This window comes from uncultured Sphingomonas sp. (assembly GCF_936927845.1).
Lineage (GTDB): Bacteria > Pseudomonadota > Alphaproteobacteria > Sphingomonadales > Sphingomonadaceae > Sphingomonas.
On sequence record NZ_CAKZHV010000040.1, the window covers coordinates 1 to 52,130 of the forward strand.

The 52,130-nt window shown below is 64.4% G+C and carries 52 protein-coding genes and 5 pseudogenes; 42 read left to right on the forward strand and 15 right to left on the reverse strand.

Annotated features, from left to right (window positions below; genetic code table 11):
* Positions 1 to 125 precede the first annotated feature (125 nt).
* Together Q0579_RS06155 and Q0579_RS06160 are read right to left on the reverse strand one after the other, a co-directional pair.
* The gene (locus Q0579_RS06155) at positions 126 to 620 is read right to left on the reverse strand and encodes a DUF4411 family protein (RefSeq protein ID WP_298277365.1); all 495 of its coding nucleotides are present in this window, start codon (positions 618 to 620) and stop codon (positions 126 to 128) included.
* A 10-nt stretch (positions 621 to 630) separates the two neighbouring features.
* Positions 631 to 1,797: an XRE family transcriptional regulator gene (locus Q0579_RS06160; protein ID WP_298810330.1), complete on the reverse strand. Its 1,167-nt coding sequence runs from the start codon at positions 1,795 to 1,797 to the stop codon at positions 631 to 633.
* A 599-nt stretch (positions 1,798 to 2,396) separates the two neighbouring features.
* Here Q0579_RS06160 and repC point away from each other — a divergent pair.
* The 3 genes from repC to Q0579_RS06175 all read left to right on the forward strand — a co-directional run bounded on the left by repC (position 2,397) and on the right by Q0579_RS06175 (position 5,181).
* Positions 2,397 to 3,740, forward strand: coding sequence for a plasmid replication protein RepC (gene repC / locus Q0579_RS06165; RefSeq protein ID WP_298277360.1), 1,344 nt, complete (start codon positions 2,397 to 2,399; stop codon positions 3,738 to 3,740).
* A gap of 185 nt (positions 3,741 to 3,925) precedes the next feature.
* Complete coding sequence (locus tag Q0579_RS06170; RefSeq protein ID WP_298277358.1) at positions 3,926 to 4,813, forward strand: replication initiator protein A; 888 nt, start codon at positions 3,926 to 3,928, stop codon at positions 4,811 to 4,813.
* A 92-nt stretch (positions 4,814 to 4,905) separates the two neighbouring features.
* Positions 4,906 to 5,181, forward strand: a complete 276-nt coding sequence (locus tag Q0579_RS06175) for a hypothetical protein (RefSeq protein WP_298277355.1) — start codon at positions 4,906 to 4,908, stop codon at positions 5,179 to 5,181.
* Here the strand turns inward: Q0579_RS06175 and Q0579_RS06180 are convergent.
* The gene (locus tag Q0579_RS06180) at positions 5,148 to 6,023 is read right to left on the reverse strand and encodes a lytic transglycosylase domain-containing protein (protein ID WP_298277352.1); all 876 of its coding nucleotides are present in this window, start codon (positions 6,021 to 6,023) and stop codon (positions 5,148 to 5,150) included. The genes Q0579_RS06175 and Q0579_RS06180 overlap by 34 nt on opposite strands.
* An 84-nt stretch (positions 6,024 to 6,107) precedes the next feature.
* Between Q0579_RS06180 and Q0579_RS06185 the strand changes: the two genes are divergently transcribed.
* The 12 genes from Q0579_RS06185 (at position 6,108) to Q0579_RS06240 (ending at position 18,985) form a co-directional block, all read left to right on the forward strand.
* A complete protein-coding gene (locus Q0579_RS06185; protein WP_298810333.1) occupies positions 6,108 to 6,953 on the forward strand; it encodes a division plane positioning ATPase MipZ in 846 nt (281 codons plus the stop codon).
* Entirely contained in the window at positions 6,950 to 7,261 is a 312-nt protein-coding gene (locus tag Q0579_RS06190; RefSeq protein WP_298277346.1) for a hypothetical protein, read from the forward strand. Before Q0579_RS06185 ends, Q0579_RS06190 begins: the two co-directional genes overlap by 4 nt.
* A gap of 42 nt (positions 7,262 to 7,303) precedes the next feature.
* Complete coding sequence (locus tag Q0579_RS06195) at positions 7,304 to 8,140, forward strand: toprim domain-containing protein (RefSeq protein WP_298277343.1); 837 nt, start codon at positions 7,304 to 7,306, stop codon at positions 8,138 to 8,140.
* Between the two features lie 60 nt (positions 8,141 to 8,200).
* Positions 8,201 to 12,442 (forward strand): strawberry notch-like NTP hydrolase domain-containing protein, encoded by a 4,242-nt coding sequence (locus tag Q0579_RS06200; RefSeq protein ID WP_298277340.1) that lies wholly within the window; start codon positions 8,201 to 8,203, stop codon positions 12,440 to 12,442.
* A gap of 133 nt (positions 12,443 to 12,575) precedes the next feature.
* Positions 12,576 to 14,660 (forward strand): ParB/RepB/Spo0J family partition protein, encoded by a 2,085-nt coding sequence (locus Q0579_RS06205; RefSeq protein WP_298277337.1) that lies wholly within the window; start codon positions 12,576 to 12,578, stop codon positions 14,658 to 14,660.
* 100 nt (positions 14,661 to 14,760) lie between these two features.
* Positions 14,761 to 15,723, forward strand: coding sequence for a zincin-like metallopeptidase domain-containing protein (locus tag Q0579_RS06210; protein ID WP_298277334.1), 963 nt, complete (start codon positions 14,761 to 14,763; stop codon positions 15,721 to 15,723).
* Between the two features lie 24 nt (positions 15,724 to 15,747).
* Complete coding sequence (locus tag Q0579_RS06215; protein ID WP_298277331.1) at positions 15,748 to 16,236, forward strand: hypothetical protein; 489 nt, start codon at positions 15,748 to 15,750, stop codon at positions 16,234 to 16,236.
* A gap of 265 nt (positions 16,237 to 16,501) precedes the next feature.
* Entirely contained in the window at positions 16,502 to 17,146 is a 645-nt protein-coding gene (locus Q0579_RS06220) for a hypothetical protein (RefSeq protein ID WP_242121890.1), read from the forward strand.
* A 4-nt stretch (positions 17,147 to 17,150) separates the two neighbouring features.
* Positions 17,151 to 17,588 (forward strand): hypothetical protein, encoded by a 438-nt coding sequence (locus Q0579_RS06225; RefSeq protein ID WP_242121889.1) that lies wholly within the window; start codon positions 17,151 to 17,153, stop codon positions 17,586 to 17,588.
* 27 nt (positions 17,589 to 17,615) lie between these two features.
* Positions 17,616 to 18,230 carry a hypothetical protein gene (locus tag Q0579_RS06230; protein WP_298277327.1) on the forward strand — a complete coding sequence of 205 codons (615 nt, stop codon included), beginning with the start codon at positions 17,616 to 17,618 and terminating at the stop codon, positions 18,228 to 18,230.
* Positions 18,231 to 18,263: 33 nt separating this feature from the next.
* Complete coding sequence (locus tag Q0579_RS06235; RefSeq protein WP_298277324.1) at positions 18,264 to 18,473, forward strand: hypothetical protein; 210 nt, start codon at positions 18,264 to 18,266, stop codon at positions 18,471 to 18,473.
* Complete coding sequence (locus tag Q0579_RS06240; protein ID WP_298277321.1) at positions 18,470 to 18,985, forward strand: thermonuclease family protein; 516 nt, start codon at positions 18,470 to 18,472, stop codon at positions 18,983 to 18,985. The genes Q0579_RS06235 and Q0579_RS06240 overlap by 4 nt, the downstream gene beginning before the upstream one ends.
* Before the next feature lie 65 nt (positions 18,986 to 19,050).
* On the opposite strand, the gene Q0579_RS06245 is transcribed toward Q0579_RS06240, so the two are convergent.
* Positions 19,051 to 19,572: a hypothetical protein gene (locus Q0579_RS06245; RefSeq protein WP_298277318.1), complete on the reverse strand. Its 522-nt coding sequence runs from the start codon at positions 19,570 to 19,572 to the stop codon at positions 19,051 to 19,053.
* 75 nt (positions 19,573 to 19,647) lie between these two features.
* Between Q0579_RS06245 and Q0579_RS06250 the strand changes: the two genes are divergently transcribed.
* Positions 19,648 to 20,958 (forward strand): hypothetical protein, encoded by a 1,311-nt coding sequence (locus tag Q0579_RS06250; RefSeq protein WP_298277315.1) that lies wholly within the window; start codon positions 19,648 to 19,650, stop codon positions 20,956 to 20,958.
* Between the two features lie 39 nt (positions 20,959 to 20,997).
* Here the strand turns inward: Q0579_RS06250 and Q0579_RS06255 are convergent, their stop codons facing one another.
* On the reverse strand, positions 20,998 to 21,186 hold the full coding sequence (locus Q0579_RS06255) for a hypothetical protein (RefSeq protein WP_242121882.1): 189 nt from the start codon (positions 21,184 to 21,186) through the stop codon (positions 20,998 to 21,000).
* 87 nt (positions 21,187 to 21,273) lie between these two features.
* Here Q0579_RS06255 and Q0579_RS06260 point away from each other — a divergent pair, with 87 nt between their 5' ends.
* The 4 genes and pseudogenes from Q0579_RS06260 to Q0579_RS06275 form a co-directional block, all read left to right on the forward strand.
* The gene (locus tag Q0579_RS06260) at positions 21,274 to 21,915 is read left to right on the forward strand and encodes a hypothetical protein (RefSeq protein WP_298277308.1); all 642 of its coding nucleotides are present in this window, start codon (positions 21,274 to 21,276) and stop codon (positions 21,913 to 21,915) included.
* A gap of 69 nt (positions 21,916 to 21,984) precedes the next feature.
* Positions 21,985 to 22,776 carry a hypothetical protein gene (locus Q0579_RS06265; RefSeq protein WP_298277305.1) on the forward strand — a complete coding sequence of 264 codons (792 nt, stop codon included), beginning with the start codon at positions 21,985 to 21,987 and terminating at the stop codon, positions 22,774 to 22,776.
* Between the two features lie 80 nt (positions 22,777 to 22,856).
* Entirely contained in the window at positions 22,857 to 24,533 is a 1,677-nt protein-coding gene (locus Q0579_RS06270; protein WP_298277300.1) for a hypothetical protein, read from the forward strand.
* Positions 24,530 to 25,117, forward strand: a pseudogene (locus tag Q0579_RS06275) (hypothetical protein); the annotation flags it as partial. The gene Q0579_RS06270 and the pseudogene Q0579_RS06275, both read left to right, overlap by 4 nt.
* A gap of 341 nt (positions 25,118 to 25,458) precedes the next feature.
* Here Q0579_RS06275 and Q0579_RS06280 read toward each other — a convergent pair.
* Together Q0579_RS06280 and Q0579_RS06285 are read right to left on the reverse strand one after the other, a co-directional pair.
* Positions 25,459 to 25,788, reverse strand: a complete 330-nt coding sequence (locus tag Q0579_RS06280) for an SMR family transporter (RefSeq protein WP_066675293.1) — start codon at positions 25,786 to 25,788, stop codon at positions 25,459 to 25,461.
* Between the two features lie 144 nt (positions 25,789 to 25,932).
* Positions 25,933 to 26,310, reverse strand: a pseudogene (locus tag Q0579_RS06285) (ATP-binding protein); the annotation flags it as partial.
* A 96-nt stretch (positions 26,311 to 26,406) separates the two neighbouring features.
* Here Q0579_RS06285 and Q0579_RS06290 point away from each other — a divergent pair.
* From Q0579_RS06290 to aroC, 6 genes and pseudogenes are all read left to right on the forward strand, one after another.
* The gene (locus Q0579_RS06290) at positions 26,407 to 27,762 is read left to right on the forward strand and encodes an IS1380-like element IS1247 family transposase (RefSeq protein ID WP_006473457.1); all 1,356 of its coding nucleotides are present in this window, start codon (positions 26,407 to 26,409) and stop codon (positions 27,760 to 27,762) included.
* Positions 27,763 to 27,978: 216 nt separating this feature from the next.
* Positions 27,979 to 28,296: pseudogene (locus tag Q0579_RS06295) on the forward strand (YhjD/YihY/BrkB family envelope integrity protein); the annotation flags it as partial.
* An 8-nt stretch (positions 28,297 to 28,304) separates the two neighbouring features.
* Positions 28,305 to 29,096 carry an enoyl-ACP reductase FabI gene (fabI, locus tag Q0579_RS06300; RefSeq protein ID WP_298810358.1) on the forward strand — a complete coding sequence of 264 codons (792 nt, stop codon included), beginning with the start codon at positions 28,305 to 28,307 and terminating at the stop codon, positions 29,094 to 29,096.
* A complete protein-coding gene (locus tag Q0579_RS06305; protein ID WP_298810346.1) occupies positions 29,089 to 29,355 on the forward strand; it encodes a hypothetical protein in 267 nt (88 codons plus the stop codon). The genes fabI and Q0579_RS06305 overlap by 8 nt, the downstream gene beginning before the upstream one ends.
* Entirely contained in the window at positions 29,352 to 29,873 is a 522-nt protein-coding gene (locus Q0579_RS06310) for an N-acetyltransferase (RefSeq protein WP_298810348.1), read from the forward strand. Before Q0579_RS06305 ends, Q0579_RS06310 begins: the two co-directional genes overlap by 4 nt.
* Positions 29,870 to 30,307 (forward strand): annotated as a pseudogene (gene aroC / locus Q0579_RS06315) (chorismate synthase); the annotation flags it as partial. The gene Q0579_RS06310 and the pseudogene aroC, both read left to right, overlap by 4 nt.
* Here aroC and Q0579_RS06320 read toward each other — a convergent pair.
* Entirely contained in the window at positions 30,226 to 30,678 is a 453-nt protein-coding gene (locus Q0579_RS06320) for an ATP-binding protein (protein WP_366522271.1), read from the reverse strand. The pseudogene aroC and the gene Q0579_RS06320 overlap by 82 nt on opposite strands.
* Positions 30,679 to 30,686: 8 nt before the next feature.
* Positions 30,687 to 32,216, reverse strand: coding sequence for an IS21 family transposase (istA, locus tag Q0579_RS06325; protein WP_082730872.1), 1,530 nt, complete (start codon positions 32,214 to 32,216; stop codon positions 30,687 to 30,689).
* Between the two features lie 594 nt (positions 32,217 to 32,810).
* Here istA and Q0579_RS06330 point away from each other — a divergent pair.
* Positions 32,811 to 34,649 (forward strand): TonB-dependent receptor, encoded by a 1,839-nt coding sequence (locus Q0579_RS06330; protein ID WP_231729948.1) that lies wholly within the window; start codon positions 32,811 to 32,813, stop codon positions 34,647 to 34,649.
* Between the two features lie 77 nt (positions 34,650 to 34,726).
* Here the strand turns inward: Q0579_RS06330 and Q0579_RS06335 are convergent, their stop codons facing one another.
* Complete coding sequence (locus Q0579_RS06335) at positions 34,727 to 35,383, reverse strand: cation transporter (RefSeq protein WP_066675301.1); 657 nt, start codon at positions 35,381 to 35,383, stop codon at positions 34,727 to 34,729.
* A gap of 64 nt (positions 35,384 to 35,447) precedes the next feature.
* Here Q0579_RS06335 and Q0579_RS06340 point away from each other — a divergent pair, with 64 nt between their 5' ends.
* Positions 35,448 to 35,852 carry a helix-turn-helix domain-containing protein gene (locus Q0579_RS06340; RefSeq protein ID WP_066675305.1) on the forward strand — a complete coding sequence of 135 codons (405 nt, stop codon included), beginning with the start codon at positions 35,448 to 35,450 and terminating at the stop codon, positions 35,850 to 35,852.
* Between the two features lie 326 nt (positions 35,853 to 36,178).
* On the opposite strand, the gene Q0579_RS06345 is transcribed toward Q0579_RS06340, so the two are convergent.
* From Q0579_RS06345 to Q0579_RS06365, 5 genes are all read right to left on the reverse strand, one after another.
* Complete coding sequence (locus Q0579_RS06345) at positions 36,179 to 36,547, reverse strand: hypothetical protein (RefSeq protein WP_010409068.1); 369 nt, start codon at positions 36,545 to 36,547, stop codon at positions 36,179 to 36,181.
* The gene (locus Q0579_RS06350) at positions 36,544 to 36,936 is read right to left on the reverse strand and encodes a hypothetical protein (protein ID WP_298277281.1); all 393 of its coding nucleotides are present in this window, start codon (positions 36,934 to 36,936) and stop codon (positions 36,544 to 36,546) included. The genes Q0579_RS06345 and Q0579_RS06350 overlap by 4 nt, the downstream gene beginning before the upstream one ends.
* Before the next feature lie 27 nt (positions 36,937 to 36,963).
* Positions 36,964 to 38,652: a hypothetical protein gene (locus tag Q0579_RS06355; protein WP_298277278.1), complete on the reverse strand. Its 1,689-nt coding sequence runs from the start codon at positions 38,650 to 38,652 to the stop codon at positions 36,964 to 36,966.
* Positions 38,653 to 38,654: 2 nt separating this feature from the next.
* The gene (locus tag Q0579_RS06360) at positions 38,655 to 40,319 is read right to left on the reverse strand and encodes a hypothetical protein (protein ID WP_048939653.1); all 1,665 of its coding nucleotides are present in this window, start codon (positions 40,317 to 40,319) and stop codon (positions 38,655 to 38,657) included.
* A gap of 110 nt (positions 40,320 to 40,429) precedes the next feature.
* The gene (locus tag Q0579_RS06365) at positions 40,430 to 41,842 is read right to left on the reverse strand and encodes a tyrosine-type recombinase/integrase (protein ID WP_063976912.1); all 1,413 of its coding nucleotides are present in this window, start codon (positions 41,840 to 41,842) and stop codon (positions 40,430 to 40,432) included.
* A 112-nt stretch (positions 41,843 to 41,954) separates the two neighbouring features.
* Between Q0579_RS06365 and Q0579_RS06370 the strand changes: the two are divergent.
* The 14 genes and pseudogenes from Q0579_RS06370 to Q0579_RS06435 form a co-directional block, all read left to right on the forward strand.
* Positions 41,955 to 42,314: pseudogene (locus Q0579_RS06370) on the forward strand (hypothetical protein); the annotation flags it as partial.
* A 38-nt stretch (positions 42,315 to 42,352) separates the two neighbouring features.
* Positions 42,353 to 42,712 (forward strand): DUF3768 domain-containing protein, encoded by a 360-nt coding sequence (locus Q0579_RS06375; protein ID WP_242121877.1) that lies wholly within the window; start codon positions 42,353 to 42,355, stop codon positions 42,710 to 42,712.
* On the forward strand, positions 42,712 to 43,770 hold the full coding sequence (locus Q0579_RS06380; protein ID WP_298277268.1) for a hypothetical protein: 1,059 nt from the start codon (positions 42,712 to 42,714) through the stop codon (positions 43,768 to 43,770). Before Q0579_RS06375 ends, Q0579_RS06380 begins: the two co-directional genes overlap by 1 nt.
* Before the next feature lie 69 nt (positions 43,771 to 43,839).
* Positions 43,840 to 46,242 (forward strand): DNA cytosine methyltransferase, encoded by a 2,403-nt coding sequence (locus tag Q0579_RS06385; RefSeq protein WP_296221004.1) that lies wholly within the window; start codon positions 43,840 to 43,842, stop codon positions 46,240 to 46,242.
* Positions 46,230 to 46,427 (forward strand): hypothetical protein, encoded by a 198-nt coding sequence (locus tag Q0579_RS06390; protein ID WP_298277265.1) that lies wholly within the window; start codon positions 46,230 to 46,232, stop codon positions 46,425 to 46,427. The genes Q0579_RS06385 and Q0579_RS06390 overlap by 13 nt, the downstream gene beginning before the upstream one ends.
* 94 nt (positions 46,428 to 46,521) lie before the next feature.
* Positions 46,522 to 47,328: a hypothetical protein gene (locus Q0579_RS06395; protein ID WP_298277262.1), complete on the forward strand. Its 807-nt coding sequence runs from the start codon at positions 46,522 to 46,524 to the stop codon at positions 47,326 to 47,328.
* A gap of 63 nt (positions 47,329 to 47,391) precedes the next feature.
* Complete coding sequence (locus Q0579_RS06400) at positions 47,392 to 47,682, forward strand: hypothetical protein (protein ID WP_298277259.1); 291 nt, start codon at positions 47,392 to 47,394, stop codon at positions 47,680 to 47,682.
* A 31-nt stretch (positions 47,683 to 47,713) separates the two neighbouring features.
* Positions 47,714 to 48,028, forward strand: coding sequence for a hypothetical protein (locus Q0579_RS06405; RefSeq protein ID WP_298277256.1), 315 nt, complete (start codon positions 47,714 to 47,716; stop codon positions 48,026 to 48,028).
* 70 nt (positions 48,029 to 48,098) lie between these two features.
* Entirely contained in the window at positions 48,099 to 48,335 is a 237-nt protein-coding gene (locus Q0579_RS06410; RefSeq protein WP_298277253.1) for a hypothetical protein, read from the forward strand.
* Positions 48,336 to 48,429: 94 nt separating this feature from the next.
* Positions 48,430 to 48,939, forward strand: a complete 510-nt coding sequence (locus Q0579_RS06415) for a hypothetical protein (protein WP_298277249.1) — start codon at positions 48,430 to 48,432, stop codon at positions 48,937 to 48,939.
* Between the two features lie 27 nt (positions 48,940 to 48,966).
* The gene (locus Q0579_RS06420; protein ID WP_298277245.1) at positions 48,967 to 49,671 is read left to right on the forward strand and encodes a hypothetical protein; all 705 of its coding nucleotides are present in this window, start codon (positions 48,967 to 48,969) and stop codon (positions 49,669 to 49,671) included.
* 64 nt (positions 49,672 to 49,735) lie between these two features.
* Complete coding sequence (locus tag Q0579_RS06425) at positions 49,736 to 51,058, forward strand: hypothetical protein (RefSeq protein WP_298277240.1); 1,323 nt, start codon at positions 49,736 to 49,738, stop codon at positions 51,056 to 51,058.
* 124 nt (positions 51,059 to 51,182) lie between these two features.
* Positions 51,183 to 51,467 carry a hypothetical protein gene (locus tag Q0579_RS06430; protein ID WP_298277237.1) on the forward strand — a complete coding sequence of 95 codons (285 nt, stop codon included), beginning with the start codon at positions 51,183 to 51,185 and terminating at the stop codon, positions 51,465 to 51,467.
* Positions 51,468 to 51,510: 43 nt separating this feature from the next.
* The gene (locus tag Q0579_RS06435; RefSeq protein WP_298277234.1) at positions 51,511 to 52,038 is read left to right on the forward strand and encodes a hypothetical protein; all 528 of its coding nucleotides are present in this window, start codon (positions 51,511 to 51,513) and stop codon (positions 52,036 to 52,038) included.
* Positions 52,039 to 52,130: the final 92 nt, after the last annotated feature.

The following is a 52,130-nucleotide window of genomic DNA, read 5'->3' on the forward strand; positions in this document are numbered from 1 at the left end:
GTTGACCATTTGTTCCGACTGCCGCTGTCCATATGACAAACCTTGAGGTGCCCCCAGATAGAGATGGCACATGTTGGCCGCTGTACATTATTGGGCCACGGATTCACGGTAGCGTGAGCGGAGGCTCAGGCTTTCCAGTCGGTCGTGAAGTCGAGGGCTTCGATCATGTCGAAAAGCGAGCAGCAAGGCACCCCGAACCCGCGGCAGACGTCCGGCACCTTGCGGTTAGCGCCCTGCTTGCTCGGCTTCGACACCTCAAAGCTGACCACGGTGCGTTCGCCGGGCTCGACCCGGCCATAGGAGATTAGAAAGGGATCGCGGCCGACGAGCTCAACCCCGTTTTCGTCGAGCGCGCCGTAGCCGCCCATGATCGTATCGGCGACAAGCCCGGGATCGAGCTCCTCGTTGAGGATCAGCGCAGCCTTGCTCTCCTCCGTGCAGAGCCAGTCGACGATGTCGCCGCGGCCGGAGATGACCTCCTCATACTGCTCGAGCGGCACCTTCACGTTGCCGATCGTGCCCTGGTGACGCAGCCACTCCCAGAACACGGGAAAGCGCTTCACCGGATAGGCACGGCGATCACCGGTGATGAGCGTGTCGGCGTCGAGAAGGTAGAGCAACCCGACCCCGCTATGCCATCAGTTCGGTCATGCGGCCGATCGCAGTCGGCTTAACGCCGAGCACCTTGCCCGCCTTGGTCGTGGTGAGCGCGCCGCCCGCGACCATGCGATCGACCAGGTTGAGCAGGCCCTGCCCCACTCGATGACGGCGAACGACATAATAGTCAGGCGCCCCCTTCCCCACCTTTTGTGGAAACTCGCGGCGGTCCTCATCGAAGCGATCGGCCAAGCGCCGGTACAGCGCCGCATCGATCAGGCGCTCGCGGAGCAGATTGTAGGCCACCATCTTGCGGCTGACTTTCCGAGCATTCGCGAAGGCGCCGATCTGCTCAACCAGGTCATCGAAGGCGACACCGACGTCGATCTCGCGTAGCTCGGCCGGAACAAGGAGGAACCGCGCGGCCGCGTCATCGCAGAGGCGTTCGACCGCCTGCTCGCTGTCGTAGCCGCTGATGCCGCTCTGTCCGAGCAGCACGTGACCAAGCTCGTGCAGCAGCGTGAACGGCCACGCCGTCTTGGAGTCCGTCTCGTTGATCACGATGAATGGCGCGACATCGTCCGCGAGCGCCATGCCACGGAAAACACCCGGACTCAGATTGCTCCGGTAGTTTCCCAGATTACCGATCAGCAGGACATAGACCCCGGCCGCTTCGACCGCATCCCGAAGAATGCGAAAGGCCTGCTCAATGGTACGGGCCTCGCGATAAGCGGTACGATCGAGCGCCAAAAGATCGGCCATTGCACCTGCGAGGCCGTCCGCTCCGACCCGCGGATCCACGGAGCCGACAAATGGACGAGGCTCCGCCTCTTCGGCATCCTCCAGCGCGCCGCGAACCAGCGCCTGCCGCGTACGAACGTCACGCACCAAGGCATCGACAGTCGCCTCGGCGCCAACCTCCCGTTGCCGCAGCGTACGGAAGTCGTGCGCTCGTGCTGCAGGCGCGGGCGGCGCCGGCAGGTAAAAAGTCAGCAGCGGTCGCCGATACCGATCCGCCATCTTCAGCAGCTGAGGACGGCTTGGCTCTCGAACCCCGTTCTCCATGTCCGCCAGCCGCGCAGCCGCGTTCTCACCGCCGAGCCCGATGCCCCGTGCGGCGTCCTCAAGCGTCAGGCCCGCGCTTTCGCGCGCCCATGACAGGATCTGAGGATTGACCTTTGGCATCTTGGTGCGTCGCAACTCCGAGCTACTTGGGACGCCGTTATGGACACGGCTGCCTGACTTGTCAGGCCCTAGATCCACCTACACGGCAACAGAGGACCTGGTCGACGTTGCCGCTGCCCAGCTTGAGGGCGATCGCGGCTGACCGCCCAATCGAGCCCACGAGATAGATATACTGAAAGCACGAGCCCCGCTTCGAAGGGCCGAATCCGCCCCGGGAAACCGCTTCCCCAGTGTGTAACCCGGTTACACGCACCCTCTCACGGGCCGTCTGGCCGACATAGAAATACTGAAAGCACGAGGATTTCCGGGATAGATTAACCGAAAGCACGAGGCAGCGCGGGCGACGATCCTCGGCCACGCCGTCTACGCTGGCTGCGCCGACGCGTCTGCGATTCACAGACGCACCGCCTCGCGATCGTCCGATCGCGTGTCACCAGCAAGGGGAAGCCGTGCAGAAATGAAAAACCCGGCACTAGGCCGGGCTTTTCGGAACCTCGGTGAGGCCGTGTCGCAGCGAAGCCTTTAGCCGAGATCCGATGACGCAGCAATAGAGAGCGCGGTTCGCGCCACGGACTTCTGCGTCCGCACGGGCTCCCGGAGGGGGTTTCCGAACGATGAGTTATGCCTACGCTCCTGGGGCGGGCCACCGCCGGCTCGACGAACGCACTGCCGCAACCGACCAGCTTGCGGCGCAGTTCCGAGGGCTTCCCGCGGATCTCAGCCACCGGCAGGTCCTCACTGTTTTCAAGCGTGCGGCGCCATACATCGGTATCCCCCCTCGCCTCGTTCACGCCGTCGACACACTGATGAGCTGGTCGCGCTCGATCGACTGGTCGGACGGCCAACGCCCGATCGTCTTTCCCTCCAACGAGAAGCTGACGCAGAAGCTCGGCATCGGGGTACGCCAAGTCCAGAAAGTGCTCGCCAGCGCGGCACGCTTCGGCCTTATCACCCATCGCGATAGCGCGAACGGCAACCGGGTCGGCGCTCGCGGAAAGGACGGACGGCTGATCTACGCCTACGGCATCGATCTAAGCCCTCTCGCGGTGCGCTACCAGGAGTTCGCCGAGGCCGCCACCAAGGGTGCCGAAGCAGACCTCCGGATCAAGGTCCTGCGTCAACGATTGGCCGCTGCGCGTCGCCGAATAAGAACGCTCGCCCAGCTGGTCGAGGACGAGCAGATCGACAGCATCGATGCCCGTACGGCTGTGGAGATCTCGCTTCTCGCCACCAGCCAGATGCGCGGCGTGCGTGACGAGCATCTGTTGAGCGCCTGTGTCGAGCAGATGGAAGCGCGCGCCGATGAGCTCGGCAAGGCTGTTGCGGTTGAGAGTGTCCCGCACTCGACGATTTCACAAGAAAGTTCGCCCTCGGGCGAACAACACGACGCCCCTATTACAACTACAAACCAACCTGAAACTGCTAAAGCAGCTTACAGTAGTGGCTTTCCGAGAAGAAGTAGCAAAACGGGATATGACGTGCGCGACCCTCAGCCCCAGACCGAGGTTGAGGCCGACTTGGAGAAACACGGCGTTGACCCCGAGTTCATCGCGGCGGTCGTTCCAGAGTTCATCCTGACCGATAGCCCGCGGCCGACCTGGGGAGATTTGATCGGAACGGCAGAACGATTGGTCGATCAGACTGCTATCCACCGAAACGTGTGGCACGAAGCCTGCCGCCTAATGGGCCAGAAGGGCGCAGCCGCGTCGGTCCTTGCGACCGCTCATAAGCACATGCGGGGGGATGTCGACCGGCCGGGTGCCTACCTCCGCGGGATGAACAAGCACGCCGCGTCGGGCCTGCTCAACCTTGGCCGAACCTATCATGGTCTGAAGGACAACGCCCGGTCGAGCGGGATGCGGGCACTCTCCAGCGGCAAGGATCCACGCTCGATCGGCCAACTCGCGGCAGCGGCATTGGGGCTTGTGCGGACCGGTCGGCCAGCCCGCCTGCTATGAGGAGATAGATGTACTGATAGCACGAGCCTACGCCCCCTGCCCGATGCTACTAGGAGAGCGTGCCGGCGCCGGCCGAGGCTCGAACGGTGCAATCCTCGTGCTTTCAGTATTTTTATCTCGGTTCGGGGATGATCGACCGCGCCGCTCGGAGTATGGTCCTCCGATAGGTTCGGAAGGGAGCGAAGATGCCCAGGCTGAAAGCCATGCCGCAGCAAATCTCGCTGTTCGATATGGATAGCCCGCTACACGGCAAGGTGCGTGGTGAGCGTTCGATCATGCACTTCCCGTTCTTCACGCTGTCGAAGAACCCGCACATGGAGCGGATCGAGTACCGCCGTGAGGGCGTGACGATCGAAATACGCCCCAGCGACACCGGGGTCGCGACCATGTGGGATAAGGAAATCCTCCTCTACGTCGCCTCCTTGATCGCACAGTCGATCGCAGACGGTCAGCCGGCTCAGGAGGAAGTGACGTTCGCGGCGCACGACTTCTTCCGGATCACAGGCGTCGAGCGCCCCTCGACACGGGACTATCGTCGCTTCGCAGAGGCGCTCGAGCGTCTGCAGGGCACCCAGATCAAGACCAACATCGAGACCGGCAACAAGATCGACCGAGGTTGGTTCTCATGGCTTGCGGAAGCTCAGGTAGAATATGAGAAGATGGCCAACGGTGAGGAAATACTTCGGTATGTCCGGATCAGGCCGTGCAACTGGCTGTTCCGCGCGATCCAGCGCGATCAGCGAATGTACCATTACCATCATGACTATTTCCGACTCGGTCCGATTGAGCGCCGCATGTACGAAATCGCACACTGTTCCGGCGAGCCGATCGAGATGTCAGTCGAAGAGCTGCATGCCCAAGTTGGATCGATGGGCCCGATCTCACGGTTGAAGAGCCTGGCTAAGGAAATAGAGGCAGAGAACCGCCTTCCCGACTACGACGTCACCGTCATTAACACGATCACCGGCGAACAGGTCGACGCGCTCGGTCGAACCCGCAAGAAGAAGGGTATGGTGATCCAGATGCGGCCGAAAACGCGTAACACGACGCAGCCGAGGGCCCTGGTCGCGTAGCTCCCCTGCCCTCCCGCTGATCTGTGCGCGCAACTGAATCAGCTTCTTTGCCGTTAAGCATCCGAAAAGGGTCTTGACGTATTGGAGCGTTTATGCCGCAAGCCACCCTCGACGCCTGGATCTCGCTCTACGCCGCGGTTGGCCTGCTGGTCGCGATGTGCGCCACGATCGCCGTCATCAAAACCGTCCACGACTATCGCTCGGGCTCGCGGACGCTGGCGACCACAACCGTCATGGACAAGGTGCTGGCCGCGCCGCGTGTATGGGTGCGTTGGCAGCTCAACTATCTGCTGGGTGCGCCGGCGATCCTGATGATCGCGACGCTCTACGCCCATCACCTCGGGTTCGCGACGCTCGTCGACGTGTAAGAGAATAGCTGCGCACCCCTAAAAGCAGGCGGCTGCGCAAGGTTCGAGGCAGTCTGGATCGTCGCGGTCCTGAAAGCACTCGCTCCCCAGCCCCGCGTAATGGCCGAGACATAGCCGATGGTCTCCCGGAACGGCGGGATCCGCCCGTTCAGGCGCACCCTACCCGGCCCGGCATTGTAGGCAGCGAGCGCCAGATCGACGCGCTTGAACTCGTCCAGGTGGGCGCGAAGATAACGCGCCCCTCCCCTCAGGTTCTGCAACGGATCGCGCGAGTCATAGACGCCGAGAAACGCCGCGGTGCCGGGCATCAGCTGAGTGAGGCCAACCGCGCCTTTCGGGGATACGATGAACGGGTCGTATCGACTCTCCTGCGCGACAAGCGCGTCGAAGAGGCCGACCGGCACCCCTGCCTCGCACGCGACGGCCGAGATCAGCGGATAATATCGCGCGCGGCGCTGTTCCAAATAGGCGGGCAGGTCGCCTCGCGGCCGGTAGGGGCTCATCGAGCATGCGGCGGGGCTGTAGAGGTAAGGCGCAACGGCAGCTGCTGCGACCAGCCCCGCCGGACTTGCCCTTCCGGTCTGCATCCAGAGCGGGACCGGGATGGCCGAACGCTCGATCGGCGCCGGTGCAAGAGCCGGCGCAAAGGTTGGCGCCGGTGCCAGCCCCGCAAAGTCCTGCGCCAGCGCGTCCGGAGAGACCCCCTCCCCCTCGCTGACCGGCACAGGCGAGGCGCGCGGGCTTGTCTTGCCAACCTCGATGACGACCCCGTCGTCGACGCTGCGGAACGGGACGAGCTCTACCTGCTGCGCGCGAGCGGCCGACCAAGTCAGCGCCGCCATAGCGACACCAACGAGGCTTCGAGCCGCAAAGGTCGATCCCTTCATCACCCCTAAAAGGGACCACAGCTTTCGAGGTCTGACAACGTGGAAACTTTTTACACACTCGCGGTGCAGGACGCATTACACAGCGCGGTGCAAGCGCGCCGCGCATTGCGGTTGCCACGCGCCGCGCGTGGTGGCATACACTCCGAAAGCACGTCGCACCGCGCATTGCACTACAATGCACTGCGCTTCCGCATTACAGGGAGCTTCGCAATGCCGGTCATATTGGTGGGGTCGATCAAGGGTGGCGTCGGCAAGTCCACCACGGCGCTCGCGCTCGCATCCGAAATGCGCTCGGCCGGACAGAGCGTCCAGATCATCGATACCGACGAACAGCGCTCACTCCTGCGCTGGTACGAGGACTGGAAGCTGAAGGACCGCATCGTTGTCGAGGATGGCCACAAGCTGTCGCAGAAGGGATTGCAAGCGGCAGTGATGAAGGCTTCCGAGCAGCATCCTTTCGTGATTGTCGACGTGAAGGGCGCGATGAACGAGCTCATCATGTACGCCACGCTGCAGGCCGACATGCTGATCATCCCGCAGCGCGCCTCGGCTGCGGACCTCGAACGATCCGTCGAGTTCCTCGATCAGATGACCTTCATCGAAAGCGCTCGCGGGAGGCCCCTCCCCCACCGCGTGCTGATCACCCAGCGCAGCCCCGCGATCATGTCGCGGGCCGAACGTGAGGTCATGGACCAGACGCGAGAAGAGATCGGGGTGTTCAACTCCGAGCTCTCGCTCGGCGACGCATACCGGGCCATGTTCCTCTACCGGATGACGCTCGAGGAGCTCGACGCGCATGCGTTATCACGGACCGAGCGAGCGCGGCAGAATGTGCAAAGTCTTCTTCGCGAGATCGTCGCAATCATCAAGGAGTCGCAGGCATGAGTGACGCACCAGCTCCCAAGAAGTTTGGCCGCGGCGCTCGGACGCCTACGCCGACCGATCTCGACCTCTCGGACTTCAAGCCGACCCCGGCAACCGCCCCTAGCGCGCCGATGGACCTCCCAGAGGGCTATCGCCCTGGCTCGCCCGCGCGACGGCGCCGGGTGCGCGAAACGAAGAGCAAGTCGCTGACAATGCGGATCACGCCAACGACGTTCGACCGCTTCAACGACTACTGCGATCGCGAACAGATATCCTACGCCGACGCCTTCGATCGCTTGCTCAACCTGGCCGACACGGCCAAGGAATAAGAGTGAAGGGGGCGGGTGCATCTTGAGAAAGGATGCACCACCATGGCCCTAGTCGCACTCAAACCCACCCAGCAGGTCGTCGACATCGTCGGCGCCCTAGGCGGCACCTGGCGAGGCTATCTGGCGATGTGCCCCTGCCCCGCTCATCAGGACGCCACTCCGAGCCTTTCCATTCGTCAGGGGCACGAGGGCATTCTTGTCCATTGCTTCGCCGGCTGCGATCCCGACGACGTCCTGCGGGAGATCTCGCGGATCAAGCCCGGCCAGAGATATGCCCCCCCTGCCCCGTCGCGTGCCTCAGGTCGGGCCAACGTGGAGCGGATCTGGGGCGAGGCGGTCCCGGTGCCGGGCACGCCTGCGGAGTCCTACCTTGCAGGCCGCGGTATCGTCGCCCCGTTTGAGGAGCTGCGCTTCCATCCTCGGTGTCCCTGGGGACCCAAGCCAACAACGCGCTTCCTGCCCGCTCTGCTCGTTGCCGCCCGAGAAGGGCGGGCATTGCGTGCGATCCAGCGCGTTTTCCTCGATCTCGGCCGTGGAGGCTACCTCGATAAGGTCATGCTCGGCACCCCCGCGGGCGCGAGCTGGCAGGGACGCCGGATCACCGACACGCTGGCGCTCGCCGAGGGGTTCGAAACGGCCGCCATGTTCACCCAACTGAACGACATTCCATGCTGGGCGACGCTTGGCGCGGCGCGTCTCGACCGGGTTCACATTCCCGACAGCGTCCGCACCTTGATCATCGCCGAAGACAACGATGCGGAAGGTCGCCGGGCACGGCGCAGAGCATGGGCCGCCTATCGGCCTCGCGGCTTCGACCTTCGACGAATGCCGCCCCCCGGGCGCTTCGGCGATTGGGCCGACGTAAGAGCCGGAGCCTAGAGGGAAGGGGGAACTGGTCTGGGGAGCTGCAGAGGGCAGCCACACAGCCAGGAGATCCCCATGAGCGACCTGTTCGACACCGCGCCATGCCGTGCGTCCTCATTCACCGCCGCAGCGCGCGAGCTCGTGCCGGCCGTACTCGGCGAGGAGAAGATCACGCGAACGCTGCTGAACGCTGCGATGACAGCAGCCTTCGGAGGCTCCGACGCCGACGGCCGCTGGACGCAGCGCGAGAGCTTCGAAGTGCTTGAGCATGCAGTTGCACTTGCAATGCGAAACCGCAGTGCAATGCGCGATCAGCTTGCAATGGGCGATGTCCTGCAGGCGTCGGCGCTGCTCGCCCGCTTGCCGACCCAGACGGTGCGCAGCGAAGAACAGATCGAATGGCAGCAATTCTCGACGCCGCTCGACCTCTCCACGGTCGCCGTGCTGCTCGCGTCGCCCCGCGGCGACGATATCGTGCTCGAGCCGAGCGCCGGGAATGGACTCCTCGTGGCTCAACTCGGTCCCGTCGGCTCGCTCCAGCTCAACGAGATCGACCCGGCGCGACGCGCACGCCTCGCGGCAACCTTCCCCGATACCACAGTCTCGGGGCATGACGGCGCTACAATCGCGAGCACGATGGCATCGCTCTCCCGTCCCAGCGTCGTCATCATGAACCCGCCTTTCTCGCGCTCAGTCGGTCGCGGCGACGACGACCTGGCTGCTGTGCGCCACCTCCAGGCGGCGATCCGGCGCGTGCGCCCGAACGGACGCGTCGTTGCGATCATGCCGGACTGGTTCAGCAACTCGGCCCGGATGGGAGAGATCTGGAACGCAACGCTGGACCAGGTCACCGTCCGGACGTCGATCCGCCTGACTGCTGCCTATGGGAAGCACGGCACCAGCGTCGCGGTGCGTCTCTACGTCCTCGACAAGGCGGCCGGTCAAAGCAACAGCGTTGTGCTGCAGCGAGCGACCGTCGCCGATCTAAACGACGACCTAGTCGTTCCCGATCGCCTCGCGTTGACCAGTGACCCAGCAAAACAGGCGACGCCGAGAGGCGGCAGCGTATCGCTTTTCCGGAGCGTGCGATCCAAACCCGCAGCCGCGCCGCGTGTCTTTCGGGCGCCCTCGCGAAACGAGGTGGCGCCGGTCACCTACAAGGTCCTCGAGACCCCGGCGCCGCTCGCCGAACAGACCGGCGTCTATCTCCCATACCGACCAAGCCGGATCGTGTTCGACGCTGCCGGCGAGCACCCGACCGCCCTGGTCGAGTCCGTCGCCATGGGTTCGATCCCCGCGCCGATCCCGGTTCACGTCCCGGCCCTGCCCGAGCGAACGGTCAGCGAACGCATGCTGTCATCCTCGCAGCTCGAAACCGTCGTCTACGCCGGTCACGCGTGGACGCAGTACATTCCCGGCCGTTTCCGCCCCGATCCGGAGGGTGTGGGCCTGATCATCGACGAGAATGGCAGTCGCTACCGCAAGGGCTTCTTTCTGGGCGACGGCACGGGGGCGGGGAAGGGGCGACAGGTTGCGGCCGTGATCCTCGATAACTGGCTCGCGGGACGGCGTCGCGCTATCTGGGTATCCAAGAACGAGGCGCTCCACGCTGACGCCATCCGCGACTGGACGGCCCTGGGCGGCCTTGCCGCCGATGTGCAGCCGCTCTCGCGCTGGAAGATCGACGAGCCGATCAGCATGTCTGAGGGCGTCCTGTTCGTGACCTACCCGACGCTACGCTCGACGCGCGGTGACGCCAGCCGGCTCGAGCAGATCATCACATGGGCCGGCGACGACTTCGAGGGCGTCATCGCCTGGGATGAAGCCCATGAGATGGGCGGCGTCGCAGGAGGCGAGGGGAGCATGATCGCCAAGAAGGGCTCGCAGCAGGGCATCGCCGGCGTCCTTCTGCAGAACCGCTTGCCCGGCGCGCGCGTGCTGTACGCCTCCGCAACGGGCGCTTCCGAGGTGAACAACCTCGCTTACGCCGTCCGGCTCGGGCTCTGGGGGCCGGAGACCTCCTTCGCCAATCGGGAAGCGTTCATCACCGAGATCCGCCAGGGCGGAATTGCAGCGATGGAGCTGGTGGCGCGCGACCTCAAGGCGACAGGCCTTTACACCGCGCGCGCTCTTAGCTTCGCAGGGGTCGAGTATGACATCCTCCGGCACGAACTGACCCGCGAGCAGATCGAGGTGTACGACACCTATGCCGACGCCTGGGGCATCATCCACCGCAACATGGAAGAGGCGCTGAAGCTGACCGGCGTGGTCGACTCCCTCAGGGGAGACACGCTGAACTCCGGTGCCAAGGCGGCCGCCCGATCGCGGTTCGAGAGCTGCAAGCAGCGCTTCTTTGGTGCGCTTCTTCTATCCTGCAAGTTGCCAACGGTCCTTGCCGCGGTTCGGCAGCATTTGGAGGCCGGGCAGTCCGTGGTTCTGCAGCTGGTCAGTACGGCTGAAGCCATCCTCGATCGGCGCCTCGGCGAGCTATCGCCAGACGAAAGAGCAGACCTCGACCTCGACCTGTCCCCGCGCGAGGCGGTAATCGATTATCTGCAGCGCGCCTTCCCGGTCCAGCAGATGTCGTACTATCTGGACGATACCGGCGAAACGCGGTCGCGACCCATGTTCGACGATCGAGGCACCCCGGTCACCAACCCGGAAGCGGAAGCGGCCCGAGACACGCTGATCGAGCAACTCTGCGCGCTCCCTCCGATCGCAGCCGTTTTGGACGGCATTCTGGAGCATTTCGGCCATGACAACGTCGCCGAGGTGACGGGGCGCACCAAGCGGCTCGTAAGCACCGCGGGCGGCCCCCAAAAGCTCGAATCCCGGTCGGCCCGCGCGACCCAGGCGGACTCCGCAGCCTTCATGGAAGGGACCAAACGGATCCTCGTGTTCAGCGACGCGGGCGGCACCGGCAGATCCTATCATGCGAGCCTCGCCGTGAAAAACCAGGAACAGCGGGTTCACCTCCTGCTGGAGCCGGGCTGGCGTGCCGATCGGGCCATCCAGGGTCTCGGTCGAACCCATCGTACCCATCAGGCCTGCACGCCCCTGTTCCGGCCCGTCACGACCGACTGCAAGGGCGAACTCCGCTTCACGTCGACCATCGCGCGGCGTCTCGACAGCTTGGGCGCTCTCACAAGGGGCCAGCGCCAGACAGGCGGCCAGAACCTGTTCGACCCGGCCGACAACCTCGAAAGCGAGTATGCCAAGGCGGCGCTCATCAGCTGGTATCATCTGCTCGTTGCCGGCAAGTTGAGCAGCACGAACCTGGTCGACTTCCAGCACCGCACAGGGCTCGAGCTGCAGGACAAGGATGGTGTCCTCAAGGAAGACCTCCCACCGATCCAGCGTTGGCTAAATCGGCTCCTGGCGCTTCCGATTGGCCTCCAGAACCTCATCTTCGACGAGTTTCTCGCCTTGGTCGAAACACGGGTCGCAGTCGCGCGGGACGCCGGCACGCTCGATGTCGGGGTCGAGACCATGCAGGTCGATCGCGCCACGGTGCTCGATGACACTATCCTGCTCACCGACCCGATCAGTGGCGCAACGTCTCACCTCTTGACCATCGAGGTCGCACGGCGCCGTCAGCCAGTCTCGCTCGATCGCGTGCTTCGCATCGCCGACAGCGACAGCACGGCCATGTTCCTACGGAACGGTCGATCGGACAAGGTAGCGCTTCGCACAGCGGCTCGGTCAGGCATGACGGAGGATGGCGTCGCGGTCCTGCGGATCGAGCTGATGCGTTCGACCCGTCGCGAATATCTCGCGGCCGACGACCTGTTCGAGACAGCCTGGGAGGAGTGTACCCGTGAGACTTTCTCGGCCGCATGGGAGGCCGAAGTGGAAGAGGCGCGTACCAAGGTCGACACCGAGACAATCCGGCTCGCGACGGGCTTGCTGCTGCCAATCTGGTCGGCGCTGCCGAGCGACCATCTCGCGGTCAATCGCATCGTTGACGAGGAAGGCCGTTCGTGGCTCGGTCGCATGGTCTTCCCGCGCGACATCCACACCCTGTTCAACAAGCTCGGCCTGGATGAACCACAGGTCCTGAGCCCCGACGAGATCACGCAGGCGGCATTGGCAGGCGGCTCGATCGTCCTGAAGCGACCGTTCGCATGCGAGGTGAAGCGGGCGAGGGTCAACGGCAAGCCGCGTATCGAGATCGTCGGGGCGCCTGCCGCGCAGCTTCCGTGGCTGAAGTCGATCGGCTGCTACGTTGAGATCATCTCCTACAAGACGAGGATCTTCGTACCCAACGAGACTGCCTCGGAGGTGATCGCCCGCCTGACGGCGCAGCCGGACGGGTGATACCATCGCATCGCAGAGCGCGGTGCAATGCGCGGTACATGTCGCTGCGCGAACCGGAGCAGGAAGGGAAGGGGGAGCGAGGGGGTGTTCGGCGAGGGACTCGCCGGACATTCCCACGCTCAGGAGACTGGCAATGACCCAGACCGTCAAACTCGCAAAGCTGAAGCAGTCCGAGAAGAACGTCCGCACGACGCAGCCCAAAAACATCCCGGCCATGGCCGCGAGCATCCGCGCGCGCGGCATCATTCAGAACCTTCTTGTCACCCCGTCCAAGCCGCGCGGCATGTTCGAGGTCATCGCCGGCGAGCGTCGCTTTCTGGGAGCGATGATGCTCGCCGAGGCGGGCGAGATCGTGGCGGCGGATTACGACGTGCCGGTCAAGATCGTCGCGGGCGACGACAACGACCTCCGCGAGCTCTCGCTGACGGAGAACTTCCAGCGCGAGGTGATGACGCCGGCCGAGGAATGCCGTGCGTTCCAGCATTTCCTCCAGTCTGACGGCGACATCGACGCCGTCGCCAAGCGGTTCGGCCAGACACGCCGCTTCATCGAAGGCCGCCTCCGCCTCGCCAATCTGGCGGAACCGGTGTTCGAAGCTCTCGCCAACGGCGACATGACGCTCGACATGGCAAAGGCTTATGGATCGACCGAGGACCGCGCGAAGCAGGAGCGCGTATTCGCGCAGTACCGCCACAGCTCCTACATCACCGCGGATCAGATCCGGCGCGCGATCTCAAACGACACCATGAAAGCGACCGACCCCGTCGCCATCCTGGTCGGTGCCGACGCCTATGTCGCCGCTGGTGGCCGCGTCGAGCGCGAGCTGTTCAGCGAGGATGGCGACCGCTGGTCGGATCCCGAGATCGCCCAGTCGCTCGCCAGCACGCTCATGGAAGCCGAGGCGAAGCGTCTCGGCGAGGAACAGGGGCTCGCGTGGATTCGCCCGATCGCGACCACCAACCTGTACGGTGCGACCGCCGATCTGCACCGTGTCGCTCTGCAGCCAGCCCCGCTCACCGAGGCGGAAGAAACCCGCGCGTACGAGATCTCCGAGCGGATGGAGGCCCTCACCGAGGAGATGAGCGACGAGAGCCTTGAGGAAGAGGCCTACGGCGTTCTCGAGGGCGAGTACGACCGGCTTCAGGAAGAGTACGAGGGCATCCACAACAAGCCCCCCGTGCTCCCCGACGACATCAAGGGGCAGATCGGGACCTTCCTGATGCTCGACCGCAACGGCAAGCTGGTCCTCGAGACGACCTACTACAGCGAGACGCCGCTCCGCACGCCCGGCGATGCGGACGACGCGAAGCCGACCGGATCGACACGGGACACGAGCTCGCTTCCACCCGAGGCGGTCGCGCCGGGCGGAAAGCCGCTGAGCGCTCGTCTCCACGACGAGCTCGCCGTGCAGCGCCGCGACATCCTCGCCGCCTCGATCCTCGCGGATCCCGGCCTCGCGCTCGACTACGCGCTTTTCGCGATGGTGGACCGCAAACGCAACTTCGGCCGCTCGGGCACGACCATCACCGCGGGCCGGCCCAACGACCCGCAAATGCCGGCCGATTTCGCCCCCACCCAGGCGAAGATCGCGATCGCCGAGGCGCGGGAGGCACTGGATACCTCGTGGACCGAAGGCGCCTCGCCCGTCGAACGGTTCGAGGCATTCCGCGCCCTCGGCGACGATGCCAAGGCAGCGTGGCTCGCGATCGTGGTCGCGGACTCGCTCGAGGCCAAGCAGGACTATGGCACGGTCACAACGAACCCGCTCCACGCCCGTCTCGCCTCCATCCTCGAGATCGACGTCGCCAAGTGGTGGCGGCCGACCTGCGCCAACTTCTTCGACCGGGTGTCGAAGGGCACGCTGCTCGCGACGCTCACCGAGGTTGGCGGATCCACGCTGGCAGCACGCTATCTCGGCTCCAAGAAGGGCGAGATCTCGACCAGCTGCGAGAGGCTGTTCGCCGGCGAGGCCATTACCGAGGCGGAGACCAAGGGGGCCGCTCTCGCCTGGGTGCCGGACGCGATGCGCTTCGACGTGGCCAGCACGGCTGAGTTGGTCGAAGACGACGGTCGCGATGACGAAGACGCCGGCAGCGATGTCGACGGTGACCCCGACGGCGACGACGGTGCCGATCTTGATAGCGACCAGAGCACCGAGCCCGGCGAGGACAACGCCGGTGCGGTCAACGACGACGCGGAGCTCGTCGCGGCCGAATAACCCCGCCCAACCGTCTCCTGGGCAACTGGCGGTCGTCCCGATGGGGCGGCCGCCTTCATTTTTTCGCGGGCGCCATGCCGCCCAATGGGGAGCACCCATCATGACCTTCCGTCGCAAGCCCGATGCGCCGCGCCGTGACGTCGCGGCCGAGATCACCAACCTCATTATCGAGAAGCTCGAATCCGGCGTTCTGCCGTGGTCACGCCCTTGGGGGCTCACCGGGGCAGGTGGGCGTCCGCTACGCCATTGCGGAACCCCGTACACGGGCATCAACACGCTCTACCTTTGGGCGATCGGCGATGCCCGCGGCTATAGCAGCCGCACCTGGATGACCTATCGCCAAGCCGAAGAGTTGGGCGGCCAGGTGCGGCGCGGCGAGCGAGGCTCGCTGAGCGTCTACTTCTCCAGCTTCTCCAAGACGGAAACCGATCGCGTCACCGGTGCTGAGGCCACCAAAAACATCCGCTTCCTGCGATCCTACATCGTCTTCAACGTCGACCAGATCGACGGCCTGCCGAGCTACTACTATCCGACGATCGCGGCGCCCGAGCCACGCGTCGAATCCGAGCACCGCGCCGCCATCGACGGCTTTTTCGGCGCCCTGCCGGGCACGCTTCGCCATGGCGGCGACCAGGCCTACTTCTCGCCCATTGGCGACTACATCCAGATGCCGAACCGCGGGGCGTTCCGGTCGGACGACCACTATGCCAGCACGCTGGGGCACGAATACACCCACTGGTCAGGCGCCGCGAGCCGGCTCGACCGCGAGTTCGGCAAGAAGTTCGGCGACAACGCCTACGCGTTCGAGGAACTCGTCGCCTCCATCGGCCAGTGCCTGATCTGCGCCGAGCTCGGCCTACCCGGCGATCTCCATGACAACCATGCCAGTTACATCGACCACTGGCTTCGCATCCTGAAATCGGATTCCAGCGCGATCATCAAGGCCGCGTCGAAGGCCGAGCAGGCCTTCAATTACCTGCGCGACCTCGCCCGACCCGCCAGTCACGACGCCAGCGGCGATGCCAAGGTCGAGTGGCACGAGCCCGAGGCGCTCGCGGCATGACCGGTCAATCAAGGAGTCGCACTCATGCGCATCGAACTGAAGAAGCTGAAGGTCGTGGCCGCGCTCTCGGAGGAGACGACCTGCTATACCGCCGAGATCTGGATCGACGGCGCTCGCGCTTTCCTGGCCTCGAACCGCGGACATGGCGCCGCGGACGACTTTCACCAGGTCGGCGCGCTAACCGAAAGGGAGGTCGACGCGTGGCTCGCCGCCAACCGCTCCGCGCGCGAGTTCCACGGAACCACTCTTCAACACACGCTCGAGTTCGAGGTCGCCGCGATGATCGGGAGGATCGAGGAGACGAAGCGGCTCCGGCGCTCCTTCAAGAGGCAGCTCATCGTGATCGACGACGGGAAGGTCTACGGTTATCCCCTGAAGGGGCACACTCCTGCGGCCGTCGCCGAGGCCGTCCGCAAGCACCGCCCCAATTTGCGGGTCGTGAACGACGATGAGCAGGCGATCGAGGACGCCATCGACCTGATGATCGCGCAAGCCGATCAGGATGCGACATGACGCTCGACCTAATGCGGCTCCTCGGGCCGTCCAGGCGCGATCCCATCTGGGAAGCCGAAAAGCAGGGTTGGCGGGGGTACGTGCTCGGTAGCACCGGCTGTCATTATCGACGTGGCAGCCGGCTCGCCGATGCGTGGCAGCGTGGCTTCGCGGCAGCAGCTCGATCGTCGCATCCTGTGGGTCTGATGCTCTGATCCGGGACCAGGGAAGGGGAGGGGGAAGCGGGCCGGTGAGCGCGAGAGGCGCTCAGGATCCGGAGATCGCCATGCCCTACGACGTTGCTTTTCGCCATCAACAGGCGCTCGACCCGAGCGCCTTGTCCACCATCACCGCCGGCGTCCATGCCCTGACACGCGCGATCGAGGACTGCCGCAATGCCGGGGTCGACTACGAGAGCGACGCCGCAGTGATCCTGCTGGCCCGACATCTCACCACGGTGACGCAGAACCGGCCTGCCGAAGCGATCTTACGACGCCGCTGTACGGAGCGCATTGCGGAGCTGCAGCGCTTCCCGGCCCTTCTCACGCTCGCCATCCGGGGCGTCTCCTACGACGCCGTCGCCAAGGACCTGTTTCATGCGGACGGGCGCAGGGCGATGCGCAATCTTGCGAATGCGCTCACCCTTCCCGAGGGCAGCTACACCATCCGGTCGAACCGGTCGGATCCGTCCGTATCGGGTGAAATAACCCTTCACGGCGAGGAGGTCTGGGTGCAGCTGTCGCTTGGCGCGCTCGGCCCCGAGAACGAGGTGTCGTTTCGCCGGGTCAGAGGTCAGCACGACCTCCTGGGCGACCGCCGACGGTTTGCCGCCATCCGCGAGCTCCTTAACCCTGCTCGGTTCGCAGACCGCCTACGACGCGAGCTGCATCTCGCCCCTGCGGCAGCCGAACCCGCCCTTTTGGTCGGGTGATGTGATGGACGTCCTTGCCACCCGCGTACGCGTGACGGGCGCGCCCCCTCGCTACCAGTATCGGCTCTACGCGCCGTTCGATGCGCTCTCACCGGAACGCCAGTCGCTGATCCACTACCACAGCGATTTCGGCCACGGGCTCGGCCTGCTCGCTCGCATGAGCGAGGCAATCGCTCCCATGACTTGGCTTGAGATGTCCCCCGGGCACGAGAAGCTCGCACAGGGCCGCGCAATCCACGACCTCGCCCAGCAGATCGAGGCGCGCGTGCTGTCGATCCTGTTCACCGAGGTGACGAACACGCGGGTGCCACCACTCACCGAGGGCCGGTCCGATCTTCCAGACGAGCGCGTCCGCGCCCGCGTCGCGCAGCTGGTGAGCCATGTTCACCGGCCCGCTCTCGAGACGTCCGCGATCCACCTCCTTGACCCACGCCGCCTCTGATGCGGCCCAGATCTGAAAGGACTAGCAATGGGCTGGCTCACCATGCCGCTGTCGTCGATGCAGCCGCATTCGACCCCGAAAGCGTATCTCGACGCCCAGTTCACCTATGACCAGCGCGACCCTGCCGGTAAGGGCAGGGCACTGCGGATCGTCGCGTCCTCCTGCCTGCGCAACAAGGTCTATTACGCGGCCGCGGTGCCGAGCACCGACGGAGTCGACGAGCCAACCTTCGCGATTGTGTGCCTGGTCAAATGGAACCCTCGCGACCGGGAGGGCTACGTGTTCGGGTACAAGGACATGACCGAACACATGGGACCGTGCGAAGCCGAATGCCCGGAGCGGATCCTCGCCCTGCTTGGCGATACCGACGAACCGTCCGCGCTCAACTGGCGACGCCGCTGCATCGACAATCTGGCCCGCGCCGCGCGCCCGCTCGAGCATGGCATGCGGATTCGCCTGCCGTCCCCGGTCAGGTTCACCGACGGCTATGAGGGCGCAGAGTTCACCGTCCACAAACGAGGCCGCAGGGTCGCGCTGTCCAGGCCCGGCGTCAGCTACCCAGAGTACCGGCTAAGCGGCTTGCGCCATCTGTCCTGGACAGTCGTCCCGGAGACGAAGGTCCACAAGACGGTGTTCGCTTGATTGCCACCCACCACCTAACTCAGGATTACGGTCATGATCGCGCTTCCCGACCACGTCCCTCTCAGCCCCAAACGCCGGGCGCTCTGCAGCAACGACAATGCAAGGCGCATTGCAGCGCGCATGGCTGATGACGGTGCAAGCTGCGTTTCGGTTGTTCGCACCGGCAACCCTCTCCAGCCACTCCGTATCATCCCGGTCGTCGTCGACGGCCCCGACGTCGTGCTCGAAATGCGGCTCGCATGAGAGCGGCCCTATTCCTGCTTCTGGTCGCCCTGACGGCTTGCAGCGCCAGTCCGGAGAGCGGTCGGAACGAACCCACGATCCGGGGCGATGCGCGGGCACTGGACGGCGACACCGTGTCGATCGATTTCCGGTTTTCCGGCGCCGATGCGGTCGAAAAGAAGCAGCTCTGCGAGCGAGCAGGCTCCTGCTATTCGTGCGGAAAGCTCGCCCAAGACGCGACGGCAAGGATGCTGAAAAGCGGCGAGGCAACCATCCAGCTGGTCGGCAGCAGCAGCTACGGCCGCCCCGTGGCAATCGTCAGTGTCGACGGCTCCGATGTTGGCGAACAGCTGATTGCGCAGGGCTTCGCGGTGCCGGCTGTCAAATACCTGAAGAGTGATCCCGAACGCGCTACCCGCTATGTCGCGGCATTCGAGGAGGCGCGCAGCCACGGCCGCGGGATTCATTCAGGAGAGTGGATCGACCCGGAGAAATGGCGACGGGGGGAACGGCTCGCATGCGAGCGACGTTGAAGCACCACCCCCCGAAACAAGACGGGCGGCCCCGGCTCCGGCCAGGGCCGCCTTTCTTTTTGCCGTCAGCGCGACAGCTTTGGATCGACGACGTGATCGACCGCATCATAGCCCGGTCCCGGATCGAACGACCAGGAAGCCCCGATCTCGAAGCCGGTGTCGAACCGCCCGACAGGGCCGTCAGGCTCGGCCGCCACATAGGGCGAGACCAGCGGCATGGTCGGTCGCTTCATGCGGAACAGTTCGCCAGCGAACCGGCCGCGCGCTTCCAGCACGCCTTCCAGCCACAGCAGGTCGTCGAGGATCAGAACGATGCCCTTGCCCGCGAGCGCGTAGTAAATGCACCGCTGAAAGTCGTCGCACTGGTTGCCGAGGATCTGCGTCAGCTTGCGCTTGCCCGAGTGCTCACCCTCGTGGATCCACTCGATCGCCTCGCGTAGCTCGCGCACGGAGTAGTAGGCGTCCTCCGGCCCCATACCGATGCACGCGGCCGCGATCATTCGTCGTGTCGGACGGATGATCGGATCGGTCGACGCGTCCTTGAGCGTCAGATCGAGGTCGAAAGCTTCGATGCAATCGGTCTTCATGGCGCGCTTCTCCTTGCGGTGAACGTACCGTGAACATCGTGGACCTTGCAAGTATAATATCGTATAGTCGCACGCATGTGGTTGGTCCCGCGCGACACTCGTGGACTCCAGCAACGCACGCCCCTGCCGGACGTCGTGCGGCGAGCGCTCGTCCGCTGGTACATGGGGGAGGGCGAGGACAGCGATCACCGCGCATCGGTGATCATGGTCGTGAAGGCACGCGACCACCATCAATGGATCGCCTGCGACTGCCTGGGCGAGACGGAAGCCCCGCCGCTCCTGTCCCCGGCCTACCTCTCCGAAGCCGAAACCTACTATCTCCGGCGACTGACCAGCGTCCGGCAACGGCGACCCGAGCATAAACTCGACTGCCCGTTCTACCGCGAACAGGCTCCTCCCCGCATCCGCGAGAAGGCAACAGCGACACCGCGCACGATCAACGAGCCCGATGGCATGTTCTCCGCGCACCGGCTCGCGCCAGAGAAGCTCGCGCAACTGCCCGACGAGGCTGAACCTGACGATCGCACCCGCGGCGTCGCCATTCCGCGCCTCGCCCGCCTGCTATGGCTTCTCATGGAGATGGCCCACGTCAATGTCGTGGAGCCACTCGAGGCCGGAGAGCCGCGGACGACGTCAATGGCAAGCGAGTTCGCCGCGATGCGCCGCGCGGCCGAACGCGTCGAGATTGCCCCGGGCATCTCGCTCGCCCGTCACTTCTACACTCACATCGATCCCTATGAACGCGGGATCGTGTTCGCCAAGCTGCGGCAGGCGGCCAAAAAGTGGCCGACCGGCCATGCCCCGCAAGCCTTTCTCCTGCTCTACGCCGTCGACATATCAGGAACGACCATCACGCTCGCCGAAGGCCGCGAATTGGAGGTCAAGAACCGGATCCGGCACATCGGAATCCACCAGCGCCAGATCGGCGCCCCGTACCTCGTCCTCGCCGTCGTGGGCGAGCACAATCCGCGCGAGGGCTATGCGGCACTGCGCGCCTATGCCCAGCCAATCGCACGTCCCTCCAACTTCGTCGCGATCCACAACGCGGCCGAACGCCAAACCATCGTCGGGCTGCTCGATCTCCAATACCGTCTGCGCCGTCGCGGGATCGGGATCGGCTTCAAGCGCCTTCTCTTCGATGTCGCTACCAGCATCGGCGATATGCGCCCCGACATGCTGCTCGACCTTCGCGACTTCACGACCGGCGAGGTGATGGAAGCGGCCTTGGAAATCGTAACGGCACACGATGCCGACACGCTCGGCGTCAAACTGCGGCAGGTCGAAAAGCTACGCACCGTCGCGCCGGTGGTGACCATCCACGGCGAGGATCTCGAGGCCGATGGTCTGGAAGCGGCGATACTCGATCAGCTGCACATTGGTCAGTAGTCGCGCGCGGCGACGATCTGGACCGCAAGAAGCGTCCGATCAATCGAAGCAGCAAAACCCGTGTTCGGCGATCAGCTCGATCGCCTGCTGCTCGTCCGACGCGTCCTCACGCAGAACCACGGGGCGCACCGGCACCCACGGCCCCAGGTCGTCGGGCAAGTTGCTACCCTCGCTATCGTTCGTAAGCGCCCAAAGCTTCTCCGGCGCCGAATAGAGCCACACGTCCATGCGGCCTACTGCCCCGCACTCGGCCCAACAGCAACGAGGCTGGAGGGGAGGGGGAGGAAACCTGTCGATCCATAGAGGAGCCGACAGATGACCCGCTTTACCGCCGTCCCAGCACCGCAGGACACGAACTGGGGTGTTCCGCAGACAACCGACCAGGTCCTGCCCGGGATCTGGCACGTCACCACGCCCGATCATGGCGGGTACGTCCTTTCCGACGAACGGCAGGCCGCGATGCCCGAGGCGTTACGCCGCGACGATATCTACTACGAGGAGGACGTGGATTGGGCGCTCGTCCTGCTCGGCTTCGCGACCGAGTTCCGGCGTCTCCCCACAGCCGGGATCGCCCTGCAGGTCGAGAATGCGCGCCGTTCGGTTCGAGCGTGGCACCCTGCACGCTATGGCGCCTTCACTGGCGAAGAAGTGCCGGCGACCGAGAACAACACGCTACGCCGTCGCGCCGCCTATCAGGCTGTCATCGGTCAGTACGCTTCGGTTTCCGCATCCGGTGACTGGGCCGATTGGGTTCCCGTCGGCATGGTCGGTGTTGTGTTTCGCCGGGTCCAGAGCGTCGATGCGCTCGGCTTTGCCCGCTACTCCGGAGATCCGATCTACGGGCTCGTCGCCAAGGACCGCTACGCCGAGCGCAACGACGTCGAGACCTTCGACAGTCTCGGCGCCACCCGCGTCGAGAGCACCGCTCCGATCACCAAGGAAGTCCACCTGGCCTGAGGTCGCGGTGCAACTGCACTGCGCCATCCCTCGCGGCCGCAGCGCCGCTTCTCTCGGGAGTGAGCTCCGATGAGCGTCTATCTCTATCTCTTCCATGGCCGCGCCAGCATCGATCAGGACATGACCGACTGGGGCGCCGAAGGCCCCAAGATCGGGCCGCTCAGCTACGTCCACACCACCTACGGCAGCGACGTGAAGATCCGCGGCTCGCGCGAGGTCCTGGAAAGGTTCTTCCCAAAAGCGGCAGTTCATTTCCACAATGGCTTCGGCGAGCATTCCATCCAGCTCGAGGGCGACTGCCTACCGCACGAGGGCAAGCTCTACGGCGATTGGACCGTCTGCACCGCAGAGTATCTGCAGCCCCGGACAACGACGTCCGGGGTCCCAGCCTGCGCCGCCCGCCACGACCAGCCCGACCCCTTGTCCTGGGACTATGCTGGTCTCCTGCGAGCCGTGCGCGACAATCCGCTCGTGCTGCGGGTCTGGCGACGCTTTCTGCGGCCGCAAGCGGGTCAGCGCTTCGACATTCCGAGCGGGATGGGAGGTGTGCTTACGATCAAGCTGCTGCGCCAGCAGGACGATGGCCGTTGGCAGGCGCGGGTCGATACGCCGCTCAATCCTGACTGGCACGGCTACCTGATCGATCACGTCGCCGTCTCGGCTCTCCTGCCCGTTCGCGCAGGCACGAGCCCTGAAAAGGCACCTTTCGCCAGCGACACCGCAGCAGCCACCTACCATGGCCACCTCCGCGCCGAGCTCACCGCCCTCGGTTACGCCGCCAAGGACAGCGGCGAGAACGGACAATTCGTAATCACCGGCTCCGCCGAGACCGGCCCTGCCAGCGACGATGACGGGCTGTAGGTCGGAAGCACACCGAGGCCGAAGGGAAGGGGGAGCGGGCGAGCAGGCGTGAACAGTCACGCCAGCTTCAGGAGCTTGCCATGATCCCCGCCATGATCGCGACGGCCGTCGCGCCCGAGACCATCACCAAGGTCACTCGGTTGTTCAACAACACCGCGTACGACGTGATCTGCGAGCTTTTCCAGAACGCGCGCAGGGCAGGGGCCACGATCGTCGCCGTCACGGTCATCACCGCAAGCGACACCACCTATCTCCAGGTCGTCGATGACGGCCACGGCATCGCCGATCCCGCCTCGATCGTGACGCTCGGCCGCTCCGGTTGGTCGGACGACACACGCCGGGCCGAGGATCCTGCCGGCATGGGCGTCTTCAGCCTCGCTGGCCGCGATGTTATTATCCGCTCCTACTCGCGGCCCGATCGTCAGGGCTGGATGGCTCATATTCCCGCTTCAGCCTGGGAGACGAGCCGCCCGATCGCGATCTCCTCGGACCCGATCCCCTACGGGACGTCGCTGACCGTCAGAATGCCCGAGCAATGGCTGACTACCATCGAGCGCGATGTCGCAACAGCGGCTCGCTACTTCCCGGTCCCGGTGACGTTCAATGGCGAGCCCCAGGAGCAGCACGATTGGCTCGCCGACGCCGTCCATGTCGAAACCTGGAAGGGCACCCGTATCGGCATCCGTAGAGTGCCGGCCTCGCATTATTCCTCCCGCGACGCGGCGCTGAACTTCCACGGCGTGACGATCCCCTGCCGGTTGCCTCACCTGACCGAGGTCGACCGCGGCGACCACTGGATCGCGCGGGTCGACATCGTCAACGCACCCGACATCCAGCTCGTCCTTCCGGCTCGCAAGGAAGTCGTCGAGAATGAGGGCGTTTCGGACCTGAGAACCGCGGTGCAATGCACCTTGTACCGCGCCATCGCAGCGCAAGGCACGCACCGCCTGTCGTTCGAGAACTGGACCGAAGCCCGTGATCTGGGTGTCCTGCTTTCCGAGGCCGAGCCTTACCTCTTCACCTGGGCTGCGCCCGCGGCAGACCAGTACCGCAATTACGAAACCGGCGTGCGGACGACCGACCCGGCCATGGTGCTGATGCCCGACCAAGAGGCACTGGTAGCCATCCCGGCCGAGCGTGCGATCACCAAGCACAATCCTTTCGAAGGACCGCTGGTCGACGCGAATGAAGCCTTCAAGGGATATAGCTGGTACGACAAGCTGGCCCGGGTGGAGACCCTCGAGTTCGCCATCATTCAGGGCGAACGCCAATTCACGATCTCTGAAGGGGTGGAAGCGCCCGCCGACGCCGACGACGGATGGGTCGATGCGATCACCCTACACGCCACGCTGTCGCACGCCGGCGCCTTTGTCGAAGTCGCCTGCGACGCTGACGTGGCCTTCGGTCCCGACCAGTTTTCCTGCAACTCCGTCGATGAGACACGCGTGTTCGTCCGCCGCGGCTCGGACCTCTCCGCAATGGATGTCGCGGACCTGTTCGAGAGCGCCGTCTTCTCGGCCAACGAGGACTCCGCGGCCGACAGCTACGACACCCAGCAGGAGCGGTTCCAACGCGATGCGGCCGAACGGATCATCGGCCTTCTCGAAGGCGGGGACGCGGCGCTCGACAACCGTCTGCGGGACCTACTCTCCGGTCACTACTACCTCGTCCCGGAGGACCGCACCGTCACCATCACGGTGACTCGCAAGAACCTGGCGATCACGATTGCACCGCTCGCGCCGGCAGACGCGGCATGATCCCGGCCCCGCCCGTCGTCCTCGCCTACGGCATCGGTGTCGACAGCACCGCGCTTCTCATCGAGAAACACGCCCGCGGCGAGGCGCCCGACCTCTGTCTGAGCGCCGATACCGGCGTCGAGAAGCCGGCGACCTACGCATATCTGGACGTGATCCGGCCATGGATGCGCGATCGCGGCATTCCTTTCGAGCTGGTCTCCTACACTCCGAAGCGGTTCAAACACTGGCCCCCGTATTACGGGATCCTGGAGATGTGCCTGACCAATGCCACCCTTCCCAGCAAGTCGCTGGGAGGGTCCAGCTGCAGCTTGAAGTACAAGAAGGCGCCACAGGACGCATACCTCGCCCGATGGCGTCCCGCGCTGGACGCATGGGACCGCGGGCAGCGCGTCACTCGCCTGATCGGCTACGACGCAGGGCCGCGCGACACCAAGCGGGCAAACCATGCGCTCTCGATCGATGATCCGCGCTATGAGTGCCAGTACCCGTTGCGTGAGTGGGGCTGGGATCGCGACGCCTGCATTCGCCGGATCGAGGCCGAGGGTTTGCCCGTCCCTCCGAAGAGCGCGTGCTGGCTGTTATGTTTGCAGATGGTGTCTCGTCTCACCGCAACCCTTTATTTATGGGCTACAAAATTATCCGCCGTTTGAGACGATCCGAGGCCATTGAAGCGCTCGGGACAGTTGCAAAGCGCTACTGCACTTTGCAACTGTCCCGAGCGCAACCGCCGAAGGCGGTGCGACTCGTCGCGGCGGCATCCGGAATGACTTTGCTGAGCGGAAGAAACTGACTTGCCATTGCCCGTCGGGACTTGCTGATGCGGCCTTGATCGTTGCGCCGACAGATTGGGAAATGTCTGTTACGCGCCCATTCCGGTCGCTCAGCCGATGCACCGCAATCCCCGGAAGCTGCCGACCCCGACCGATCAGTGAGCAGCAGTCTGCGAGAACACGTTCATCACGATGACACCAGTCACGATCAAACCCATTCCCGCCATTGCCGGTAAGTCCAGCTTTTGCCCCTGAATGATCCAGGCAACGGCTGCGATCAATACGATGCCGCAGCCCGACCAAATTGCGTAAGCTATCCCGGTGGGAATGGTCTTCAATGTCAGCGACAGGCAGTAGAAAGCCACGATGTACGAGAGGGCAGTGAGAAGGCTGGGCGCTAGTTTGGTGAAACCTTCGCTCTGCTTCATGAAAGTTGTGCCGATCACTTCAGACACAATCGCCACCGCGAGTAGGACGTAATTCATGTGCGCTCCGTTTTTCCTGCCGATTCCGATGAAGCCGCCCCTCGTTTCCGAGATGATTGCGCCCCTTCGTTCCGAGATGATGTCGCCCCCCCGGAGACAGGGCCGTGCTGGCTACGTCTGTTGTTATTTCGTTCGTGCCGGTCGTCAAGCCTCTGAAGGGGATTTGACCCGGCGCATGCTGTCACCGTCGAGGTCCAGGCGGTGGGCGTTGTGGACGAGCCGGTCGAGGATGGCGTCGGCATAGGTCGGATCGCCGATCACCTCGTGCCACGCCGCGATCGGCAGCTGGCTGGTGACGATCGTCGAGCGACGGCCATAACGCTCTTCTAGGATTTCGAGGAGGTCGTAGCGGGCATGAGCATCGAGTGGCTCAAGCCCCCAGTCATCAAGAATCAGGAGCTGAACGCTGCCGAGCTTGGCCAGGATGCGGGCGTAGCGTCCGTCGCCGCGTGCCAACGCCAGGCTGGCGAACAGCTTGGGCACCCGCTGATACAGCACCGAACGGTCGTCGCGGCAGGCCTTATCCCACATTTCCCAAGTAAGGCGCTGATTTCGCTGTCCTGACCATTATATTTCCTATATAAAACATGGTGTTGAAGGCTGCGATGGGCGCGTTTCATGGATCACCCAGAGGGTGCGGGCTTGCAACGGGCAGATCGGGTGGATTTCGACCCTCGCGTGCGGCTGGAATTTCGCGGCACGCAGCTCAGTTCCGACGGCGGCCTTCTGGTGATGCGCGAGCTTGATGACGCGCTCGGGTTGTCCGATTTGGCGTCAGCGGCGCTGCGCGATACTCGCTCTGGCAAGAACACGGTCCATCGGCTCGACGGCCTGTTCCGGCAATCAGTCTTTGGGCGGCTGGCCGGATACGAGGATGTCAACGACGCCAACCGTCTCGCCTGCGATCCGGTCATGCGCCAAGTTGTCGGCGGCAGAGCGGTCGATGCACAAGCGGCCTCGGCATCGCAGATGGGACGGTTCGAGACCGAGACGCTGGCTCTGGCCGGGAACCGTGCCGCGCTGGCCGACCTGAACGGGCAATGGATCGACCGGTTCCATGACCGTAACGGGCTGAAGTACATCGTTCTGGACATGGACAGCTCGGTCAGCCCGACCCATGGCGACCAGGAAGGGTCCGCCTGGAATGGCCATTTCGACTGTAGCTGCTATCACCCCAACTTTCTGTTCAACCAGTTCGGGATGCTGGAACGCTGCGCCCTGCGCCATGGCAACGTCCACAGCGCCGATGGCTGGCGTGATGTTCTCGACCCCGTCATTGCGCGCTACGCGGAGCGCGACCTTGGTGGCAGGTTCTTCCGGGCCGATGCTGCCTACGCGATCCCGGCGATCTATGAGCGATTGGAAGAAGCGCGGTTCTTCTACGCCATCCGGCTGCCCGCAAACGCGGTCCTCAAGGACAAGATCGCGCATCGGCTAACGCGCCCTGTCGGGCGGCCGTCACTGACCAAGGTCAAGCGGTTCTTCGAGGAATTCGAGTATCAGGCGGCGTCCTGGGACAAGGAACGCCGGGTGATCGCCAAGATCGAATGGCATCCGGGCGAACTGTTCCCGCGTGTCGGCTTCATCGTCACCAACCTGCCGATGGAGCCGGACTGGGTGGTGCGGTTCTACAACCAGCGCGGCACCGCCGAGCAGCACATCAAAGAGGGCAAATACGCCTTTCGCTGGACGCGGCTGTCGTGCCGGAAGTTCCGCGACAATGAGGTGCGGCTGCAACTGCACGCCCTGGCGTACAACCTGGCCACCTTCTTGCGCTGCATCGAGCTGCCCGAGGCCATGGCCGACTGGTCGTTGACCAGCCTGCAACTGAAGCTGATCAAGATCGGGGCACGTGTGGTCCGTCACGCCCGCACCATCACCTTCCAGCTGGCCGAGGTCGCTGTCACCGGCACGATGGTACGCGCCATCCTCGCCGCTATCCGCCGATTGCGAGCGCCACCGCTATGCGCATGATCGCGATCCACGCTCAAACTGAACGAAAGCGGCTGGACAGATCTGTCCGCTGCGCTGAAAAACGCCGCCCCTGGGCAAGGAAACAGCGGCTTCGCGGTCTGATCCGTCCAGATCCAGCAGTCTGCGCGACCGCAGGTGCCGCTTGCGGCAGAAAATCCTTGTCTAGCGCTCGGATACAGGCGATCTTCACCTCAAACGACACGCCACTTGGGGAATGCAGGCTACATGCTGTTCTATTCGGTCACGCCGGGCAAATACCGCCGTACGCGCAGCCGCAAATGGCCCGGCGCGCTGTTCACGACGATCTGGTGGGTCGGCATGACGAGCGGGCTGCCGTTCGTGCTGGGCCAGCTCGGCGGGTACGATCTGACCTATGGCAGCATGGCGGGCGTCGTCGTCATGTTGCTGTTTTTCTATCTGATCGGGCTGGGCCTCGTGTTCGGGGCGCACCTGAACGCGGCACTGGCGGAACCGGTCGATCCGGTAGTAGAGGGCGGCGATACGACAGCGAAACAAGTGGCGGTGACGGCGTGAACGGATTGATGGCGGGCAAGCGCGGACTCATCATGGGACTGGCGAACGACAAGTCGCTGGCCTGGGGGATCGCGAAGAAGCTGAGCGAGGCAGGGGCGGAGCTGGCCTTCAGCTATCAGGGCGCGGCGATGGAAAAGCGCGTGCGCCCGCTGGCGGAGGAGCTGGGCGTGGCGCGGCTGTTCGACTGCGACGTGTCGGACATGGACGCGCTGGACGCGACGTTCGATGCGCTGAAGGCCGAATGGCCGACGATCGACTTCGTCGTCCACGCGATCGGCTTTTCCGACAAGTCGCAGCTGCGCGGCAAGTTCTACGACACCACGCTCGACAATTTCCTGATGACGATGAACATCTCGGCCTATTCGCTGGTCGCGGTGGCGAAGCGGGCGCGGGCGATGATGCCGGAGGGCGGCTCGATCCTGACGCTGACCTATTACGGCGCGGAGAAGGTCATCCCGCACTATAACGTGATGGGCGTCGCGAAATCGGCGCTGGAGACGAGCGTGAAGTATCTCGCGGTCGATCTGGGGCCGGAGAACATCCGCATCAATGCGATTTCCGCCGGGCCGATCCAGACGCTGGCGGCGCGCGGGATCGGCGATTTAAACTATATCCTGAAATGGAACGAGCTCAACGCGCCGATGCGCCGCACCGTGACGATCGAGGATGTCGGCGGCGCCGGCCTGTATATGCTGAGCGATCTGGCGTCCGGCGTGACGGGCGAGATCCACCATGTCGACGCGGGCTATAACGTGATCGGCATGAAGGCCGAGGACGCGCCGGACATTGCGCTTGCCTGATGCGGGCATCTGGTTTTCTGCGCTGGGGTCCGCGTTCCTCGCTGGGGCGATGGTCGTCGCGCTGATGCTGGGAATGAACGCGTTCGGCATTGGTCCGCGCAACCGCACGGTCGATTGCCTGTGTACGACGTGGATCGTGTCGTGTGTGGCGTTCGGATCGACAGTGGGTCGTGCAACGGGTCATCCCCTCACGGTGGGGGCGGTTGCGCTTGTCCTGGCGATGGCGGGCGGTGTGCTGATCCGCCGCCGCGCGGCATGAGCATCGTCATCCGCCCGGCTCGCGGCGAGGATGTCGCCGCGATCGACGCGCTATTGGTCGCTACCTTCCCTGCGCCTTCTGAGGCGATGCTGGTGCGCGACCTGTGCGTGGCCGGGGACATGGTGCTGATGATGGTGGCGGAGGCGGCGGACGGCGCGCTGGCCGGCGCGATCGCGTTCAGCCGGATGGCGGTGGAGGTCGCTGGACAGGCGGTTCCGTCCGTCGCGCTCGCGCCGCTGGCGGTTGCTCGCGACTGGCGGCGGCAGGGCGTGGCCGAGGCTTTGGTCCATGCCGGGATCGAGCGGCTGGAGGACGAAGGCATCGTGCTGTGCTTCGTGCTGGGCGAGCCAGACTATTACGCGCGGTTCGGGTTCGACGCGACATGGGCCCGCAGTTTCGACTCGCCTTATGCCGGCGACTATTTCATGGCGCTGCCGTTGCAGGGGGGGCTGATGCCGTGCGGTGTAAGGGGCCGCGCGGACCACGCCCCCGCCTTCGCGCAGCTGGGAGCGTCATGAGCCACAACAGTTTCGGCCGCCTGTTCCGTTTCACGACCTGGGGCGAAAGCCACGGGCCGGCGCTGGGCGCGGTGGTGGACGGCTGCCCGCCGGGGATCGCCTTGTCGGAGGAGGATATCCAGCCGTGGCTCGACCGGCGCCGCCCCGGTACCAGCCGCTTCACCACGCAGCGGCGCGAGCCCGATCAGGTGCGCATCCTGTCGGGCGTGTTCGAGGGCCGCACCACCGGCACCCCGATCAGCCTGATGATCGAGAATGTCGACCAGCGGTCGAAGGATTATTCCGACGTCGCGCTCGCTTATCGCCCCGGCCATGCCGATTATGCCTATGACGCCAAATACGGCTTTCGCGATTATCGCGGCGGCGGGCGATCGTCGGCGCGCGAGACGGCGGCGCGGGTAGCGGCAGGCGCGGTGGCGCGGCTGGTGATTCCCGGCTTATGGCCTAGCGCGCAGGCCAGCCATGATTTCCCGACGCCAGTCGGGCCGCAGATGACGAGATTGTCGCGAGCGGCGATCCAGTCACCAGCGACGAGCTTGAGGAACAGCCCCCGGTCGAGACCTCGATGGCTGCGATAATCGACATCCTCGGGGGTTGCCTGATGGCGCAGCTTGGCGAACCGCAGCCGGGCGGCCAGCTTGCGGTCGTGGCGGAAGCTCCATTCGCGGTCGAGCAGCAGCGCCAGCCATTCGGGATGGGTGAGCCGCTCGGCTTCGGCATTGGCGGCCAGTTCGTCGAACGCCCTGGCCATGCCAGCCAGCCCCATTGCGTTCAGCCGGTCGAGAGTGGGATGTTGAAGCATCATGATCTCCTTCAGTGATAGTAGCGGGAACCCCGGATATTCGGGTGGGTGATCGTCCGATCGTCGCGCGCCTGCCGGGGCGCGGGCGCCTGATCGAGCCGGTTGTCGAGGATCGATCGGACCGATCCATAGGTGCGTGCGCCGATATCGAGCGCCCGGCTGCACGCCGCTTCGACCCGTTCGCGGCCGAAGCCCTTCACCAGGCGCACGATGCCCAGGCAGGCCCGGAAGCCCTGCTCGGGATGCGGGCGATCGGTCAGGATTTTCTCGCACAGCAGGGCGGCACAGGGGCCGATCGCGGCCGCCTCGGTGGCGATGCGTTCGATCGTCCAGTCGGCGAAGCGCCGGTGGGATGACGGCATATGCTCGGATATCGTCGTGTGCCGGCCATTGCCGGAGCCGCGCATATGGGCGGCGATCCGTTCACCCTTGTGGAACAGTTCGATCGTACGCGCGGTGATCCGCGCCTCGACCGGCTCGCGCGCGAAGCGATACGGGACCGAGTAATAATGGCGCTCGATCTCGACATGATAATCGAGACCAGCGCGCCGCCGCCGCCATTCGGCGAAGACATAGGGTTCCAGCGGCAGAGCTTTCAGCGCAGGCCTGTCGATGGCCTCGAACAGCTGGCGCCGGGTCTGGCCCACGCGGCGCATGATACGGCGGTCATTGAGGTCGGCGAGCAGGTCGCCGATCGCGGCGTTGAGTTCGGCCAGGCTATAGAAGATCCGATGCCGAAGGCGCCCGAACAGCCAGCGCTCGACGATCAGCACGCAGGCCTCCACCTTGGCCTTGTCGCGTGGGCGGCGCGGACGGGTCGGCAGCACCGCGCTGTCGTAATGTGCCGCCATCTCGGCATAGCTGCGGTTGACCTGTGGATCGTAAAGGCAGGCCTTGATCACCGCGACCTTGGCATTGTCCGGCACGAACAGGGCAGGCGCGCCGCCGAAGGCTTCCAGCGCCCGCACGTGCGCCGCGATCCAGTCGGGCAGCGTCTCGGTCCAGCTCGCCTCGGCATAGGACAGGCTCGATGCACCCAACACCGCCACGAAGATGTGCGCGTCGCGGATTTCGCCGGTCAGCCGGTCGACCACGACAGCCACCTTGTCGCCCGCATAGTCGACGAACAGCTTCTCGCCGGCGGCGTGGGTCTGCCGCATCGTGACCGGCAGCTTCGCCGCCCAGCCACGATAGAGATCGCAGAACCGGCTGTAGCGATAACCTTCCGGATGCTGAGCGATATATTCGTCCCACACGATCTGCAGCGTCACATGCTTGCGCTTCAACTCGCGATGGATCGCTGCCCAGTCCGGTTCAGGGCAGCGGCGATGGCCGGTCTTGGTGCCAGCCGCGCGGTAAAGCGCCGCCTCCAGAACGGCATCGCTGACATCCGCGCCCAGCGGCCAAGCCAGACCCGCGACCGCTGCCCGCCTCAGCGTCTCGCGCACCGTCGAGGGCGCGGCGCCCACCCGATACGAAATCGCCTTGTGACCCAGCCCCTGCTCAAACCGGTACCGTAAAATCTCGCGAACCCGTCGCATACTCAATCGCTCCGCCGACATCGGCTCCCTCCCTCGGACAACCCAAAGGAAGCAAACCTAATCCCAGCAGCGGACCTTCATCGTCATCCCCGCAAAGGGGGCGACATCATCTCGGAATCAGGGGGCGAGTAATTCTCGGAACAGGGGGGCGGCATCATTTCGGAATGAGGGGGCGGCTTCCCTCGGAATCAGCATTTTTCCATCGGAAAGCACGGCCCTGTCATAACAAGGCGTCTTCCCGACATGGTCAGGTTGACGCCGCGGCAGGGAAGAACCCACGATATGCGGGCGCAGGAGACACCACCCTGCTACTCTATTCTCGGCGCCCCCTGATAACTGTTCCTGCTTGACCTGTCACGCTGCCTTCTGAAGGTCATCATCGGCTGCGCGGCTTACACAAGGCTGCCGGTGTTACCGTCAGGAGAATGTCCGGGCCTACGCGCGCTCCCGACGCAATGCGCACCGTCCCGGACGTTTCAACGGCCAATAGCAGATCCTGAAAACCGTTCTTGACCCTGTAGTCGCTACAGGTCTTATGGAGCCTTCCGTACCCGGCGTCAGATGTCGGGCAGGAACGGGGGCAATGTGAGTTTGATGGTTCGTGCCGGCAGGGTCTGTGTCGGGAGCAGCGCGCTGGTTATTGCAACCATGATGGCCGGTACAGCCTATGCGCAAGCACAGGTCCAGGCCGACCACACAGAGGAGGCTGAGACCGAGATTGTGGTCCAGGCGACACGGACGGGGCGCAGGGTTCAGGACGAACCGATCCGTGTCGATGTCATCAATCGCGAGGAGATTGAAGAAAAGCTCCTCATGCGCCCCGGCAACATCGCCATGCTCGTCAGCGAGACGCCGGGCGTGCGGGTTCAGACCACATCGCCCGCGCTAGGCGCGGCCAATGTCCGCATCCAAGGCCTCAAGGGCCGCTACACGCAGATCCTGGCCGACGGATTGCCCCTCTATGGTGGGCAGACACCCTCCATTGGTCTGCTGCAAATCCCGCCCACCGATCTTGGCCAGGTGGAGATCATCAAGGGCGCGGCATCGGCGCTCTACGGTCCCTCAGCACTGGGCGGCGTCATCAATTTGGTGTCGCGTCGTCCGGCCAGCGAGTCGCAAGGCGAACTCCTGCTCAATGCTACCAGTCGTGACGGACAGGATGTGACGGGGTATGTCGCCGCGCCGCTCAGCAGCGTGTTCAGTGCCTCGGTCACCGCTGGCTATGACCGTCAAAGCCGACAGGATCTGAACGATGACGGCTGGGCCGACATGCCCGGCTATGAGCGCTTCACAGTCCGGCCCCGTCTGTTTGTCAACACTGCCGATGGGACCAAAGCCTTGGTCACTTTCGGCGCGATGGCGGAGCAGCGCGACGGCGGAACGATGCCGGAAGCCAATGCGCCGGACGGATCGCCGTTCGCGCAGACGCTGCACAGCCGGCGCTACGACCTCGGCCTCACGGCCGAAACACCGCTGGAAGGCATCGGCACGCTGCGTTTGCGCGCGTCCGGCGTTACCCAATCGCATCGCCATGTCTTCGGCAAGACAGTGGAGAATGACCGCCACCGCACGGCATTCGCTGAGGCCTCGCTCGGCGGCAAGGCAGGCGAGACGACATGGCTGGCAGGCGCTGCGATCCAGTTGGACGACTATCGGTCCAAAGCGTTCTCAGCCTTCGATTACAGTTATACCGTGCCCGCGCTTTTCGTGCAGGGTGAGCAGGAACTGGCCGACCGGCTGACCCTGGCGGGGAGCCTGCGCTGGGATGCGCATAGCGACTATGGCTCACATGTCAGCCCGCGCCTTTCCGCGCTCTATCGCCCTGGGCCCTGGACGATCCGTGCGTCGCTGGGACGCGGCTTCTACGCGCCGACACCGTTTGTCGAGGAGACAGAGGCCAATGGCCTTGCGCGCCTTCTGCCTTATGGAAAGCTCAAAGCGGAGTTTGCCAACAGCGGGTCGATCGACTTCGGCTACGCCAGCGGACCGTTCGAAGCGAACTTCAACCTGTTTGCCTCGAGCATTGACCATGCCCAACAGTTGCAGACGGTGGACGCGGATCATGTCACGCTCATCAATGCCGATGGCGTCACGCGGACGCGCGGCGCCGAAGTGCTGCTACGTTATCGCTGGCAGGCTCTGTCTCTGACCGGCAGCTACGTGCATGTCGCCGCGAATGAACCCGATCTCGATGGCTCTGGTCGGCGGATCGTACCACTGACGCCCCGAGACAGCGCGGGCCTTGTCGGAATGTGGGAGAAGGAAGGGCGTGGCCGTTTCGGGATCGAGGCATACTATACCGGACGACAATCCCTACCGGACGCAAAGCAGGTCCTATGTCCAGCTCGGCGCTATGGGCGAAGTGATATTGGGCAAGGTCAGCCTGTTCCTCAATGCCGAAAACCTGCTCAATGTGCGGCAGACGAAATATGACCGGCTGCTCCTGCCGCGTCGCGCACCGGCGGGGGCATGGACGGTCGATGCCTGGGCACCGACCGACGGGTTTGTCCTCAACGGAGGGGTGCGGATTCGCTTCGGCGGAGAATAGGCCTGCTCCTCAGTTCACCGCGCGCCTGGTGGATGATCTGCCATCCGCCGGACAGCGCGAGCGCGGCCATGATTGCTGCGACAGCGATGTCCGGCCAGCCCGTGCCGGTGCCGAACACGCCCAGCGCTGCGGCGACCACGGCGATATTGCCGATCGCATCGTTGCGCGAGCAGATCCAGACCGAGCGCCGGTTGGCGTCACCCGCGCGGTGACGCCAGAGCATCGCGGCGCAGGCAAGGTTCGCGACCATTGCGATCACGCCCACGATCCCCATGGTCTCAGCAGCTGGAACTATGCCCTGCGTCGCCATCCAGATCGTGTTGCCCAGCACCCAAATCCCGAACAACAGAATCGATACGCCCTTGGCCATAGCCGCCCGCGCTCGCCACGCCAGCGCCATGCCCGCGACGCCGAGGCTGATCGCGTAGTTGGCAGCGTCGCCCAGGAAGTCGAGCGCATCGGCCTTGAGCGATGCAGACCCGGCAGTGACACCGGCGACAATCTCCACGCCAAACATGACCGCGTTGATCACAAGCGCGATCCATAACACGCGCCGCCATGCCGCATCGTTCAGCTTTTCGGTATTGTCCTGTGATCCGCCGCAGCATCCGCCGGCCATATGCATCTCCTGTTTCGGTGATGACAGGCTATATAGGGCCTGTAGCAACTACAGGGTCAAGGGTATGGCATTCACGATCGGCGATATGGGCAAGGCTACGGCCACGAAGATCGAGACGATCCGCTATTATGAGAAAATCGGCCTGCTGCCTAAGCCGGCGCGGACAACGAGCAACTACCGGGACTATGGGCAGGCGGAACTTGGCCGACTGTCCTTCATCCGCCGGGCCCGCGACCTCGGGTTTTCGCTCGATCAGGTCCGTGCGCTGTTAAGCATCTCGGGCGACCGCAGCTGCGATTGCGCCGGTATCGACCGGATCGCCAAAGAGCACCTACTTGAAGTTGACCGCAAGCTCTCGGACCTTGCGGCGCTTCGCAAAGAGCTGAAGGCGGTAATTGATTCCTGCGATGGCGGCATCGTTGCGGATTGCCGTATTATCGAAGCATTGGGGCCTGCATCGCCAGCCTAAGAATGGCAGTTGTTTGCCTTCCGCGGTCCATACCTGCCGTTCTCCTTACGGCCAATCGCGGTCATTTACATGCGAGATACCCATTCAAGCTGCTGGTCGCAGGCGGGCCGTTGATTGAGGGAATTCTTCGTCGAGTGATGGGCCCAACCAAAATCCATCAAGCGTTGTGCAGGGGAGGATCAGTGCTGCGCAAGCGGGGAGGGTTTTACACTGAACCTGCCTTCAATGCGTAGCCCGCCCGTGGCGGTCTCGCGTCGCCATGTAGCGTAGAGCGAATTGAGCGTGCAACGTGGCGTCGATTGTAATGTCCTCAGGACTTGCTCGCATCATGAGTCGGCCGGCCGTGGTTTTGGCAGCATTGAGCGCAATTGCCGGAGTTCCGCGTCTTTGGCTTCCAACGCAGCCTCCAGCATGATGATACGATTGAGCAACTGGTTGATCACGTTTCGCAGCTCGGCCTTGCCGCTCGTGCTTTGTGGTTTAGCCTTCGGCGGCTTCGGAGCTTCATCGAACAAAGCGAGAAGTTTGGAGCATCGATAGGCCGTCGCTCGACTGACCCCCGCCTCGCGCGCAACATTGGTTATGCTCAGCTTGCCATTCGTCGCGGTGCCTTTGCCGTCGCGCAAGCGGTTATAGGCGTCAAGCAGCGCGACGGTGGCTTGCGATTTCCGGGGAGGGTTCGCTTTCGTCGTCATCGTTCGACCTGTTCCAGCAACTGCCTGTAAATATCGATCTGTGCCTCAATGGCGTGTTTCTGGATCGGGCTGATGTTCTTGCCATTTTTCATGGTCTCGGCATCTGCGATGCATGATTGCAGAGCCAGCACATGCCGCCTCGCCACCACGCTGTTCGGACAACGAGCAGGCTGGCACCTCGTAAATGCCGGCTGCGCCTCAGCTCCTTTCACCTTCAAGCAGAGGGCGTGGTCGGCATAGAAGAAGCAGTCGTTGATATAACCCGGATGAAGCGTGACGGCGGTGTTCGAGAGCATTTTTGCGCGGCGCCGATCATCAACGACCGTGCCGGGCAGATCTCCGATCTTGTTTCTGATGCTTGTAAATTCGGCGACGAGTTTCGATCGCATGGGGCCGCCTGGATTGATCCCTGCCTTTCAGTCCTCGTACATCTCGACGATATCGCTGAGCTGAGCGAGGCGACGTTCCTCTTCGATCTCCGAACGGAAGCCGGATTGGGAAGTGCCCGCATAGCCTTCGAACATCATGGCGCTCGCGTGCCCATATTGTATCATGCCCGCGATCACGCCGAAGGGCTGACTGGCGATGTACCATGCAAGGGTGCGGCGGAGCTGACGCGTGCGCCACCGCCAGGGTTCATCACCCTCGTCCGGGATATGATAAAGTGCCAGTATGCGGTCGGCTTCGGCGGGCGCCGCCGCTGCCATTTCTTCGGCGAGCCGGCGACACTCTTTGGCAAAGTAATTCAGGTATACGGTCGATTGATGCGCCGTAAGCTGGACATTGCCCACCCCCCGAATCAAGGCCGGTTTGAACAGGGGCTCATCATCTCGCGGCGCTTCCGTTCGATCGGCGCTGTTGTGTAGATAGTCCTGCAACCGTATTGCTGCCAATACGGCCCTGGCAACAGGCTCTATCACGGTCCAGCGATGTTCAGCGCCGTCGACGTTTTTACGGGTTTTGAAGATTCTTCCGACGAGTTCGTAGCCCTTAACCTTCCCATGTTCGTCGCGCATGAGTCTGAGGCAACCACGCTTGAGCGCGGCCGCTTCCTCGCCGCGCATTCCTGATAATAGGCCGATTACGAGATAGCACGCGGCTATCGCCGGTATGAAGGTATAACGGCTGCTGAAGCTGGGAAGATGCGACCGCCACGCAATGTTTGTTCCTGGCATGCTGGCCCAACCACTGCTTGCGCCTGGGCGCTCGGTTCCGAGTTGCGAGATTGCCTTCTCGAGCATAGCTGAGCGTGCCTTCAGCACTGCCACGCCGAGGCCGCTGGCCTTGCAGATTTCTGGCCACGCGGGTCGACCATCTTGGGTCGCCGGTACTCCAGAGCCCGATGCTTCAAGCGCATCCAAATAAGCGCGCAGGCGCTGGTCGCTTAGTTTCGGTGACACTCTCTGCCGACGCGCGGCGATGTTGATGCCAGCTATACGATGTCGGGCGATAAGATCGTCGATCCCATGATGGACGTAGAACATGGCCCACCGCAACGCCGGCGCGCTAATGGCTTCCGGTATTCGCGGTGTGACATTTTCTCGGCCACCCCGGTATCCCGCGATCCTAGTCGCTGAACGGTTACCCCAAGGAGCTATCTCGATTCCCCGGAACGACAGGGAGGGCGTATAGAGCGCAAGTCGCCGTACGCAGAGGATCTTGTAGACAAGAGTTGCCGGTGCGAGGTGCCGCTTCGCGGACAGCCACTGATCCAGCCAAGGCTGATCGATCTCGTGGAGTCGAAGTCCGGCTTCCCGCACTTCTTGTAGAAAATGCCGGATTATATTGCCGACCTGCATCAGCGAACCAGGTTTCAGGACGCCGAGGCGGCCGCGCACATTGTCTCGGGAGTCGTAGTTTAAAGACAGGAACAGGTATTCTCGTATGAGCTCCCGCTCATCAGCATCGGCGATCCGACCGAAGCAGATACAGGCTTCATGGGCCTTTGTCGGCCGCGCGATGGCACATTCGAGCAGCCACTTATCGTCCCCGACCAGAGAGATATTCTGCTGCTCACGGCCACTCACGACCATCTGGGGCGGAATCACCAATGCCGAACGGTCAATCCGCCAAGATGCTTCGGCACGTTCCAGAACCCGACGCATGTTCAGCCCCGCTGAAGATGTGGCGGCAGCGCTGGCGCCACAGCGGCATTTTCCGCCGTGGACCGAGCCTGTTCGATATCGCCAGCGTCGAACACGGGGAGTATCTGTACCATAATTCGATTATGGTCGGCGCTGTAGCGCTCGTGCCACTCCGCTTCCGTCATGACGGCGCGCCGTTCAGCTAGCCATGTCAGATAGGTCAGCAATGCAGGCAGTTTTCGTGCGGTGAACACTGCATTCGAGCAATGGAGGCAGCCGGTGAACGCGGTGGCGCAGGAGCCGTTGTCGTTCCGCCCAAGAGGGCTCGACCAAAAGCCGGAACACATGCCAAGGAACGTATCGGCATCGCCTGAGACCAACGACGCGACCGCGCCTGCGTCGAGCTTTTGGTTTCCGATCGAGAGGCCGGATGCGAGCGCGCTGACTTCCTCCTTCGGTGGCAGGACCAACGGCATCATCGCCATGTCGAACAGTTGACCTTCAGCGACCGCTACCGAGCGTGCATGCTCTTCTCGAAGCCCGTCCACCGCGGCATAATGCCGAGCGGCAACTGGCTTCGAGTGATCGCTCGCGAAGCGCCGAAGGTGGCCTGTGTGGCGCAAGTAATTGTCCCGCTTCACCGTCTTCCTTAGCCGGGCGGGAACGATCTTGGTTATCGGCTTGCCCGCTTCGTCGACGAGCCCAAGGCTCCTGATCGCGGCATAGAAGTTGTGGGTAGAAAGGCTGAACCGCCGCCAGCTCGGCAGTCCGGCTGCAACGAAGCCCACCCACAGGTAATCCGCATTCGGGTCCCCTCGATCGGCCATTCGCTCGGCGGCGGGTCGGGATAGTTCGAGGGCAAGGCGAACGAGTCCGCCGGGCGTATTAATTCCACCATCACGCACGCGTTCGCGCTTGATCTTCGCGCGGGGGCCGCCTCGTCCCTTTGTGTATTCAATGGAGACGTACCCTCTCGCGGGGTTCTTCAGGCAGTCGCGCCGCAGGGTCCGCAGGCATTCTATCGGCATTTCGACCCGGAGCGCGATGGCGATGATGAAGCAGATCGCATCAGGCAGGGTCAGAACGAGAAGATCGCTGGCCGCGGCGATGGCAACCTTGCGATATTTGAACATGTCGAACTCGCTTCGAGCGGGGCGCGTGCCGTCGGCGACCCTCAGGAACACATTCTCAAAGCGGCTCCTCTCCGGCTTGTTTCGCAAAGCTTCGATCTGCTCGCGGCCCGACAAGATCCTTTCGCGTGTAGCTACCACGCTGCGATCAGCGGCGTCTTTCAGGACGCGAGCGACGAACGGTGTCAACGGTTCGCGGGGCCGTAATGCCGTTCCGTTGTGCCGGCTCGTGAAGTTGATCCGCGCCTTCAGATCCGGACGAAGCAGATCAGGGTTTCGTTCGTCTATCGCGCGAAGGCCGTGAACAAGGCAACGGAACCGGGAGTATTGACCCCGAACGTCGCAGGCATCGATGTCAGCGGCCGTGATCACGCGAAGCCCCCCGTTGAGGCGCCCGCTGGAGGACAGATGTTTCCCGAGCGGGATCCAGCTCTGTCGATACTGTTCGACACTCGGGACGGCCAGGCCGGCGAACAGCTCGTTCATCATCGGCCCAAGGTACAAGGCAAGATCGCGACCCAGGCCTTCGTTCCCCACCTCGTGCAGCAACCAGGTCATTTCGCGCCCGACACCGTCACGATGATGATAGGCTACGATCGCGTCGGCTCGCGGCTCCTCATCCTGCTGCGGAGGTAAATCGCGGAACGAGAGGCGAGGGCGACCCACTGCTAGAAGAAGCCCATCAGACGAGAGTCCAGCGCCTCGGCCGCCTGATCTACGATTTCGAAGGCTTCATCGAGGTAGGTGAGATATTTTTCAGTGGTCAGGACGCTGGCGTGACCCAGCCATCGCTGGACCCGGCGCAAGGGGTCGCTGACAACCTTCATGTAGATTTCCTCGGTTCGATCCGGGACAGATCGATCGTCGAGCCTCATCACTTCCGCTTTGACGAGGTGTGTAAGCCAGTAGACGGCAAAGGTATGCCGGAGGGTATGGGGCGATACGTGTAGGTCCCAGCCCATGTCCTCCGACAACTTCTTGCTGGTACGCCGGAATATCGACTGCCATGCCGCGGGGGTGAGGGCTTGGCCGTCCTGCGCCAGCCACAATGCTGCCGGCTGCGCACTTTCCAATGGTGCGCCCGATCCGGGCAGCAATAGGAGGTTGCGTCGTTCGTCGATGCGCAGAGTCGCCAGTGATCGAGGGCGCCGCTCGCCCTTGATCAAAACGCGTTGCCCGCCTGCAAGCGTGCCGATGAGCGGCTGCCGCATGGTCCGGACCCCACCCGCGCGTCGCCAGCGATCGACCAACTGGCTCCGCTCCTCGCGAATATAAGCGTCGATGAAGTTACTGGCTACCCGCCTCGGGAACGGCACTGATCGAGGTTTGCGCCCTTTGGTGATTCTGGCGGGCAGGTCGATCATGGTGCTGCGACAGCCGTGAAAGACGCGGGCGTTCGTCGTCGGAAGCTCACCGATCAGAAGGCTTGCGCCTTCTTCGAGCCTAACCCCTGTCGTCACAAGCAGCTCGGCGAACGCGGCATCGCGCATCGGATTCCGCCGGTGAGTGATGCCGTTCGCGTAACCCCCACCGAGCAGGCCTTGGTCTCGGAACAGAACGTAATCCTCGAGCGGGATCATGCGGATCGTATCTTCGGCAACCGCGCCATCACGGCGGAATCTGGTTTTCGGCGCAACTGATATCAGTCCTGCGTCCTCGCTGGCGGCCCATTGATAGAACCGCGTTAGCGCCGCAGAGGTGCGCTTCCAAGACGATCCCGATAGTCGGAGCTCGCCCGGCCCTTCGAGCCGAAGGCTGCGATATTTCCCTACGTCGGCACTCGATGCGTCGAGTAACGACTTTGAACGCGCATCCCGCAGGTAACGGGCAAAGACCTGAAGATCTCGAGCATAGTGGCCTGCGCTGGCAAGGGACACGCCATCGGATCGCAGGAACGTGATGAACGAATTGACTTCTACAACGGGGCTTCCGTCGGAATGAAGGAGAGAAGGGAGATTTGTTTCGGGTAAGTATTTGATTGCGTCCTGCTTTATGGAGTCATCAAGCGCAGGCCGGATCATCGTCCCATCAAGAAGTATAGGCTCGACGCCGAGCCAAGGATCGAACGGGAAAAGATGCACTGAACCCTCGACATGACACTGGGCGTTTCCATTTTATTGCCCCGACCCGATCGATAATGGGACAATATCCTTATCCCGTCAAAGGGAATGGATCGTCTCAATGGCGACATAATGGTTGTGCGTGGCCAACGCGCCCAGCGAGATCCGCGAGCTCCCCGCATGGTGCCTGCGCCTTATCGTTCTGGTCGAGGCCCGGGCAGCACCGCGCCTCCACACCGTCGAAGGGCTCTGGCGCCGCAGCACTCGCGCCCGACCTGGATCGATGACCCAGTTCATTCGTCAGGAGCGGCTCCTCCCCGCCGACGAAGTCGACCGCATCGCTCGGGATGCCCCGACCGAGCTGATCCGCTTTCAGGACGTCGCCGGTGCCATCCCGCTCGACGCTCGCCCGACGCTCGCCAGCTGGCTCGACCGCTTCCACGCCGCCTTTCCGGACCGAGGCCGACGCGAGCAACCCGCCCTCGCTGCCTGATCGCCGGCAACCCCCTCCAGGTTCAACGGAGCACTCCCATGATTGATCACGATACGACCAGCCGGAGCGAGGCTATCGCCCGGCTCAACGACCGTTGCCGGCAGGGCTTCGACCGCACCGCCCGCATCGTTGTCACGCGCACGTGCCTTGCGAGCCTGTCCAACGACAGCCTGGCCTCCCAAGCAATCGCGCAAGCCCGCCTTCTTCAGGAGATCCGCCAGTACCAATTCCCCGACGGCGTCCCGGAGCGCAACCGCGGCGACTTCGCCATCGACGAAGTGCGCATCTATTTCGCGATCGACTATTACGACACGGCTCTTGAGTACGGCTCGGAGAATCCGGCCGATGCCAGCGTCACCCGCCGCGTCCTCACAATCATGCTGCGTGAGGACCTCTGATGTCCGCGCCCTTTCGTCCCGTCATGACGACGCTGCATCCGTCCGGGATCGAGATCATCATCGGTCTGCCGCATCTCGCCCGCGGTGCGCTCCTCGAGCGCGCCGCCGCGCTGCGCGCGCCCGTACTGATCTCTGCAAACTGCCTTTCGCGCTGGCGCAAGGTCGATGGCTGGCGCGACTGGAGGGGATGGCGGACCAGCACACTCGCCAACGCGTCCGACCTCGCCAGCATCGACCTCGATAGCGCCGGCTATACCATGACCGTTGCCTACAACGGCATGCCGTGGTCGATCGACGACTACATGGCGCTCGCCGCCTCCTTTCCGTTCAGACGGATCGCCAGCGCCGACTACTGCTGCGAAGTACAGGTCGCCCACGACCGGGAAGAGGTGCGCGACCGCATCTCGCGGACGATCGCCACCAACCGGGAATGCCACGCCCGCGCCGTCGACCTCGGCATCCGCGAGCGTTTTATGCCCGTCCTGCAAGGGCGGATCCCATCCGATTACATCCGCTGTCTCGACGCGCTGGGATGCCTTATGCTGCCCGGCACCGTCGTCGGGGTCGGAAGCATGTGCAGACGCCCGATACACGGCCCAGAAGGCCTGATCGCCGTGGTCGAGCGGCTGAGCCGCGAGCTGCCGATCGGCACCAAGATCCACGCCTTCGGCGTCAAGGGCGACGCCCTGCCATACCTTGCTCCGTTCGCGCGCTGGATCGCCTCGATTGACTCGCAAGCGTACGGCATCGCAGCCCGACAGGACGCACTTCGGCGCGGTGTACGCAAGACGGATCACCTCGTCGCCGATCATCTGGAACGCTGGTATCGCCAACAGTGCGCCCGCACGTCCTCGCCTGCACGCTTCCTGCCCGAGGCCGACGAACCGGTGCCATCGTCGCCGACAGCATCTGACCCATGGGAAACCGCGATCGCGCTTGCCCGCCAGCAGATCCGGGACCTGATCGAGAGCGGCGACCTCGACCATGACGAGATCACCGCGGGCTGGGTCGAGTCCTGGGCGGCCGACATCTACCACGAGCGGCGCGAAGCAGCCTGAGAAGGGGAGGGGGAGCGGGAAGGTGCGCGGCGCGGGCAATCTTGCCCCCGCGACACCTCCGGAGGTCCCATGCTTCAAGCTCCCATCACCCGAGTTTACCGCCATGGCCATCTGTTCGCGGGAATAGGGGCTGGCGCCAAGGGCTTCGGCATGGCGCGCCCAAGGGTCGGTAACATGGTCGCCCATTGGGAATGCGCCGGCGGAATCGACGTCGATCCAGGGGCGATCCGTAATTTCGAGCGCCTGACGGGGGTGCCCGGGACGGTCATGGACCTGTTCAGCCGCGACCAGTACCGCGCCTTTCACGGCCGCGAACCCGACCGGAATTGGCGCGAAGCCGTCCCGGCCGACATCCGCGCCGTCTTCGGCACCCTCACGTGCATGCTGCTCAGCCCGCCATGCAAGGGCTTCAGCGGCCTTCTGTCGCAGGCGAAGAGCCTCACCGACAAGTACCAAGCCCTGAACGCCCTCACACTTCGCGGGATCTGGCTCACCCTCGAGGCCTACAAGGACGATCCGATCAGGGTCATTCTCATCGAGAACGTGCCCCGGATACAGACGCGCGGACGCTGGCTGCTCGACCAGATTATCGCCTTGCTCCGCGCCTATGGCTACTCGGTCAACGAGAGCCGTCACGACTGCGGCGAGCTCGGGCACCTCGCGCAGAGCCGCAAGCGATTCCTGCTGATCGCCCGTCATACCGAGCGCGTCCCCCCCTTCATCTATCAGCCCCGCAAGTTCCGACTCCGCGGCGTGGGAGAGGTCATCGGGCAGATGCCCTTGCCCGGTGATCCGCTCGCCGGCCCGATGCACCGCGTTCCGTCCCTGCAATGGCAGACATGGGTTCGTCTCGCCTTTGTCGAGGCCGGCTCGGACTGGCGATCGCTGAACAAGCTCGCCGTGGAAAACGGCGTCCTGCGCGATTACGGCATCCGGCCAGAACTACCCCTGCGCGATAACGCCTACGGCGTCTGCCGCTGGGAAGATCGCAGTCCGCTGGTCACCAGCGCGCGCGCACCTGGCCAGGGACGTTTCTCCGTTGCCGATCCGCGTGCCTTCTCCTCTCGCGACGGCACCGGGTATCTCGGCGTGCGGCACTGGGTCGACCATGTGGGCGTGGTCAGCAGCCGGGGTGGCCCAACCAATGGCGGATACTCTGTTGCCGACCCGCGCCCGGGTTACCGACCTGATACGCACACCAGTCTTCTATCGGTCGCCCACTACGATGCCACCTCCCGGGTAGTGAGCGGCGCCGCGCACGTGGCGGGCGGCGCGCTCAGCGTTGCCGATCCGAAGATCCATGCTCGAGGCCGTAGGGCGGAAGCCCCGGTCACCGCGGCGAACGGGGTGGCCACCTTCTCGATCGCCGATCCGACGCCCGCCTATGGACCGGCGACGCACCGCCACGTTCTCGGCGTCATCGGCTGGAACGGCTCGACAGGCGTCGTCAGCGGGTCACCGAAGCCTAGCACCGGCGCCCACTCGGTCGCTGACCCACGCATCAACGGGCACCCCGCCAGCGTCCAACTCGGTATCCGGACCTGGGACGAGCCCGCCGGCGTCGTCACGGCGAACATGTGGGTCGGCTCAGGACCCAACGCCGTCGCGGATCCGAGACAGGACCGCCCGCGCTTCAACAACACTTTCAAGATCGTCAAATTGACGCACCCTGCGAGCGCCGTACCCGACCCGCGCGCTCGCGAAGGTCGCCACACCAACGGCAAATACCGGGTCTGCGCCTATGACAGCCCAACCAACGCCGTGATCGGCGCCTCGACAACAGGGATGGGCGCGTTCGTCGTCGCGGATCCTCTCTATCGCTCGGGTGAACTCGGCCAGCACGGCAACAAGATGCGCGTGGTGCCGGCAAACGCGGCCGCTCCGACGGTGACCGGTTCCGACCGGGTCGGCTCTGGTGCGCTTTCGGTTGCCGATCCGAGGCCGCGGGCGCTCGGCCGCGCCGACCGGCAGAACTACGTCTCGCAGACCCATTACGGCATCGTCGGATGGGATCAGCACACCGGCGCGATCCCCGGCTTCGCCAAGAAGTGCAACGGCAGTTGGTCGGTTGCCGACCCGCGCGAACCCGAGCTGGAGGACCTTCCGGCCTCGTTGCCGGCCAAGGACGATCGCCTTGTGGCCCGCATCGTCGCACTCGACGGCACCTGGCATCGCCCGTTCACGTCGGCCGAGCTTCTGGTCATCCAAGGTATCCTCGATCCGACCGAGTACATCGACCTGATCGGGACATCGGACGCCGAGAAACGGGAATGGGTCGGTAACGCGATTCCGCCGCCTGCATCGCGTGGCATCGCTGAAACGGTAGGAGAAACCTTGCTCCTGGCCGATGCCGGCGAGCGCTTCACGCTGTCGCCGCGGGAGATCTGGGTGAAACCCGGCGCGCTCGCGCTGACCATCGACAACCGGCAAGCCGCCTTCGAACTCGACGGGATCGACACATGGTTCATGTGACCCAGCGCTCCTCGCGCGCGGAGATCCGCAATCCCGTCCTCGGCCTGCCGGCCATCAACGCGCTGCGCGACCTAGACCCTGCCGCGCAGGAAGCGCTCCGCCTCGCCCTGCTCGACCTGCAGCGCGATGCTAGACGCCGCGCCGAGAAGAGCTGGCACACCCACAAGCCGCCCTTGGCGGCGTAATGGTCCGCCGTGGGGGTGTACGCCGGCCACATCGCGCGCACGCTCCGCCTTCCCCGCCGATGACCGAGGCCGCAGACCAACGAGGGCGACCATCATGCTGACCACCCGGAGCCAACGCTGGCGCGACCGGCGAAGCCTGTACGTGTCCAACGACACGCTAATCGACCCCCGCCGCTACGCGGTCGATATCCTCGGTCACGAAACGGCCCGCGCTTTCCTGGCGGACCACCATTATCTTCCACGCTACCCCGCCGCGCAGGTCGCGGTCGGCCTGTTCGGACCCGGCAAGGGCGGCGCTGCTTCGCTCGACGGCTTGATCGTCTTCGGCGTCCCTGCGACCGGCGCCGTCATCACGCGCCACACCGGGTTCTCAGACGCCGCGCGCCGCTGCGTGCTGCAACGACTGCTCTGTCTTCCGAGCGTGGCCGCGAACGGGGAGAGCTATTTCACCTCCCGCGCCTTTCGCCTCCTGCGTCTGGCGCGCCCGCGCATCGAAGCCGTCGTCAGCTTTTCCGATCCGGCGTACGGCCATTGCGGGGGTGTCTATGCCGCCCTCTCCGGGGCGTATCGTGGTCGAACAAGGCCGCGGCAGGTCTTGCGCATCGCCGGCGAGACCATCTCCGAGCGGACCCTGTCCAAGATCCGCAATCTCGAAAGCGGCCACGCCGGCGCGATCGATCAACTGGTTCGCCTCGGCGCACCCCGCCCGAGGCCGACGGAGCATCCCCGCGTCTGGCTGGATCGATGCCGAAGAACCGGCGCCCTCACCAACGCGCGGCAGAGCCCACTCTTCACCTACTGCTTCGAACTGACCCGCGAGGCACGCCGCACCGGCCACCCGCTTCCGCGTCTTGCCTATCCCGTCCGATCGGACGTCCTGCGTGAGCAGCTCGGAGCCTGACCCGTCGTATTCGACGGGGAGGAGAGGGGGAGCGGAGATCGTGTCCACGAGAGGAGACGAGCCATGCGCATCCACCAGGCTATCGCCATCGCCAAGGCCGACGAACACCGTCTGATCCGCTTCATCGAGCCGCGAAACCGCTTCCTGGACGCCCTCGACTGGAACGCCTTGCCGGAACAAATGGCCCGCGAGGCGTCGATGATGGACGAGTTACTGGCGACCGAACTCGCGGAATCAGCCTGCTATGTCATCTGGCTCGAGGAATGCGTCGCGTTCGGAGTCGAGGACATCGTGGGCGTTCTTCGCTTTGAGGCCGCCCCGAGAGCATGGCAAACCGCCTGGGTCACACTCTGAAACGCCAAGACGCCTACGGGAAGGACCACCGATGAGCAGGCACACCTTTACCGGCCTTCGCGGCGCGACCTCTGTTGCGATCGGATGGGACCGGCCGCTTGAGACCTTCTTCGTGCAGGTACTGCGTCCTGACCCCGAGGAGGTGGGGGAAGAAGAAACCGTCGTCTGGAGGGGCACGAACCTGCGAGAGCTATCGACAGCGGCAGAGGCCATTGCCATCGCGCGCCCCTGGGCGATCCTTCCCGCCGACCTCGCAGCTACGCTGGAGACCGACCGACTGAAGACCCTCGGTCTGTCCGACGGTGAATACCAGGCCGAGATGAAGCGCCGCCTGTTCCCAGACTAACCAAATAGGCGCGGATTTGTTGAGACCGCGAATTGCAGGCCATGCTACACTCGCCGAGAGGAGATCACGCATGTCGGATTCCCAAGCCTCACAGAAGTCAGCCCGCTCGACCGCGGCTAAGGCGGTCACCGACCTCTCGCGAGGATCCCCCGGATTTTGGCGATCGCTCGCCTTCCTCCTGGCTGCAACCGCAGTGCTCGTAGGCACCATGGTCATCGATCCGAACCTCACCCTCGTAGCGCTCCCGATGATGACGATCATCTTCGTGCTGCTCGAGCGAGCCAACCATAAAACAACCCCGCGCTAAGCGTTAAGCGGCCGAAGACCGCTCCGGGCGCCCAAACCGGAAGGAGAGGGGGGGGAGGGATCGCGTGGTCCGATAGGGACCGACGGAGATCCCCATGCCCTATTTCGTCGACATTGGCGGTGCGCCCGCCAACGAGGACTGCGCCCAGCTCGGTCAGACGCCCGACTTCGACGCCCTGAACAAGCTCGAGGTACTGACCTACAAGTATGCGATAATTGCCCGGTACGGCTCGCCACCTCCGGGATGCCGGCTCTCCGGCCTCGCCAATCGCCACGACTTCGGCACCTACGTTACCCTCGTGCTCCACGTCGAGAACGAGCTCGACGAGGCGGTTCGTACCTATGCCGAGGCAGTCGAAGAGGGCCTTGGGACTTGGCTGGAAGCCGGATTTCGTGCGCCCGTCAATTATGACGACGCCACCCCGACCCAGGTTCACAGCGATCCAAGCGAAATCCTGATCAGCGCCTTTCACGTCACCCGCCCGGGTGCGGACGGTCGGTTCCCGGTCGCGGACTTCGAGACGCTCCACACCAATCTCGCCGCAGCCTTTCCTGACGAGGCCGCAGTCGCCCGCGCGCGCCTGACCGAGGCCGCAACCGCCTGACGGCGCTCTAAGCAAACGGAGAGTCCCATGTCGAACAGCTATCTCAAGGCGGCTTTTGCCCTCCTGATGTCCCGCGAGGACGCCGCACTCCTCCGGGAAGCGGAAAAGGCAGTCGACCTTCTCGATACCAACGGCACCGACGACGAGCTCGCCGCCGCCTACGACACGCTCGACGAGCGCTTTCGCGCTGTCTTCCCACCCAAAGGCGACAATCGGTTTGAGAGCTTCCTCGAGCTCTTCGAAGACTGGAACTTCCCGTATCTCGACGCTCGCATCGCCATCGAGGACGTTGAGGGTGAGGACAACGTCCGCGTCACCTTCACCGGCGACCAGTTCGGAGTCGACCAGGTTGCCAAACTCATCTTCCGCGCCTGCAAGTCGGCTCTGCCCTGCGGCTTTGCCTGGTCCCACGACAGCGATCGGCTGAAGGTCGGCGACTTCGGGGGCGGCTGCGTTGTCATCACCGACGCGGGCATCCAGTGGCACACCACCCAGGGCATCCTCGAACGCGCCTTCAAGCGCCTTGATGCCGGTGCCTACGAGGGTCTCGACGGCTTCGTGCTCGCGACCCGCGATAGCACCCATGGGCTCTCCTTCTGGAATAACGACAACGGATTCGGCTCCCTCGCAACCGCCACGGTGTTCACGGAAGGCGAGGCCGCCGACTTCGACAAGCCGATCGCGAACGACGAACCCGAATGGCTCGCGCTCCCGGCTCCGACCGCCGTCTGACCCAACCGCAGCCGTCCGCCGCGCGATGCGTGGTGGACCGCTCGCTCTCTTCCGCAAGGCTGTCATGGCACAAGAGCGTCTCGACCCCGCCGACGTGAGTACATGGCTCACCCGAGGCCGGACCCCTGAACACGCAGCCGCGATCGCGGCCGCGTGGCGCGACTTTCCCGACCTGCCGCCCGACGCGCCCCTTCAGGACCGGACGGCTCGAGGCCGCGAACGGATCGCCGCGATGCGCCCGATCAACGACGCGATCCGCGATCAGACCGAGGCGCAGCGGCAGGCGACCAACTTCGCCTTTACCGAGCAGCAGGTCCAGTCGGGCCGCGGCAACGACCGCGACATCGCCATCCTGCACGGCCACAAGCAATACGGCTACGACTGGGACATCAGCTGCCGTTACGCCGATGGTTGGTACGCCGCCCATGTCGGATGGCCCCACCATTACCCTGATGGCATCCCCTCGAACGCCCCACTCGCGCTGCGCCATGCCGCTTACGACCAGGGCTTCACCGATGGAGGCGGCGACCGAACAGATCTGTTCGACGCTGCGCGCCGGAGCAATCTGGCCATCTTACGGGAGAGCAACTTCCCGCCGCCCGCGCCTACAGCGACGCCGAGTGGTCGGCCGCTTCCCAGCGCGTGGCCGAAACCGACAGACGAACCGAGGCCCGCGCGCTGGTCTCGCCGGCTCGCCATCATCGACGCCGCAGATGTCGCAACCGGCGACCCGTCGCGAACGGCATGGGACTTCCTGACCCTGATCCTCTCTCGGCCCGGCGCCGACAAGGCGATGATCGTCATCCTGACGCCTGCCGGATTCGTGGTTCCTGACGGCCTCGCCGCGGATCACCGCTCTGCCGAAAGCCCGACAATCGGGGCAGTCGCGGCCGGACACCAGCTGACGCAACTTCTCGCCGGCCGCGAGTTCGACGACGTGCTGATCGCGCTGCAAGACGACGGGTTGCGCCTGCTGGACGAGATCGCCGACGTCCTGCCCCTTTGCCGGACCATGGAGCGGACGCGAAACACTCGCCTGCAGCAGCGCGCCCATCTGCGAACCTGGCTCGACCGCGGCTACGCCGCAAACGAGAACATGGCTGCGGGACATATCCGCTGGGGCAAAGCGATCCACGGCCTCACTGGCAAACTCGGTGAGTTCACCGCCCGCCACGTCGGACCCGGTCCCAACGGAGGTCACCTTATCCGGGTGGAGACCACGCTCGGCACACTCGCGACCGGCTATGCTGACGCGGACGGCGCGCCGCTCTCCCCGGAGGTAATCGTGTCGAGCAAGGCACGCCTCAGACCCACAATCGCGTCCACGCTGCGCACCTTCGGGGCGGCGACCACCTTGATGGGCACGCTCGATCTCCGAGCGGCCTAACTGCCCACCTTCAGGCGCGGTGCAATGCGCGGTGCATGTCGCTGCACGAAGCCCAGAACAGAAGGGAAGGGGGAGCGAGACGGGCGGGACGGCCAACCGGGCCAGTCGCACCAGGAGCCTGCCGATGCGTACCATCCTCGCCTTCTATGAGATTGACCGCGCGTATGGCGGCCCCGAAGAGGGGGGCTGGTGGTATGACGCCGGCACCTTCGTTCGCGTGATCGGCTTATTTCTGGACGAGGCCGCGGCCGTACGGGCGCAGCAGCGCGCCAACCGCCTGCTCGATCGATTGCAGCAGCACCGAACGCCGGTTTCGTCGGTGACCTACACGGGAGGGCGCTACCGCGCGCTCACCTTCACCGGCCTGCCGCCCGCGCACTACCCGGCCGAGCGCCCTTCCTACTCCTGACGCCGCGCGCGTCGCCACTCCTAAGCATCGGAAAGGAACGGTCATGCACCGCGTCCATCATTTCACCTCGACCCGGCTCGCCTATGATGCGTGCTTCGATGATCCCCACGTCCGCGAGGGCGACGTGCTCGTTATCGCGCGCGAACAGATCGTCGGCCTCGCCTCAAGCGATCCCATCGCCGTCACTACCGGTCACGGCTACCTGCGCACGATCCCGGCCATGAGCCGCGACACGCTGCTGGGCGAACTGGCGCACGACACCGCCCAGCTCAGCCACGCCGTGGATGAGGCGCTCCGCCACCATTACCCGGTCGCGGCGCACTACCTCAGCTTTGCCACGTCGCAGCACCGACTCCTGGCAGGCGAGACGATCGCCGTCCTAACCGCCGACGACCTGCTGGTGACCTCCGACGCGATCGAGCGGCGTATCGCCAATCTGCGCGAGCGCATGAAGGGCAAAGAGCAGGAGTCCGAGGGCCTGTTCCTGGCGGACGCGATCCGCAGACTCGAGACAGCACGCGGCAAGCTCGCGAATCCGGCCTGGACGCACCCGGTCGCCCCCACCCGATAGGGTGCCTCCCGTCAACCAGTACGTCCCCGCTGGAAGCCCATCGCCGCGCGAAGAGCGCGCCGATGAGTGGGCGCTGACGCGCCCTGCTCGGC

What these genes read in the sequence shown, in the direction of transcription:
- Q0579_RS06410 (WP_298277253.1), top strand. Translation starts at nt 48,099, where the DNA reads ATGTCGGATTCCCAAGCCTCACAGAAGTCAGCCCGCTCGACCGCGGCT.
- Q0579_RS06400 (WP_298277259.1), top strand. Translation starts at nt 47,392, where the DNA reads ATGCGCATCCACCAGGCTATCGCCATCGCCAAGGCCGACGAACACCGT.
- Q0579_RS06210 (WP_298277334.1), top strand. Translation starts at nt 14,761, where the DNA reads ATGACCTTCCGTCGCAAGCCCGATGCGCCGCGCCGTGACGTCGCGGCC.
- Q0579_RS06355 (WP_298277278.1), bottom strand. Translation starts at nt 38,652, where the DNA reads ATGCGTCGGGTTCTGGAACGTGCCGAAGCATCTTGGCGGATTGACCGT.
- Q0579_RS06175 (WP_298277355.1), top strand. Translation starts at nt 4,906, where the DNA reads ATGCCGCAAGCCACCCTCGACGCCTGGATCTCGCTCTACGCCGCGGTT.
- Q0579_RS06330 (WP_231729948.1), top strand. Translation starts at nt 32,811, where the DNA reads ATGGTTCGTGCCGGCAGGGTCTGTGTCGGGAGCAGCGCGCTGGTTATT.
- Q0579_RS06290 (WP_006473457.1), top strand. Translation starts at nt 26,407, where the DNA reads ATGGATCACCCAGAGGGTGCGGGCTTGCAACGGGCAGATCGGGTGGAT.
- Q0579_RS06360 (WP_048939653.1), bottom strand. Translation starts at nt 40,319, where the DNA reads ATGACCTGGTTGCTGCACGAGGTGGGGAACGAAGGCCTGGGTCGCGAT.
- Q0579_RS06335 (WP_066675301.1), bottom strand. Translation starts at nt 35,383, where the DNA reads ATGGCCGGCGGATGCTGCGGCGGATCACAGGACAATACCGAAAAGCTG.
- Q0579_RS06320 (WP_366522271.1), bottom strand. Translation starts at nt 30,678, where the DNA reads ATGATGCTTCAACATCCCACTCTCGACCGGCTGAACGCAATGGGGCTG.
- repC (WP_298277360.1), top strand. Translation starts at nt 2,397, where the DNA reads ATGAGTTATGCCTACGCTCCTGGGGCGGGCCACCGCCGGCTCGACGAA.
- Q0579_RS06260 (WP_298277308.1), top strand. Translation starts at nt 21,274, where the DNA reads ATGACCCGCTTTACCGCCGTCCCAGCACCGCAGGACACGAACTGGGGT.
- Q0579_RS06270 (WP_298277300.1), top strand. Translation starts at nt 22,857, where the DNA reads ATGATCCCCGCCATGATCGCGACGGCCGTCGCGCCCGAGACCATCACC.
- Q0579_RS06385 (WP_296221004.1), top strand. Translation starts at nt 43,840, where the DNA reads ATGCTTCAAGCTCCCATCACCCGAGTTTACCGCCATGGCCATCTGTTC.
- Q0579_RS06170 (WP_298277358.1), top strand. Translation starts at nt 3,926, where the DNA reads ATGCCCAGGCTGAAAGCCATGCCGCAGCAAATCTCGCTGTTCGATATG.
- Q0579_RS06380 (WP_298277268.1), top strand. Translation starts at nt 42,712, where the DNA reads ATGTCCGCGCCCTTTCGTCCCGTCATGACGACGCTGCATCCGTCCGGG.
- Q0579_RS06425 (WP_298277240.1), top strand. Translation starts at nt 49,736, where the DNA reads ATGGCACAAGAGCGTCTCGACCCCGCCGACGTGAGTACATGGCTCACC.
- fabI (WP_298810358.1), top strand. Translation starts at nt 28,305, where the DNA reads ATGGCGGGCAAGCGCGGACTCATCATGGGACTGGCGAACGACAAGTCG.
- Q0579_RS06345 (WP_010409068.1), bottom strand. Translation starts at nt 36,547, where the DNA reads ATGACGACGAAAGCGAACCCTCCCCGGAAATCGCAAGCCACCGTCGCG.
- Q0579_RS06200 (WP_298277340.1), top strand. Translation starts at nt 8,201, where the DNA reads ATGAGCGACCTGTTCGACACCGCGCCATGCCGTGCGTCCTCATTCACC.
- Q0579_RS06245 (WP_298277318.1), bottom strand. Translation starts at nt 19,572, where the DNA reads ATGAAGACCGATTGCATCGAAGCTTTCGACCTCGATCTGACGCTCAAG.
- Q0579_RS06435 (WP_298277234.1), top strand. Translation starts at nt 51,511, where the DNA reads ATGCACCGCGTCCATCATTTCACCTCGACCCGGCTCGCCTATGATGCG.
- Q0579_RS06230 (WP_298277327.1), top strand. Translation starts at nt 17,616, where the DNA reads ATGGGCTGGCTCACCATGCCGCTGTCGTCGATGCAGCCGCATTCGACC.
- Q0579_RS06310 (WP_298810348.1), top strand. Translation starts at nt 29,352, where the DNA reads ATGAGCATCGTCATCCGCCCGGCTCGCGGCGAGGATGTCGCCGCGATC.
- Q0579_RS06430 (WP_298277237.1), top strand. Translation starts at nt 51,183, where the DNA reads ATGCGTACCATCCTCGCCTTCTATGAGATTGACCGCGCGTATGGCGGC.
- Q0579_RS06215 (WP_298277331.1), top strand. Translation starts at nt 15,748, where the DNA reads ATGCGCATCGAACTGAAGAAGCTGAAGGTCGTGGCCGCGCTCTCGGAG.
- Q0579_RS06265 (WP_298277305.1), top strand. Translation starts at nt 21,985, where the DNA reads ATGAGCGTCTATCTCTATCTCTTCCATGGCCGCGCCAGCATCGATCAG.
- Q0579_RS06395 (WP_298277262.1), top strand. Translation starts at nt 46,522, where the DNA reads ATGCTGACCACCCGGAGCCAACGCTGGCGCGACCGGCGAAGCCTGTAC.
- Q0579_RS06180 (WP_298277352.1), bottom strand. Translation starts at nt 6,023, where the DNA reads ATGGCGGCGCTGACTTGGTCGGCCGCTCGCGCGCAGCAGGTAGAGCTC.
- Q0579_RS06280 (WP_066675293.1), bottom strand. Translation starts at nt 25,788, where the DNA reads ATGAATTACGTCCTACTCGCGGTGGCGATTGTGTCTGAAGTGATCGGC.
- Q0579_RS06340 (WP_066675305.1), top strand. Translation starts at nt 35,448, where the DNA reads ATGGCATTCACGATCGGCGATATGGGCAAGGCTACGGCCACGAAGATC.
- Q0579_RS06420 (WP_298277245.1), top strand. Translation starts at nt 48,967, where the DNA reads ATGTCGAACAGCTATCTCAAGGCGGCTTTTGCCCTCCTGATGTCCCGC.
- Q0579_RS06225 (WP_242121889.1), top strand. Translation starts at nt 17,151, where the DNA reads ATGGACGTCCTTGCCACCCGCGTACGCGTGACGGGCGCGCCCCCTCGC.
- Q0579_RS06240 (WP_298277321.1), top strand. Translation starts at nt 18,470, where the DNA reads ATGAGAGCGGCCCTATTCCTGCTTCTGGTCGCCCTGACGGCTTGCAGC.
- Q0579_RS06415 (WP_298277249.1), top strand. Translation starts at nt 48,430, where the DNA reads ATGCCCTATTTCGTCGACATTGGCGGTGCGCCCGCCAACGAGGACTGC.
- Q0579_RS06255 (WP_242121882.1), bottom strand. Translation starts at nt 21,186, where the DNA reads ATGGACGTGTGGCTCTATTCGGCGCCGGAGAAGCTTTGGGCGCTTACG.
- Q0579_RS06190 (WP_298277346.1), top strand. Translation starts at nt 6,950, where the DNA reads ATGAGTGACGCACCAGCTCCCAAGAAGTTTGGCCGCGGCGCTCGGACG.
- Q0579_RS06195 (WP_298277343.1), top strand. Translation starts at nt 7,304, where the DNA reads ATGGCCCTAGTCGCACTCAAACCCACCCAGCAGGTCGTCGACATCGTC.
- Q0579_RS06220 (WP_242121890.1), top strand. Translation starts at nt 16,502, where the DNA reads ATGCCCTACGACGTTGCTTTTCGCCATCAACAGGCGCTCGACCCGAGC.
- Q0579_RS06235 (WP_298277324.1), top strand. Translation starts at nt 18,264, where the DNA reads ATGATCGCGCTTCCCGACCACGTCCCTCTCAGCCCCAAACGCCGGGCG.
- Q0579_RS06205 (WP_298277337.1), top strand. Translation starts at nt 12,576, where the DNA reads ATGACCCAGACCGTCAAACTCGCAAAGCTGAAGCAGTCCGAGAAGAAC.
- istA (WP_082730872.1), bottom strand. Translation starts at nt 32,216, where the DNA reads ATGCGACGGGTTCGCGAGATTTTACGGTACCGGTTTGAGCAGGGGCTG.
- Q0579_RS06350 (WP_298277281.1), bottom strand. Translation starts at nt 36,936, where the DNA reads ATGCGATCGAAACTCGTCGCCGAATTTACAAGCATCAGAAACAAGATC.
- Q0579_RS06375 (WP_242121877.1), top strand. Translation starts at nt 42,353, where the DNA reads ATGATTGATCACGATACGACCAGCCGGAGCGAGGCTATCGCCCGGCTC.
- Q0579_RS06250 (WP_298277315.1), top strand. Translation starts at nt 19,648, where the DNA reads ATGTGGTTGGTCCCGCGCGACACTCGTGGACTCCAGCAACGCACGCCC.
- Q0579_RS06405 (WP_298277256.1), top strand. Translation starts at nt 47,714, where the DNA reads ATGAGCAGGCACACCTTTACCGGCCTTCGCGGCGCGACCTCTGTTGCG.
- Q0579_RS06390 (WP_298277265.1), top strand. Translation starts at nt 46,230, where the DNA reads ATGGTTCATGTGACCCAGCGCTCCTCGCGCGCGGAGATCCGCAATCCC.